Source organism: Agrobacterium leguminum, assembly GCF_015704895.1.
Classification (GTDB): domain Bacteria; phylum Pseudomonadota; class Alphaproteobacteria; order Rhizobiales; family Rhizobiaceae; genus Agrobacterium; species Agrobacterium leguminum.
Genome location: NZ_JADQWB010000003.1, coordinates 1 through 57,671 on the forward strand (window position 1 = coordinate 1; position 57,671 = coordinate 57,671).

Annotated in this window: 50 protein-coding genes and 1 riboswitch (1 of these 51 running past the window's edge); of the genes, 31 read left to right on the forward strand and 19 right to left on the reverse strand. The window is 59.6% G+C overall.

What is annotated here, in order from left to right; genetic code table 11:
• The 6 genes from I3J13_RS25655 to I3J13_RS05780 all read left to right on the forward strand — a co-directional run.
• Positions 1–227 (forward strand): hypothetical protein (locus I3J13_RS25655; protein WP_206696106.1); only part of this gene is annotated, 227 nt, incomplete at its 5' end.
• Between the two features lie 70 nt (positions 228–297).
• Positions 298–1,248 (forward strand): phosphoribosylaminoimidazolesuccinocarboxamide synthase, encoded by a 951-nt coding sequence (locus I3J13_RS05760; RefSeq protein WP_196378241.1) that lies wholly within the window; start codon positions 298–300, stop codon positions 1,246–1,248.
• A gap of 2 nt (positions 1,249–1,250) precedes the next feature.
• Positions 1,251–1,910 (forward strand): TetR family transcriptional regulator, encoded by a 660-nt coding sequence (locus I3J13_RS05765; RefSeq protein WP_196378242.1) that lies wholly within the window; start codon positions 1,251–1,253, stop codon positions 1,908–1,910.
• A gap of 198 nt (positions 1,911–2,108) precedes the next feature.
• Complete coding sequence (locus I3J13_RS05770) at positions 2,109–3,311, forward strand: efflux RND transporter periplasmic adaptor subunit (protein WP_059760011.1); 1,203 nt, start codon at positions 2,109–2,111, stop codon at positions 3,309–3,311.
• A gap of 53 nt (positions 3,312–3,364) precedes the next feature.
• Positions 3,365–6,454, forward strand: a complete 3,090-nt coding sequence (locus I3J13_RS05775; RefSeq protein ID WP_035261240.1) for an efflux RND transporter permease subunit — start codon at positions 3,365–3,367, stop codon at positions 6,452–6,454.
• Positions 6,455–6,603: 149 nt separating this feature from the next.
• Positions 6,604–8,049 (forward strand): efflux transporter outer membrane subunit, encoded by a 1,446-nt coding sequence (locus I3J13_RS05780; RefSeq protein WP_059760009.1) that lies wholly within the window; start codon positions 6,604–6,606, stop codon positions 8,047–8,049.
• 111 nt (positions 8,050–8,160) lie between these two features.
• On the opposite strand, the gene efp is transcribed toward I3J13_RS05780, so the two are convergent.
• Positions 8,161–8,730: an elongation factor P gene (gene efp / locus I3J13_RS05785; RefSeq protein WP_003504809.1), complete on the reverse strand. Its 570-nt coding sequence runs from the start codon at positions 8,728–8,730 to the stop codon at positions 8,161–8,163.
• A 251-nt stretch (positions 8,731–8,981) separates the two neighbouring features.
• Here efp and epmA point away from each other — a divergent pair, with 251 nt between their 5' ends.
• From epmA to I3J13_RS05800, 3 genes are all read left to right on the forward strand, one after another.
• Positions 8,982–10,046 carry an EF-P lysine aminoacylase EpmA gene (epmA, locus tag I3J13_RS05790; protein WP_196378243.1) on the forward strand — a complete coding sequence of 355 codons (1,065 nt, stop codon included), beginning with the start codon at positions 8,982–8,984 and terminating at the stop codon, positions 10,044–10,046.
• Positions 10,043–11,107 carry a lysine-2,3-aminomutase-like protein gene (locus I3J13_RS05795; protein WP_196378244.1) on the forward strand — a complete coding sequence of 355 codons (1,065 nt, stop codon included), beginning with the start codon at positions 10,043–10,045 and terminating at the stop codon, positions 11,105–11,107. Before epmA ends, I3J13_RS05795 begins: the two co-directional genes overlap by 4 nt.
• Positions 11,108–11,485: 378 nt before the next feature.
• Positions 11,486–11,677 carry a hypothetical protein gene (locus I3J13_RS05800; protein ID WP_003492264.1) on the forward strand — a complete coding sequence of 64 codons (192 nt, stop codon included), beginning with the start codon at positions 11,486–11,488 and terminating at the stop codon, positions 11,675–11,677.
• 388 nt (positions 11,678–12,065) lie between these two features.
• Here the strand turns inward: I3J13_RS05800 and I3J13_RS05805 are convergent, their stop codons facing one another.
• On the reverse strand, positions 12,066–12,302 hold the full coding sequence (locus I3J13_RS05805; RefSeq protein WP_003521320.1) for an Lrp/AsnC ligand binding domain-containing protein: 237 nt from the start codon (positions 12,300–12,302) through the stop codon (positions 12,066–12,068).
• A 103-nt stretch (positions 12,303–12,405) separates the two neighbouring features.
• Positions 12,406–13,332, reverse strand: a complete 927-nt coding sequence (locus I3J13_RS05810; protein WP_196378245.1) for a LysR family transcriptional regulator — start codon at positions 13,330–13,332, stop codon at positions 12,406–12,408.
• A gap of 130 nt (positions 13,333–13,462) precedes the next feature.
• Between I3J13_RS05810 and I3J13_RS05815 the strand changes: the two genes are divergently transcribed.
• The 4 genes from I3J13_RS05815 to modC all read left to right on the forward strand — a co-directional run bounded on the left by I3J13_RS05815 (position 13,463) and on the right by modC (position 17,640).
• On the forward strand, positions 13,463–14,746 hold the full coding sequence (locus I3J13_RS05815) for an NAD(P)/FAD-dependent oxidoreductase (RefSeq protein WP_196378246.1): 1,284 nt from the start codon (positions 13,463–13,465) through the stop codon (positions 14,744–14,746).
• A gap of 268 nt (positions 14,747–15,014) precedes the next feature.
• On the forward strand, positions 15,015–15,806 hold the full coding sequence (modA, locus tag I3J13_RS05820) for a molybdate ABC transporter substrate-binding protein (protein ID WP_142779779.1): 792 nt from the start codon (positions 15,015–15,017) through the stop codon (positions 15,804–15,806).
• A gap of 53 nt (positions 15,807–15,859) precedes the next feature.
• On the forward strand, positions 15,860–16,567 hold the full coding sequence (modB, locus tag I3J13_RS05825) for a molybdate ABC transporter permease subunit (protein WP_020813461.1): 708 nt from the start codon (positions 15,860–15,862) through the stop codon (positions 16,565–16,567).
• Positions 16,564–17,640, forward strand: a complete 1,077-nt coding sequence (modC, locus tag I3J13_RS05830; RefSeq protein ID WP_196378247.1) for a molybdenum ABC transporter ATP-binding protein — start codon at positions 16,564–16,566, stop codon at positions 17,638–17,640. The genes modB and modC overlap by 4 nt, the downstream gene beginning before the upstream one ends.
• Here modC and I3J13_RS05835 read toward each other — a convergent pair.
• The 6 genes from I3J13_RS05835 to thiC form a co-directional block, all read right to left on the reverse strand.
• Complete coding sequence (locus I3J13_RS05835) at positions 17,609–18,004, reverse strand: winged helix-turn-helix domain-containing protein (protein ID WP_196378248.1); 396 nt, start codon at positions 18,002–18,004, stop codon at positions 17,609–17,611. The two genes, modC and I3J13_RS05835, sit on opposite strands and share 32 nt — an antisense overlap.
• A gap of 3 nt (positions 18,005–18,007) precedes the next feature.
• Complete coding sequence (locus I3J13_RS05840; protein ID WP_196378249.1) at positions 18,008–19,012, reverse strand: P1 family peptidase; 1,005 nt, start codon at positions 19,010–19,012, stop codon at positions 18,008–18,010.
• A gap of 88 nt (positions 19,013–19,100) precedes the next feature.
• Positions 19,101–19,874: a thiazole synthase gene (locus I3J13_RS05845; RefSeq protein ID WP_196378250.1), complete on the reverse strand. Its 774-nt coding sequence runs from the start codon at positions 19,872–19,874 to the stop codon at positions 19,101–19,103.
• A 4-nt stretch (positions 19,875–19,878) separates the two neighbouring features.
• Positions 19,879–20,076 (reverse strand): sulfur carrier protein ThiS, encoded by a 198-nt coding sequence (gene thiS, locus I3J13_RS05850; RefSeq protein ID WP_003521310.1) that lies wholly within the window; start codon positions 20,074–20,076, stop codon positions 19,879–19,881.
• Complete coding sequence (gene thiO / locus I3J13_RS05855; RefSeq protein WP_196378251.1) at positions 20,045–21,049, reverse strand: glycine oxidase ThiO; 1,005 nt, start codon at positions 21,047–21,049, stop codon at positions 20,045–20,047. The genes thiS and thiO overlap by 32 nt, the downstream gene beginning before the upstream one ends.
• Before the next feature lies 1 nt (position 21,050).
• Positions 21,051–22,874 carry a phosphomethylpyrimidine synthase ThiC gene (thiC, locus tag I3J13_RS05860; RefSeq protein WP_020813455.1) on the reverse strand — a complete coding sequence of 608 codons (1,824 nt, stop codon included), beginning with the start codon at positions 22,872–22,874 and terminating at the stop codon, positions 21,051–21,053.
• 95 nt (positions 22,875–22,969) lie between these two features.
• Positions 22,970–23,081, reverse strand: a riboswitch (TPP riboswitch).
• A 182-nt stretch (positions 23,082–23,263) separates the two neighbouring features.
• Between thiC and I3J13_RS05865 the strand changes: the two genes are divergently transcribed.
• From I3J13_RS05865 to I3J13_RS05885, 5 genes are read left to right on the forward strand one after another with little or no spacing between them, the layout of a single operon-like run.
• Positions 23,264–23,515, forward strand: coding sequence for an acyl carrier protein (locus tag I3J13_RS05865; protein WP_003521307.1), 252 nt, complete (start codon positions 23,264–23,266; stop codon positions 23,513–23,515).
• Positions 23,515–24,696 carry an acyl-CoA dehydrogenase family protein gene (locus I3J13_RS05870; RefSeq protein WP_196378252.1) on the forward strand — a complete coding sequence of 394 codons (1,182 nt, stop codon included), beginning with the start codon at positions 23,515–23,517 and terminating at the stop codon, positions 24,694–24,696. The genes I3J13_RS05865 and I3J13_RS05870 overlap by 1 nt, the downstream gene beginning before the upstream one ends.
• Positions 24,697–24,700: 4 nt before the next feature.
• Positions 24,701–25,609, forward strand: a complete 909-nt coding sequence (locus tag I3J13_RS05875; protein ID WP_196378253.1) for an amino acid--[acyl-carrier-protein] ligase — start codon at positions 24,701–24,703, stop codon at positions 25,607–25,609.
• 6 nt (positions 25,610–25,615) lie between these two features.
• Positions 25,616–26,599 (forward strand): DUF1839 family protein, encoded by a 984-nt coding sequence (locus I3J13_RS05880; RefSeq protein ID WP_196378254.1) that lies wholly within the window; start codon positions 25,616–25,618, stop codon positions 26,597–26,599.
• Positions 26,596–29,052, forward strand: coding sequence for a glycoside hydrolase family 2 protein (locus I3J13_RS05885; RefSeq protein ID WP_196378255.1), 2,457 nt, complete (start codon positions 26,596–26,598; stop codon positions 29,050–29,052). Before I3J13_RS05880 ends, I3J13_RS05885 begins: the two co-directional genes overlap by 4 nt.
• A gap of 20 nt (positions 29,053–29,072) precedes the next feature.
• Here the strand turns inward: I3J13_RS05885 and I3J13_RS05890 are convergent, their stop codons facing one another.
• On the reverse strand, positions 29,073–30,878 hold the full coding sequence (locus I3J13_RS05890) for an alpha/beta fold hydrolase (RefSeq protein ID WP_196378256.1): 1,806 nt from the start codon (positions 30,876–30,878) through the stop codon (positions 29,073–29,075).
• A 38-nt stretch (positions 30,879–30,916) separates the two neighbouring features.
• A complete protein-coding gene (locus tag I3J13_RS05895; RefSeq protein ID WP_196378257.1) occupies positions 30,917–31,120 on the reverse strand; it encodes a hypothetical protein in 204 nt (67 codons plus the stop codon).
• Positions 31,121–31,222: 102 nt separating this feature from the next.
• Between I3J13_RS05895 and I3J13_RS05900 the strand changes: the two genes are divergently transcribed.
• The 4 genes from I3J13_RS05900 (at position 31,223) to I3J13_RS05915 (ending at position 37,394) form a co-directional block, all read left to right on the forward strand.
• The gene (locus I3J13_RS05900; RefSeq protein ID WP_196378258.1) at positions 31,223–33,940 is read left to right on the forward strand and encodes an ABC transporter ATP-binding protein; all 2,718 of its coding nucleotides are present in this window, start codon (positions 31,223–31,225) and stop codon (positions 33,938–33,940) included.
• 43 nt (positions 33,941–33,983) lie between these two features.
• Entirely contained in the window at positions 33,984–34,439 is a 456-nt protein-coding gene (locus I3J13_RS05905; protein ID WP_003521299.1) for a cyclic nucleotide-binding domain-containing protein, read from the forward strand.
• A gap of 190 nt (positions 34,440–34,629) precedes the next feature.
• Positions 34,630–35,490: an MBL fold metallo-hydrolase gene (locus tag I3J13_RS05910; RefSeq protein WP_051671927.1), complete on the forward strand. Its 861-nt coding sequence runs from the start codon at positions 34,630–34,632 to the stop codon at positions 35,488–35,490.
• A gap of 209 nt (positions 35,491–35,699) precedes the next feature.
• Entirely contained in the window at positions 35,700–37,394 is a 1,695-nt protein-coding gene (locus I3J13_RS05915) for an adenylate/guanylate cyclase domain-containing protein (protein ID WP_020808510.1), read from the forward strand.
• A gap of 34 nt (positions 37,395–37,428) precedes the next feature.
• On the opposite strand, the gene I3J13_RS05920 is transcribed toward I3J13_RS05915, so the two are convergent.
• A complete protein-coding gene (locus I3J13_RS05920; RefSeq protein WP_196378259.1) occupies positions 37,429–37,911 on the reverse strand; it encodes a class I SAM-dependent methyltransferase in 483 nt (160 codons plus the stop codon).
• A 4-nt stretch (positions 37,912–37,915) separates the two neighbouring features.
• Positions 37,916–39,256, reverse strand: coding sequence for a nucleotide sugar dehydrogenase (locus I3J13_RS05925; RefSeq protein ID WP_196378260.1), 1,341 nt, complete (start codon positions 39,254–39,256; stop codon positions 37,916–37,918).
• Between the two features lie 127 nt (positions 39,257–39,383).
• Here I3J13_RS05925 and I3J13_RS05930 point away from each other — a divergent pair, with 127 nt between their 5' ends.
• Together I3J13_RS05930 and I3J13_RS05935 are read left to right on the forward strand one after the other, a co-directional pair.
• The gene (locus I3J13_RS05930) at positions 39,384–40,481 is read left to right on the forward strand and encodes a glycosyltransferase family 4 protein (protein WP_196378261.1); all 1,098 of its coding nucleotides are present in this window, start codon (positions 39,384–39,386) and stop codon (positions 40,479–40,481) included.
• On the forward strand, positions 40,478–41,221 hold the full coding sequence (locus I3J13_RS05935) for a polysaccharide deacetylase family protein (protein WP_196378262.1): 744 nt from the start codon (positions 40,478–40,480) through the stop codon (positions 41,219–41,221). Before I3J13_RS05930 ends, I3J13_RS05935 begins: the two co-directional genes overlap by 4 nt.
• Here the strand turns inward: I3J13_RS05935 and I3J13_RS05940 are convergent.
• Positions 41,213–42,175 (reverse strand): glycosyltransferase family 32 protein, encoded by a 963-nt coding sequence (locus tag I3J13_RS05940; protein ID WP_196378263.1) that lies wholly within the window; start codon positions 42,173–42,175, stop codon positions 41,213–41,215. The two genes, I3J13_RS05935 and I3J13_RS05940, sit on opposite strands and share 9 nt — an antisense overlap.
• A 211-nt stretch (positions 42,176–42,386) precedes the next feature.
• On the opposite strand from I3J13_RS05940, the gene I3J13_RS05945 reads away from it, so the two are divergent.
• The 7 genes from I3J13_RS05945 (at position 42,387) to I3J13_RS05975 (ending at position 52,069) form a co-directional block, all read left to right on the forward strand.
• Positions 42,387–44,279, forward strand: coding sequence for an ABC transporter ATP-binding protein (locus tag I3J13_RS05945; RefSeq protein ID WP_196378264.1), 1,893 nt, complete (start codon positions 42,387–42,389; stop codon positions 44,277–44,279).
• Positions 44,276–46,177, forward strand: a complete 1,902-nt coding sequence (locus I3J13_RS05950) for an ABC transporter substrate-binding protein (RefSeq protein WP_196378265.1) — start codon at positions 44,276–44,278, stop codon at positions 46,175–46,177. Before I3J13_RS05945 ends, I3J13_RS05950 begins: the two co-directional genes overlap by 4 nt.
• Before the next feature lies 1 nt (position 46,178).
• Complete coding sequence (locus I3J13_RS05955) at positions 46,179–47,177, forward strand: ABC transporter permease (protein WP_003521288.1); 999 nt, start codon at positions 46,179–46,181, stop codon at positions 47,175–47,177.
• Entirely contained in the window at positions 47,174–48,349 is a 1,176-nt protein-coding gene (locus I3J13_RS05960; RefSeq protein WP_059759953.1) for an ABC transporter permease, read from the forward strand. The genes I3J13_RS05955 and I3J13_RS05960 overlap by 4 nt, the downstream gene beginning before the upstream one ends.
• Positions 48,350–48,421: 72 nt before the next feature.
• The gene (locus I3J13_RS05965) at positions 48,422–49,630 is read left to right on the forward strand and encodes a glycosyltransferase family protein (RefSeq protein ID WP_196378266.1); all 1,209 of its coding nucleotides are present in this window, start codon (positions 48,422–48,424) and stop codon (positions 49,628–49,630) included.
• A 43-nt stretch (positions 49,631–49,673) separates the two neighbouring features.
• A complete protein-coding gene (locus tag I3J13_RS05970; protein ID WP_196378267.1) occupies positions 49,674–50,921 on the forward strand; it encodes a glycosyltransferase in 1,248 nt (415 codons plus the stop codon).
• A complete protein-coding gene (locus tag I3J13_RS05975; RefSeq protein WP_196378268.1) occupies positions 50,918–52,069 on the forward strand; it encodes a glycosyltransferase family protein in 1,152 nt (383 codons plus the stop codon). The genes I3J13_RS05970 and I3J13_RS05975 overlap by 4 nt, the downstream gene beginning before the upstream one ends.
• Here the strand turns inward: I3J13_RS05975 and I3J13_RS05980 are convergent.
• The 5 genes from I3J13_RS05980 to I3J13_RS06000 form a co-directional block, all read right to left on the reverse strand.
• The gene (locus tag I3J13_RS05980) at positions 52,035–52,775 is read right to left on the reverse strand and encodes a copper homeostasis protein CutC (RefSeq protein WP_196378269.1); all 741 of its coding nucleotides are present in this window, start codon (positions 52,773–52,775) and stop codon (positions 52,035–52,037) included. The genes I3J13_RS05975 and I3J13_RS05980 overlap by 35 nt on opposite strands.
• Before the next feature lie 26 nt (positions 52,776–52,801).
• A complete protein-coding gene (locus tag I3J13_RS05985; protein WP_020808536.1) occupies positions 52,802–54,007 on the reverse strand; it encodes an MFS transporter in 1,206 nt (401 codons plus the stop codon).
• A 62-nt stretch (positions 54,008–54,069) separates the two neighbouring features.
• Positions 54,070–55,503, reverse strand: a complete 1,434-nt coding sequence (locus I3J13_RS05990; protein WP_196378270.1) for a M81 family metallopeptidase — start codon at positions 55,501–55,503, stop codon at positions 54,070–54,072.
• Positions 55,504–55,515: 12 nt separating this feature from the next.
• Positions 55,516–57,435 (reverse strand): beta-N-acetylhexosaminidase, encoded by a 1,920-nt coding sequence (locus I3J13_RS05995; protein WP_196378271.1) that lies wholly within the window; start codon positions 57,433–57,435, stop codon positions 55,516–55,518.
• 44 nt (positions 57,436–57,479) lie between these two features.
• A protein-coding gene (locus I3J13_RS06000) for an SDR family oxidoreductase (protein WP_196378272.1) crosses the window boundary here: on the reverse strand, positions 57,480–57,671 show its end. 591 nt of this gene lie beyond the right edge of the window; 192 of the gene's 783 nt are visible here — the last part of the coding sequence; its start codon lies off the right edge, out of view; its stop codon occupies positions 57,480–57,482.

Sequence of the window (57,671 nt, forward strand, 5' to 3'; positions counted from 1 at the left end):
GATTTCTTAAGAACGAAAGTCGCCGTCGCCAGCAGCGCCGCCGCCCTCGTTCAGTGAGCGGACTTATAAATCCACCCAACCAAACAAGTCAACACACCCTTCGTCAAAAAACTGACATTTTTATCAAGCTATTGATTTTATTAGGTAATTTCGTGTTTTTAACGGGAACCGGAGAAAAAGGCGGCCTTCATGTCGCGACTGGCCCTGTTCCAGGAAACATGCAATAGGAACGGACGAGAGTTTCAGAAGACTTGAGGCGTCTAACGCCTCTTTATAAAGCCAAGAATTGGAGAGCCCGTGCGCATTCTCGATGAAGCCGTCATTTCCGAGCTGCCGAATTATTACCGTGGCAAGGTGCGGGAAAACTACGATCTGCCCGACGGCAACCGCATCATCATATCGACCGATCGCCTTAGCGCCTTTGATCGTATCCTCACCTGCATACCTTATAAGGGGCAGGTATTGACCCAGACGGCACGCTACTGGTTCGAACAAACGAAGGATATTTGTCCGAACCACGTTGTGAGCTATCCCGACCCCAATGTCGTCATCGGCAAGCGGCTGGACATATTGCCGGTCGAGGTGGTGGTTCGCGGTTATCTTGCCGGCACCACCGGCACGTCGATCCTGACCCTTTATAAGAAGGGTGAGCGGCAAATGTACGGCATGAGCCTGCCCGAAGGGATGAAGGATAACCAGATTCTGCCCGAACCGGTGATCACGCCGACAAGCAAGGCCTTCGATGGCGGCCATGACGAGCCGCTGACACCGGCCGAGATCGTGGAGAAGAAATTGCTGACGCAGGAGCAATGGGACACGCTTTCCCGCTACGCGCTGGCGCTGTTCAAGCGCGGACAGGAAATCGCCGCAAAGCAGGGCCTCATTCTCGTCGACACGAAATATGAATTCGGCACGGATGAAAATGGCACCATCATCCTGGCCGATGAGATCCATACGCCCGATAGCAGCCGCTACTGGATGGCCGACAGTTATGACGAAAGCTTCCGCAACGGAACACGGCCGGCAAGCTTCGACAAGGATTTCGTGAGAGCCTGGGTCGCCGAACGCTGCGACCCTTATAAGGACGACGTTCCCGAAATTCCGCAGGACCTCGTCTTGCAGACCTCGAAGGTCTATATTGATGCTTACGAGCGCATCACCGGACAAAGCTTCGTTCCCGACGATAGTGGCGAGACGCCGCTTGCAAGAATACGCCGGAACCTGGAGCCGTTCTTCCCCGGAGTCTGACCGTGAGCAAAACGATCGAACAGGCGAGAAAGGACGACAGGAAGAGTGACCGTCCTGTCAGGCGCCGGCCTCGCCGTTCCGCCGAGGAAACGCGGCGGGACATTCTCGCCAAAGCAGAAGAGCTTTTCCGGGAACGTGGTTTCAATGCGGTGGCGATTGCCGATATCGCCGCGGCGCTCGGCATGTCTCCCGCCAACGTCTTCAAGAATTTCAGCTCGAAGAACGCGCTCGTCGATGCGATCGCCTTCGAGCAGATCGGCGCATTCGAACGGGGCATCCAGCCGCTGGATAAAAGCCACGCGCCGCTTTCGAGACTGCGCCATCTCGCCCGCACCCTGATGGAACAGCACCACCGGGATCTAAACGACAATCCCTACATATTCGAAATGATCCTGATGACGGCAAAGCAGGACATGAAGTGCGGCGACTATTATAAAGCCGTCATCGCCAACCTGCTCGCTGACATTATCCGCGACGGTATCGACGCGCGAATCTACGCGCCGGCCGAGATTTCTCCCCTGGCGGAAACCGTGCTCCACGCGCTGACAAGTGTGATTCATCCCGTCCTCATTGCCCGGGAAGATATCGGCAATTTAGCAACACGTTGTGATCAACTCGTCGATTTAATCGATGCGGGATTACGCAATCCGCTTGCTAAGTGACGATTCCCAATTTACGTCACCTTCTCGCAATTGCTTGCGAAGCGCAAAAGCCTGCGCTTCTATGCGCTTGGCGGTCCGGACAGAATGAGCGAATCGGGTCCTTCCAAGGCCTTCGCCTGTCGTGTCTGTTTCCGGACGCGCATCCGCCGAGCGACATTGCGCTTATAGTTGAATGCGATCGATACGCAGGGAAGAACAATGAGCCGACGTATTTTACCCCTATTTGCTTCTCTGTGTGTGACCGCGCTTCTGGCGGGTTGCAGCGATGGCGGCGAGAGCAGCCAGAACGCCGCCCAGAGCGCCGAGCGTCCGCCGTCCCCGGTCAGCATCATCCTGATGAAGACCAGCGAATATCCCTTGACCACCGTTCTGCCCGGCCGCGCCAGCGCGTTCCAGACAGCGGAAATCCGCCCGCGCGTCACCGGCATCATCCGCGAAATTCCCTTCAAGGAAGGCAGCGAGGTCAAACAGGGTGATATTCTCTACCAGATCGAGGACAATACCTATCTGGCGGAAGTAGCGCAGGCGAAGGCAAACGTGGCGAAGGCGGAAGCAAGCATTCCGAGCGCCCAGGCGAACCTTGCCCGTTACGAACGCCTGGTCAACAGCGGCGCGACGCAGATCGAATATGAAAACGCCAAGGTGACGCTGCTGCAGGCGCAAGCCGATGTGGCCCAGACCAAGGCGGCGCTGGAAACGGCGGAAATCAACCTCGATCTCACCAAGGTCCGCGCTCCCTTCGACGGCATTACCAGCGCGACCGCCTTCAGCATCGGCAACGTCGTGACGGCAAACCAGACGACAGCTTTGACAACGCTGCGCCGCATCGATCCGATCTATATCGACCTGATGGAATCCAGCATCAATCTTCTGCGTTTGAAAAAGGCGATCTCGTCGGGCCAGCTCGGCGGCGACACGAAGGAAACCGGCATTCACCTGACGCTGGAAGACGGCACGGAATACAAGCATGACGGCAAGATCGACATGTCGGACATGGCCGTGAGCGAAACCACGGGCACCTTCTCCATCCGCGCCCTCTTCGAAAACCCGGACGATCTTCTGCTTCCCGGCACCTATGTCCGCGCCACGCTGACCATAGGCAAGGAAAAAGGCTTCCGCATTCCGCAGCGCGCCGCGAGCCGGAACGCCAATGGCGAACTGACAGCGAAATTCGTGACGGCGGAAAACAAGGTGGAAACCCGCACCTTCCCGTCCAGCCAGCAGTCTGGCAATGCCTGGCTGGTGACGGAGAACGTCAAGGATGGCGACAAGCTCATCGTCGACGGCTTCCAGTGGATTGCCGACGGTGCGACGGTCGCACCGGTTGAAGTGACCATCGACGATCGCGGTATCGTCGTTCTGCCGCAGCAAGCTCAGCCTGCCGCCGCCCCCTCGAAATAAGCATGAGCACGAAACCCTCGGTCGAAGCTCGTAAAAGGTAAGGCAGGACTGCCATGGCCCATTTCTTCATCCGGCGCCCCGTGTTTGCATGGGTTATCGCCATCGTCATCATGCTGGGCGGCGCCCTTGCAATCTGGACGCTTTCCATTTCGCAATATCCCGATATCGCACCGACGACGGTACGCGTCAGCGCGACCTATAATGGCGCGAGCGCCGAGACAGTCGAAAAATCGGTGACGACCATCATCGAGGACGGCATGACCGGCCTCGACGACCTCACCTATATGACATCGTCGTCCTCGACGGGCAGCGCCGAAGTGACGCTGACCTTCGGCAATACCATCCTGCCGGACATTGCGCAGGTTCAGGTGCAGAACAAGCTGCAGCTCGTTCAGTCGCAACTGCCCGACACCGTGCAGCAACAGGGTCTTCAGGTCAGCCGATCCACATCCAGTATTCTGATGGTGGGTGCGCTGATCTCGACCGACGGCAAGCGCAATTCGGCAGATCTCGGCGACGTCTTCTCCTCGCGTGTCGAAGACCAGATCAAGCGCCTCGAAGGCGTGGGCAGCATCAACGTCTTCGGTTCCGAATATGCGATGCGCATCTGGCTGGATCCGTTCAAGCTCAATAAATACCAGCTGACCACGGCCGACGTGACCAGCGCCATCGAAAGCCAGAACACCCAGGTTTCGGTCGGTTCGCTTGGCGCGGTGCCCGCAGTCAAGGGTCAGCAGCTCAACGTGACCGTGACGGCGCAGAGCCAGCTCACCACCGTCGCCGATTTCGAATCGGTCATCCTGAAAGTCGAGAAGGACGGCGCAACCGTTCGCCTCAGCGACGTGGCCCGCATTGAAATCGGCCAGGAAACCTATGGTGGCGATTCCCGTTCAAACGGCCGTCCTTCGGCCGGTTTTGCGGTCAACCTCGCCACGGGTGCCAACGCACTCGATACGGCAGCGCGCGTAAAGTCGGCGCTTTCCGCTGTCGAAGGCTCGCTGCCCGAGGGTGTTTCGATCGAATATCCCTATGACACGACACCCTTCGTGAAGCTGTCGATCGAGAAAGTGGTACACACGCTGATCGAGGCGATCATCCTCGTTTTCGTCGTGCTGCTGGTGTTCCTGCAAAACCTGCGGGCCACCTTCATTCCGATGATCGCGGTTCCCGTCGTACTTCTCGGCACGTTCGGCGTCCTTGCGCTGACAGGATATTCCATCAACACGCTCACCATGTTCGCCATGGTTCTGGCCATCGGCCTTCTCGTTGACGACGCCATCGTCGTCGTCGAAAACGTCGAACGAATCATGTCGGAAGAAGGCCTGTCGCCGGTAGAGGCGACCGAAAAATCGATGGGCGAGATCACCGGTGCGATCATCGGTATCGCGCTCGTGCTCACCGCCGTGTTCATTCCGATGGCCTTCTTCGGTGGATCGACGGGCATCATCTACCGTCAGTTCTCGGTCACCATCGTTTCGGCCATGCTGCTTTCGGCGGTGGTCGCCATCGTTCTGACGCCGGCGCTCTGCGCCACGATGCTGAAGCCGATCGACCATCACAAGAAGCAGCGCGGACCGGGCGCATGGTTCAACCGCGGCTTCGGCAAGACGACGGATGGTTACGTCTCCTCTATCGGTTATCTGCTGAAGCGGCCTCTCCGCGTGATGATTATCTTCGCGATCGTGATCGGCGGCTGCGCCTGGTTCTTCAGCAAGCTGCCCAGCTCATTCCTGCCGCAGGAAGACCAGGGCGTGCTGCTGACGATCATCCAGACGCCGACCGGTTCGAACATCGAACGTACCAATGAGGTGGTGAAGCAGGTCGAAAGCTACTTCCGTGAAAAGGAAGCCGCCAATGTCGAATCGGTTTTCGGCGTTCTCGGCTTCAGCTTCAGCGGTTCGGGCCAGAACAACGCTATCGTCTTCACCAAGCTCAAGGATTTCGCCGAGAGAACGGCCCCCGACCAACACGCCGGCGCCATCGTGCAGCGTGCGATGGGCACCTTCTTCGGTTTCCGCGATGCTCAGGTGTTCCCGCTTCTGCCGCCGGCAATTCAGGGCATGGGCACATCGAGCGGTTTCTCGATGTATCTCGTTGATAGCGGTCGCAACGGCACCGAGGCACTGACCGCCACGTCCAAGGAGCTGATCGCGCTGGCGACCAGCAATCCCAAGGTCAGCTCGCTCAGAAGCGACAGCCAGGACAATGAAACGCAGATGAAGATCATTCTCGATCAGGAAAAAATGGGCGCCATGGGCGTCGATCTCTCCTCCGTGAACCTCATGCTGTCGACGATCTTTGCCGGCCGGGATGTCAACGACTTCACGCTGAACGGCGAGCTCAAGCCCGTTTATGTTCAGGGTGATGCGCCCTACCGCATGCAGCCGGACGATCTCAAGTTCTGGTATGCCCGCAATACCAGCGGCGAGATGGTGCCTTTCTCCTCCTTCAGCGAGGTGAAGTGGATCAATGCTCCGCCGTCTCTCGCCCGCTTCAACGGCACGGGCGCGATCTCGCTCGAAGGCACCGCCGGCGCGGGCGTCGCGTCCGGTGACGCCATGGACGAGATGGAACGGCTGACGGCGAGCCTGCCGGGCGGTTACACGGTGGCATGGCAGGGCATTTCCTATCAGGAACGCCTTTCCGGTTCGCAGGCGCCGATGCTCTATGCGCTCTCGGTGCTGATCGTCTTCCTTTGCCTTGCCGCCCTCTATGAAAGCTGGTCGATCCCCTTCTCGGTCATCATGGCCGTGCCGGTGGGCGTCCTCGGCGCATTGACTGCGGCGCATTTCTTCGGCCAGTCGAACGACGTCTACTTCAAGGTGGGCCTGCTGACGACCATCGGCCTTGCGGCGAAAAACGCGATTCTGATCGTCGAATTCGCCAAGGAAAGACAGGAGCATGGACTAAGCCTGATGGAAGCGACACTGGAAGCGGCGAAGCTGCGCCTGCGTCCGATCATCATGACGTCGCTGGCCTTCATCCTGGGTGTCGTGCCTCTCGCAATCGCAACCGGAGCGGGTTCTGCCGCACAAAATGCAATCGGTATCGGGGTGCTGGGTGGTATGCTTTCTGCAACACTGCTCGGAATTTTCTTCGTTCCGTCCTTTTTCGTCATCATTCGTCGCCTTTCAAGGCGTTAACAAAACAAAAATGGGCTGTGCCAACCGTTAATACGCTGCTAGAAATGTTGCCGATTTGGCAAATGCACGTTTCTACGGCATATCGACCGCGCAGCCCATTTGTCAGCAAGCCGCGCTCGGTAAGCCAACCAGAGAATTGGGAAAATTACATGCTGTCTATTCGCGCTACTCTTCCCCTGACAATGCTGCTGCTCTCAGGCTGTGTTGTCGGGCCCGACCACAAGACGCCGGAAATTCAATTGCCGGGAAAGTTTGCGGAAGCCGGAAAAACCAGTAATGGCGACATCAGCAGCGTTGCGTGGTGGACAGCCTTTAACGATAGCCGCCTCAATGGTTACGTTTCCACGGGCCTCAGCCAGAACCTGACCGTGATGCAGGCGATCGAGCGCATCAATCAGGCGGAAGCCCAGGTCATCTCGGCCGGCGCAGGCGGTCTGCCGAGCCTGACGGCTAACGGCAGCCACACGACCAGCGAGACCAAGGGCAGCTACCGTGATGTTCCCGTCACCAACGTGTCCTCAGGCAGTCTCAGCGTCTCCTGGCTGCTTGACCTCTTCGGCCGCTATCGCCGCGCCACGGAAAGCGCCAATGCATCGCTCGATGCCGCTTACTCCACCGTCGATGTTCAGCGCCTGACGCTGATTTCCTCGGTCGCCGCAGCCTATATCGATGTGCGTTATTATCAGGAGCGCCTGGCGATTGCCCGTCAGAACTTGGCTTCCCGCCGCGAAACGCTGGACCTGACCAAGCTGCAGCTTGAAGCGGGCGCGGCCTCCCGCCTCGATGTCGTCCAGTCCGAAGGTCTGGTCAACTCCACGCTGTCCGACATTCCGGGCCTCGAAACCAACTTCCGCAAGGCGGCACATCGCATCGCGACACTTCTCGGCCTGCCGGCCTCATCTCTGATTTCCGAGTTGCAGAAGGGCGCACGCCAGCCGGTTGCCCGCAGCATTCCGCGCACCGGCATTCCGGCCGATCTCATCCGCAACCGTCCGGACATTCGTGTCGCCGAACGCAATCTCGCCGCCGCAGTTGCCTCAATCGGTGTCGCGGAAGCGCAGCTTTATCCCAGCATCGAGCTCGGCGGCTCGATCACGCCAAGCTACAATTTCCTGAGCGGTGGCGGCAGGGGAACGGCCAATAGCTGGTCCTTCGGTCCGAGCCTCGTTCTGCCGATTCTCGATGGCGGCAGCATTCGCGCCAATATCGATCTGGCCAATTCCCAGGCGCGTGAAGAATATCTCGTCTGGAAGCAGACGGTGCTGACCGCTGTGGAAGAAGTCGAAAACGCTCTGGCCGCTGTCACCCGCGATCAGCGCACGGCCGATGCATTGCGCAAGACCGTGGCGTCCTATCAGGAAGCGTTGCAGCTTTCGACGGCCAGCTACCGCGACGGCGCCTCCTCGCTGCTCGACGTTCTCGATGCGCAGCGCCAGGTTTCCACCGCACAGGCAAGCCTTGCACAGGCTGTTCAGCAAACCGCGCAGGACTACGTCTCGCTGAACGTGGCGCTCGGCGGCGGTTACGCCGTTGGCCAGACCACGGCTCCGAAGAAGGCGCCCGGCCCGACCCGGACTGCGGCAAAGGCCATGTAAAATACGCCGCAAGGCAAAGAAAAAGCCCGCGTCTCGACGCGGGCTTTTTTTTGTTCATGACACAAAAAAAGCACCGGTCTCCCGGTGCTTTTGTCTAACCGGCCGTCAGGCTCAGTTCTTGGCGCGCTCGACGTAGGAATTGTCTTCCGTCGCGATGACCACGCGGATACCGGCATCGATATGCGGCGGCACCATGGTGCGGATGCCGTTGGAAAGAATAGCCGGCTTGTAGGAAGAAGAAGCCGTCTGGCCCTTAACGACCGGTTCGGTTTCCGTGATTTCCAGCGTGACGTGGCGCGGCAGTTCGACGGCCAGCGGATTGCCTTCATGAATGGAAAGAATGCAGGTCATGCCTTCCTGCAGATAGGCCTTCTGATCGCCCATCGTTTCAGCGTCGACCACGACCTGATCATAGTTCTCCGGGTTCATGAAGTGGAAGCCTTCGCCATCTTCATAAAGGAACTGGAAGTTCAGGTCTTCAACGAAAGCGCGCTCGACCTGCTCGGTGGTGCGCCAGCGCTCGGAGACCTTCACGCCGTCAACGATGCGGCGCATGTCCACCTGCGTGACCGGCGTGCCCTTGCCGGGGTGAAAGTTCTGCGCGGTAAGAACGACGTAAAGCTTGCCGTCCACGTCGAGAACATTGCCCTTGCGGACGGATGAGGCGATAACCTTGACCATATGACTTCCTTGTAACTCGATGAAATGCGTCGTAAAGGACTGCGCGGCAGCACCGGCCCCGACAGACGTTTTGTCTTTTTTCTGGGGCGCAACTACCTTAAATCCGCACGAATTGCCAGCCTTCTACAGCAATTCGCGGAAGAGTGCCTAGCGGTTTTCCGCCCGGAATAGCTTTAAATGACGCGATAAGGCGTTTTGCGGGCCGTTTATCCGCAATTGGGCGCCGCAGAGAAGACGGAAAAGAACAGAGAATGCGCGCAAGCAACGAGACAATGTCGCCATGGTGGACGCCGGACGTCCACGCCGACCGCCGCGCGTTTCTCATTGGGCGCAATGCGATCCAGTCTGCTTTTCGCGGCTATTTCGCCAGCGCCGATTTTCTTGAGATCGACACTGCTGCATTGCAGATTTCCCCCGGCAACGAAGCGCATCTGCATGCTTTCGCCACACAGGGCCTGACGCCGGCCGGCGACGCCGTGCCGCTTTATCTCCACACCTCGCCTGAATTCGCCTGCAAGAAGCTGCTCGCTGCCGGCGAAAAACGCATCAGCTGTTTTGCCCATGTCTACAGAAACCGGGAACGAGGCCCCTTGCATCATCCGGAATTCACCATGCTGGAATGGTACCGGGTCGGCGAAACCTATGAGAGCCTGATGAAGGACAGCGCCAATCTTCTGGCGCTGGCAGCCGAAACCACAAAGACGAAGAATTTCACCTATCGTGGCCGCAGCGTTGATCCCTTCCTCGAGCCGGAGCGGGTGAGCGTCGCCGAAGCCTTCGAGCGATATGCGGGCGTCGACCTGCTGGCCACCATCAGCCGAAACGGCGAAACCGATACTCGCCATCTTGCGGCGAACCTAACCAATGCCGGCATCCGCGTGGCCGATGACGACACCTGGGCAGATATGTTCAGCCGCGTCATCGTGGAGCGGGTGGAGCCGGAACTGGGTTTCGGCAGGGCGACCATTCTCGATGAATATCCGACCTGTGAAGCGGCCCTTGCCCGCAAGTCACCCAAGGATGCACGGGTGGCGGAGCGTTTCGAGCTTTATGCCTGCGGCGTTGAACTCGCCAATGCCTTCGGCGAATTGACCGACGCCGCCGAGCAGAGGCGGCGTTTCGAAATGGAAATGACCGAGAAGCAGCGGGTTTACGGCGAAACCTATCCGCTGGACGAGGATTTTCTGGCTGCGCTGGCAATCATGCCGCCGGCAAGCGGCATAGCGCTCGGTTTCGACCGGCTGGTAATGCTGGCAACCGGCGCGCCCCGTATCGATCTCGTCATGTGGGCCCCAGTCGCGGAATATGGACGATGACAGGGCTTGAGACCATCAAGACAGCCGAAGCACTTCTCGAAGCGGGGCTTGTCGAAGCCGAAGCGCTCGAGACGTTGCGCACGGTGACGCAACGTTACGCGCTCGCCATCACGCCATCGATTGCCGGGCTGATCGACAGCCGCGACCCGCAGGATCCCATCGCCCGACAATTCGTTCCTGATCGGGCCGAACTCGTTCATCTTCCTGAAGAACGGGACGATCCGATTGGCGACGACGCGCACAGCCCCGTCCATGGCATCGTCCACCGTTATCCCGACCGGGTGCTTTTAAAGGCAGTGCATGTCTGCCCCGTCTATTGCCGCTTCTGTTTCCGCCGGGAGATGGTCGGACCGCAGGGCAACGGCATGATGAGCCCGGCGGAACTTGACGCCGCATTCGGCTATATAAAGGCCAATCCCGCCATCTGGGAGGTCATCCTGACCGGTGGCGATCCGCTGGTGCTTTCCCCACGGCGCTTGTCCGACCTGATGACACGCCTGAAAGACATACCGCATGTCAAGATCGTCCGCTTCCATACCCGCGTGCCGGTGGTCGATCCCGACCGTATCGACGCGGCGCTGATCGATGCGCTGAAGGCCAGCGGCAAAACCACCTATGTGGCCCTGCACGCGAATCATTCCCGAGAACTCAGCGAAGCCGCAAGACAGGCTTCGGCACGCCTGATCGACGCCGGCATCGCCATGGTCAGCCAGACGGTCCTTTTGAAAGGCGTCAATGACGACCCGGCTGTTCTTGCCGAGTTGATGCGCGCCTTTGTCGAGACCCGTATCAAGCCTTATTACCTGCATCATCCCGATCTTGCGCCCGGCACCAGCCATTTCAGGCTGACGATAGAAGAGGGGCAGCGAATCGTTTCCGCTTTGCGGGGGCATGTCTCCGGCCTTTGCCAGCCGACCTATGTTCTCGACATTCCCGGCGGCCACGGCAAGGCGGCAATTGGCAGAAATGCGGCCGAAAAAACCCGCGGTGGCTGTTATTCCGTTTCCGACTTCAACGGAAACGATCATATTTACCCGCCGCCAGCCACCGGCGACAATTAAAAAATACATAAAAAGCCTGCTACAGCGGGCTTTTCGCGACGGCGGCCAACGAAAACAAAAATTTCACATTTCCGCCCCTCTCCTGTCATCATAAAGAAAAATATTCTACCTATAACAATCAGCATTGATTTTAGTGCTGGTCTGGATTATCAGTGTGGAACTGGAGAACGAGTCTCCTGATTCCGGGCCAACACCAATACAGGGAGTGTGTCATGTCAAAACATATCAACATCAACGCAATCCTTGGTTTTGAGTCCTGGAACGCTGGATTTAAATCCACGTGTTCCCGCTGCTGTCGAATGTGACTTAACGGTCTCAATTTCCTGAAAATCAGTTCGACAACATGCTGTGTGAAGTAGCCACAGCGGGAGTATATCTATGCAGAAGCAAGTTATTGAATTCGCTGGCGAGCCCGTCGGCATCGTCATCCCGGATAATGACCGGTTGAAGTTCATCGCGGTGAAGTTCCACGTTCACGACCTGGACGAACAGAAGTTCGACAGCGCCGACGACGTGCGGATTGCGATCCGCGATCTCGTGCGCAACCGGAATCTGGCCGCGGTCGCCTGATGCGGGAAAACTTTCGCCCGCTCACAGAACCGTCAAAACCAGAGCGCGCCAAATATCGGACCCCGAACAGCGGCCCGATGGCGCGCTTTCTTCTCGGTTGACAAGCCATCTACCCGCCTGACACCAGCCATTCAGGGTGTATCAAAAGCTCTGATGCACTAAGCTAAAAAAAAACGCCTGAAAATCAGGATTAGAGCCGAACGCCACGTACGCGGTCTTCCTGACGCATCCAACTCTTCCCTCATTCCTGTGCTCGTCACAGGAATCTAGCCAGACCAAGTCCTTGGGCTGAAAGGCCTCTCCCTCCGCGCAGACGCGCGTCGACTGGATTCCTGTGACAAGCACAGGAATGAGGGCCGAGCGCGTAATCGAAGGTTCGAATTGCGGGTCAGAATGCAGTAAACGTCAGCGTCGTCAGCGAACGCACGATTCCCGGAATATTGACGATGTTCTGGTTGATGAACTTGCCGATATCCTCTTCCTGCGGCAGATAGATTTTCAGCAGCAGATCATATTCACCGCTGGTGGAATAAAGCTCGGAAACCAGTTCCGTTTTATAGATGGCGTCGGCGACATCATAGGTCTTGCCGGGCTCACATTGAAGCTGAACGAAAATGGGCTTCACGGACATCTCCCGTATTTGAACTTTCGGTGCATGGCTGCTCGCGCCACGCGTCATGGCGCACTATTGGCTGAGCGGCGTCCGTCTTGCAAGACCGCTTACCGGTTTACGCCGAAAACTCCGCGGTCCTGCCGTTCGCGCCGATTGCGGCCTCCGAAACGATCCACCGCCGGAAACTCTCGAGCGGCGCATAGCCGGCGCGATCCGGCATGCAGGCGAGATAATAGGCTTCCTCGCTCTCCACTTCCCCCGCAACAGCCGCGACCAGACGACCGCTTCGCAACTCCTCCTCGATCATGAAAGAAGGAATGAGCGACGCCCCAACCCCTGCGCTCGCCGCCTCGGCAATCGTCGTGAACTGATCGAAAAGCATGCCATGCACATTGTCGAAACCAACGTCGTGGCTGCGAAACCATTGTTCCCAGGCATCCGGCCGTGTCGTCATGTGCAGCAACGGGACATGCAGCAGATCGTCCGGCTTTGAAAGTCCGCGTCGCGCCTTGAAGGCGGGGCTGCATACCGGAATGACCTTTTCATGCATCAGGAAAACCAGCTCGGTGCCCGGCCAATGCGGCAATCCGAAATGGATCGCCGCATCGACTGTATCGGTGCGGAAATCGAACAACGATGACCGCGTCAGAAGATTGACCGAAACGCCGGGGTGTCTGGCGATGAAATCGGGTAGGCGCGGCACGAGCCAGCGTGTGCCGAAGCTCGGCAGAACCCCGAGGTTGAGCGTGCCGCCATCCGGATTGGCACGCAGATTGAGCGAGGCCGTCGATATGCGCCGCAAGGCCTCGCGGATTTCCCGCGCATAGCCCTCCCCCGCCCTCGTCAGCCGGATCGTCTGCCGCTCGCGCAGGAACAGCGCCACGCCGAGCTGCTCTTCGAGCACCAGGATTTGACGGCTGACCGCGCCCTGCGTCAGCCCCAGTTCCCTCGCCGCAGCGGTGACGCTGCCCGTCCGGGAAGCGGCTTCGAAAGCCGCCAGCAGCGAAAGCGACGGCAGAAAACGGCGTGGCGGCAGGACCATATTCCCTCACGGAATGAACTCTTGACGATATGTCGATATTCAACAGGCAAGACCGCTTGTAAAGTCTTATAAACAAGGGCTTGTCACTCATACGAAGAACAAATGAACTGGCCCGGAATATGGTGGAACGATGTATAATGACCCCCGCTCGCACGGCCTCTGGGAAAAGACCGCGCCGCAGCCGCCCGTAACGCCCGCCTTGCAGGGCGCAGCGGTTGCTGATGTCGTTGTCGTCGGAGGTGGCTTCACCGGCCAGTCCGCCGCCCTTCATCTTGCCGAACGCGGTGCGGATGTCGTTCTTCTCGAAGCAAGGGAAATCGGGTTCGGCGGCGCAGGCCGCAATGTTGGCCTCATCAATGGCGGCATGTGGGTCATGCCGAAAGAGCTGCCCGGCGTGCTCGGCGAGGTTTACGGCGAACGCCTACTCGATCTTCTGGGCAATGCCCCGCTTCTCGTGCGCGAACTGGTAGAAAAACACGGAATTCCCTGCGAGATCGAAAAAAACGGCACGCTCCATTGCGCCGTAGGAGAAAAAGGGCTCGCTGAAATCCGAGAGCGCTGCGAACAATGGGCAGCGAGGGGCGCCCCCGTCCGCGTCCTCGATGCCGAAGAGACAGCGAGACGCACCGGCAGTACGGGCTATTCCGGTGCGCTTCTGGATACACGCGCCGGTACTATACAGCCGCTCGCCTATGTTCGAGGCCTTGCCGCAGCCGCCCAGAAAGCGGGCGTGCGCCTGCACACGGAAAGCCCCGTGGTAGCGACCGAACGCAGCAACGGAAAATGGGTGGTCAAGACGCCGCAAGGGTCTGTAATCGCCAACTGGATCGTTGTGGCCACCGAAGCCTATAGCACCGGCCCATGGCGGATCGTTCGCGACGAACAGGTCTACCTGCCCTATTTCAATTTCGCGACGAGACCGCTCGGCGATAACCTGCAAAAGAGCATCCTGCCCGGCCGTGAGGGCTGCTGGGATACGAAGGAGATTCTCTCATCCTTCCGCATGGACAAAGCCGGCCGGCTGGTCTTCGGCAGCGTCGGCGCCCTGCGCGGCACCGGCGCCGCCATTCATCGCGCCTGGGCGAAGCGCTCGCTGAAGCGGCTTTTCCCGCAACTCGGCGATACGGAGTTCGAATGTGAATGGTACGGCCAGATCGGCATGACGGATAATGCCGTTCCACGGTTTCACAAATTCGCTGAAAATGTCGTCGGCTTTTCAGGCTATAACGGCCGCGGCATCGCGCCGGGCACGGCCTTCGGCAAGGTCATTGCGCAGCATATTCTCGGTGAGATTGCTGAAGCCGAATTGCCGCTGCCTTTGACGGAACCGAAAGCGCAGGCTTTCCGGACGGTGAAGGAAGCCTATTACGAGGCAGGCGCACAGATCGCTCATTTCGCCGGCGAGCGTTTTTGATCGGACACGGAGCCGTTTCAAGGGAACGACATCATCCTTGGGCTTGTCCCAAGGATCTAATCACATTCGATAAAATGAAGACGTTGCAGATGCGCGGGACAAGCCAGAGCATGACGAGGAGAGCTTTTCGAGCTTAACCACCCCTCTACACAGACACCCCGGCAGCCTCTTTTCCCCATCTCATCGATATATCCTTGAAAATATAATGATTGCCCTATAGGCCTATCGATATATTCATCAGAATATCTCGAACCGGGGGTAACAGACCATGAGACTTTTGCGTCGCAGCTTCTTCAAAACCATTGCCGCAGCCACATCCTTCTGGGTGGCGGCCTCACTCGCGGCCGTTCCGGCCCATGCAGCCGAAAAAGTCACGGTGTTTGCCGCAGCAAGCATGAAAAACGCGCTCGATGCTCTCAACGCCGAATGGGCAAAGGAAAGCGGTAACGAAGCAACCGTTTCTTATGCAGCAAGCTCGGCGCTGGCCAAGCAGATCGAGCAGGGCGCACCGGCGGATATCTTCGTTTCCGCCGATCTCGCATGGATGGACTATGTCGCCGAAAAGAAGCTGATCAACGCTGACAGCCGCTCCAATCTTCTTGGCAACCGCATCGTTCTCGTCGCTCCCGCAGACAAGGCAAAGCCGGTCGAGATCAAGCAGGGCTTCGATCTTGCCGCTCTGGTGGGCGATGGCCGTCTGGCCATGGGCGCGGTCGATTCCGTGCCGGCGGGCAAATACGGCAAGGCCGCTCTGGAAAAGCTCGGGGTCTGGTCCTCGGTCGAACAGAAGGTCGCCGGCGCGGAAAGCGTGCGTGCCGCCCTGCTGCTCGTCTCGCGCGGCGAAGCACCCTATGGCATCGTCTACCAGACCGACGCCGCCGCCGACCCGGGCGTGAAGATCGTCGGCACCTTCCCGGAAGACAGCCATCCGCCGATCATCTACCCGGTCGCCATTCTGTCGGAAGCCAAGTCCCCGGCAGCAAAAGCCTATCTGGATTTCCTGAAATCGGCCAAGGCAACGCCCTTCTTCGAAAAGCAAGGCTTTACCGTTTTGAAATAAACTGCCTTTCGTCGCCCCAACGTATGGGCCGCGAGAGATGACGATTGCAGGATATGGCATTGCATTGGTGGACACTCAGCCCTGAAGAATGGACGGCGATCAGGCTCAGCCTGTGGGTGTCGTCCATCGCCATGCTTGCCAGCCTACCTTTCGGAATTCTGGTCGCCGTGGCGCTGGCGCGCGGTCGCTTCTGGGGCAAGTCTCTCCTCAATGGCATCGTCCACCTGCCGCTCATCCTGCCGCCCGTCGTCACCGGCTTTCTGCTGCTCGTCCTGTTCGGCCGCAGGGGCGCGATCGGGCAATTTCTCGATAGCTGGTTCGGCATCGTCTTTTCCTTCCGCTGGACCGGAGCGGCGCTCGCCTGCGCCGTCATGGCCTTTCCGCTGATGGTGCGCTCCATCCGCCTCTCCATAGAAGCGGTGGACCGCAAGCTTGAAGAGGCGGCTGGAACATTGGGGGCAAGCCCGTTCTGGGTGTTCCTCACCGTCACCCTGCCCTTGACCCTGCCCGGCATCATTGCCGGCATGATCCTGGCTTTCGCCAAGGCCATGGGCGAGTTCGGCGCGACCATCACCTTCGTGTCCAATATTCCCGGCGAGACCCAGACTTTGTCCGCCGCCATCTATACCTTCACTCAGGTTCCGGGCGGCGATGCCGGTGCGTTGCGGCTAACCATTGTCTCTGTCGTGATTTCCATGCTCGCTTTGCTCGTCTCGGAGTTTCTGGCCCGCATCGTCGGCAAACGGGTGAGCATGGAATGACGCTTTCGGTCGCCACCCGCCATCGCCTCGGTTCTTTCGAACTCGATGCGTCATTCACCTCCGAAGGCGGCGTCACCGCCCTGTTCGGACGCTCCGGCTCCGGCAAAACCTCGATGATCCGCATCATAGCAGGCCTGTTGCGGCCGGATGAGGGACAGGTTTTTCTCGATGGCGAAGTGCTGGCCGATAGCGGAACACGGCTGTTCCTGCCGGCTCATAAACGCCGCTTCGGTTATGTTTTTCAGGAAGCGCGGCTCTTCCCGCATCTCAGCGTGGCGCAGAACCTGCATTACGGCAGATGGTTCGCCGTGAACAAAACCGGGAGCGCGAATGAAGACCGCATCGTCGACATGCTCGGCATCGGCCATCTCCTGCAGCGCCGGCCGGACAAGCTTTCCGGCGGCGAAAAACAGCGTGTCGCGATTGGCCGCGCGCTCCTCTCATCACCCAGGCTGCTGCTGATGGACGAGCCGCTCGCCTCGCTCGACGAGGAGCGAAAAGCCGAAATCATTCCCTATCTCGAACGGCTGCGCGACGAGACGAAAATCCCGATCGTCTATGTCAGCCATTCTATTCAGGAGGTCGCCCGCCTCGCCGACCGCATCGTGGTGATGAAGGACGGCAAGGTGGAGGCGCAGGGAAAAGCGGCCGACGTGCTTTCCAGACCGGATTTCAGCACGCATCTGGAACGACGCGAGGCGGGCAGCATTCTTTCCGGGCACATTGAAAGCTTTGATGAGCGGCATGGCCTTGCCGCCGTGAGGCTGAAGACCATGATGCTCCATGTTCCGGCAAAGAGGGGAACGGCCGGCAGCCCGGCACGGGTGCTCATACCGGCGCGCGATGTGATGCTGGCAACCGTAAAGCCCGAAGGCTTAAGCGCGCTCAACATTCTCGCGGGCCATATCGCGACTGTTTCTGCCAGCGAAGACGGCATGGTCACGGTTCATGTGGATTGCGGCGGCGACATCATCCAGTCGCGCATCACCGATCTGTCACGCGAGAGGCTGCAGCTGGAGCCCGGAAAACCGGTGCACGCGATCATAAAGTCGGCGGCTCTCGATCCCTATTGAGAGCCGCGTCGGGATTGCGGTTGGCCTCCAGCCAGTCGATATCCGCGCGCAAGGCCTCGTTCATCCGCTTTTCCATGCTGCGGTAACGCTCCAACACCTCAGTGCCGAAAGCGGTCAGCGCCGCACCGCCGCCCTGTTTGCCGCCACGCTGCGATTCAATGACCGGTTGCCTGAACATATGATTCAGCGCATCCACCAGCAACCATGCGCGACGATAGGACATGTCCATCGCCCGCCCTGCGGCAGAGATGGAGCCGGTCTCGACAATCAACTCCATCAATTCAATCTTGCCATGGCCGAGACGTTCTTCGGGTGGAAAGTCGATACGAAGAACAGGCTTCAGTGGAGAAAGGGCCTCACTCATCGTTCAAAGGCTCCGTCCATGAACATCGCGATAGGCCTTTTGCGCTCCATCCACCGGCAAGGCCGTCGCCTCATAGACGCCACGCGCGACCGCGCGCGCCATCACCATGGTCGCCAGATGGCAAAGCTCGGCGAAATGAACGCCGCCCTCAAGCGGCTTTTCACCGGTCGCGGCCGCGAACATGGTGTCGCCGTCGCTTGGCAGATGGGCGGGCAGAACGGCGCGCGCCAGCCCGTCATGCGCCATGATGGAAAGGCGATGCGCCTGCGCCTTTGTCAGCGCGGCATCCGTCACCACCACACCGATGGTCGTTGCCGTGAGATTGACCCCCTTGAGGCGCAGCGCGGTATGATCCGGCTCGAAACGATCGGGAAAACCGCAATCGCCGTATTCACCCTGCACTTCAAACGGCGCGGACCAGAAATGGCGGCTCGTTCCAACGGTTGCCGAGCCGAGCGCATTGACGGCAACGATGGCCGCCACCTTATAACCGCCGGAACTGACAGCGCTTGCCGAACCGAGCCCGCCCTTGAAGGTGGCTGTCGTCGCACCCGTTCCGGCCCCGGCCGTTCCGAGCTCAAAGGGCGTCGCACGCGCCGCCTTGAAGGCCGCATATCCCATCTCGCGATAGGGTGAATGCAGCCCCCAATCCTTGTCGCCGCCATTCAGCAGATCCATCAGGATCGCCTGCGGCACGATGGGAACGCGGGTGGAACCCACCTGCAGGCCGCGTCCGATTTCGCGCAGCCCGGCCTGAACGCCGCCCGCCGCATCCAGTCCGAAGGCAGAACCGCCCGACAGCACGAAGGCGTCCACCGTTTCCACCGTCATCGTCGGGTCGAGCAGGCCGGTATCGCGCCCGCCCGGCGCACCACCCAAAACAGAACCGGAGGCAATGGCGGGCTTTTCGAAAACAATCGCCGTAACACCGGAGCCGAGGGCGAGATCGGTAACATTGCCGACCGAAACGCCGCCGATATCCGTCAGAAGATTGGTGAGTGCCGCCATACCGTTTCCCTTTTCTCCCGGTATCCCGCCACCATCAGGCACTGTCAACGCAAAACGTGAGGCGCCTGATGTCGACGACAGGCCGCGATCAGGAAAAAACCGCCGTTCCGATCACCGGCGTCGAGGGAACGGCCATGTCCCTCGGATCCAGCGGCCCGGAGAGATACGCCTGATGGCCGGCTTCTATCGCCCGGGCGAAAGCCTCCGCCATGCCGACCGGGTCTCCCGCGCCCGCCACCGCCGTGTTGAGCAGAACGGCATCGTAACCGAGCTCCATCACCGTGACGGCATGCGACGGGCGGCCGATACCGGCATCGACAATCAGCGGCACATCCGGGAAACGCGCCCGCATGGATTTCAGCGCCGTCAGATTGAGCGGCCCCATGGCGCTGCCGATTGGCGCGCACCAGGGCATCAGCACCTTGCAGCCTGCCTCCAGCAGCTTCTCGGCGACGACCAGATCGTCCGTCGTATAGGGAAAGACCTCGAAACCATCGCCACAGAGGATTTTCGCCGCTTCGACAAGTGCGAAGACATCGGGCTGCAGCGTGTCGTGATGACCGATGACCTCCAGCTTGATCCAGTTAGTGCGGAACACATCGCGGGCCATCTTTGCCGTCAGCACCGCTTCCTTGACCGTGTGGCAACCGGCGGTGTTGGGCAGGATCTGGCGATCCAGCTCACGGATAAGTTCGAAAAACTGACCGCCCTTCTTGCCAGCCGCCGTTTCCCGGCGCAGTGAAATCGTCAGAATATCCGTGTTGCTCGCCCGCACGGCATCGGCAAGCACAGCAGGAGACGGATAGCGCGCCGTGCCGAGCAGGAGACGGGACGAGACCTCGCGGCCATAAAGCGTCAGCATGGTTTCAGCCTCCCTGCATCGGCGAGAGAATTTCGATACGGTCGAAAGCCTTCAGCTTATAATCGGCGCGCTCTTCCGAATGCACCAAGTCACCGTTTACCGCCGTCGCCAGCCACTCCCCCTCGTATTCGAGGCTGGCGAGCAGGCCGGCCAGCGTCTCGGCGGCGAGATCAAGCTCGTCGCCATTCACCAGAAGTTTCATGATCCCGTTCCTTTTGAGAGAGAGTTTGGCAGACGATTTCAGCCGCCTGCCGCGCCATCGCTGGCGACAGCAGAAAGCCGTGCCGGTGCGCGCCGTTGATGAAAATTGTCCGGCCATCCTGCGTGACCTTCGGCAGATTGTCGGGATAGGCGGGGCGCACGCCGGTGCCTGTCTCGATGATTTCCGCTTCCGCGAAAGCCGGATGCACGGCGTAGGCGGCATTCAAGAACTCCATCATCGAGCGGGCGGAAATGGCGCCCGCATCTTCCGTCTCGATCATCGTCGCGCCCACCATGAAACGGCCGGGCTCGCGCGGCACGATGTAAAGCGGAATGCGCGGATGCAGCAGCCGGACGGGACGAGACAGGGAAACCTCCCGCGTGGCGAGATAGAGCATCTCTCCCCGCACACCGCGAAGATCGGAAATCCCGCCGATTGCCGCAGAACCAGTGCAATCCACCACCCGGTCGAACGGCTCTTCATCCAACGGGATACCCATATGGAACTGCACCCCCATGGCGCGAAGCCGCTCATGCAGCGATTTCAGTGCTAGACGCGGATCGAGATGCCCCTCGCCCGGAAAATAAAGCCCTGAGCGAAACCGCCCGGCAAGATCTGGCTCCAGCGCGGCGATTTCGCCCTCATCCACCCAGCGATAGCCAGCGGTCCGCGATGCGAAACGCGAAAGCTCCGCCTTGTCGCGGGCCGGCGCAACGACCAGCGTACCGTGCCGCACGACAAGGCCGGGTGTCGCTTCATCCCACCAGTCGAGCGCCGCCTGACCGAGCGTCAGAACCGCCGCTTCAGCGCTTTCACGCTCGCACCAGGGCGCCAGCATGCCGCCCGCATACCAGGATGCGCCGCGAGAGGGTTCGGCATTGCGCTCGCAAACCTCGACGGTAACGCCGGTCCGCACCAGTTCGAAGGCCGCCGTCAAACCGGCGACCCCCGTTCCCTTGACCAGAACGCGCATGCTATTCGGCATCCGCAGGGGTCGCGAGCGGCATGTAAAGCTCACCGCCTTCCTTGAAGCGTGCGGCCATCGCCTCCAGCCCCTCCTTCTGCGCCTCGGCGCGGATATCGTGGGAAATCCGCATCGAGCAGAATTTCGGTCCGCACATGGAGCAGAAATGCGCGACCTTGTGCGCTTCCTTCGGCAAGGTCTCGTCATGGAAGGAGCGCGCCGTATCCGGGTCCAGCGACAGGTTGAACTGATCCTCCCAGCGGAACTCGAACCGCGCGCGCGACAGCGCATCGTCTCGCACCTGTGCCGCCGGATGGCCCTTGGCGAGATCGGCAGCGTGGGCAGCGATCTTGTAGGTGATGACGCCGACCTTCACGTCGTTGCGATCCGGCAGGCCGAGATGTTCCTTCGGCGTGACGTAGCAGAGCATCGCTGTGCCGAACCAGCCGATCATCGCCGCACCGATGCCGGAGGTGATGTGGTCGTAACCCGGCGCAATATCGGTGGTGAGCGGCCCGAGCGTATAGAAAGGCGCCTCGCCGCAGGTCTTCAACTGCTTGTCCATATTTTCCTTGATCTTGTGCATCGGCACATGGCCGGGGCCTTCGATCATCACCTGGCAATCCTTCGCCCAGGCGATCTGCGTCAACTCGCCGAGCGTCTCCAGCTCCGCGAACTGTGCGGCGTCATTGGCGTCGGCAATCGAGCCGGGACGCAAGCCATCGCCCAGCGAGAAGGAGACGTCGTAAGCGCGGCAAATGTCGCAAATCTCGTCGAAATGCTCATAGAGGAAGCTTTCCTTGTGGTGATGCAGACACCACTTGGCCATGATCGAGCCGCCGCGCGAAACGATGCCGGTGACGCGGTTGACGGTGAGCGGGATGTAATGCAGCCGCACGCCGGCATGGATGGTGAAATAATCCACACCCTGCTCCGCCTGTTCGATCAGCGTATCGCGGAACACTTCCCAGTTCAGGTCTTCGGCAATGCCGTTGACCTTCTCAAGCGCCTGATAGAGCGGCACCGTGCCGATCGGCACCGGCGAATTGCGGATGATCCATTCGCGGATATTGTGGATGTTGCGGCCGGTAGACAGGTCCATGACGGTATCCGCACCCCAGCGGATCGCCCAGACCATCTTCTCCACCTCTTCCGCCATGGAGGAGGTGACGGCGGAATTGCCGATATTGGCATTGATCTTGACGAGAAAATTGCGGCCGATGATCATCGGCTCAAGTTCCGAATGATTGATATTGGCAGGGATGATGGCGCGGCCGGCCGCCACTTCCTGACGCACGAATTCCGCCGTGACGTAGTCAGGGATATGCGCCCCGAAACTCTCGCCGTCACGCGCCAACTTTTCCCTGGCCGCCTCGCGCCCGAGATTTTCACGGATGGCGATGAATTCCATTTCCGGTGTGATGATACCTGCCCGCGCATAGGCAAGCTGGGTCACGGCTTTACCGGCCGTGGCTCTGAGCGGCTGGTGGCGCACCGAAAATTCAGGCGTCAGGCGTTCGCCGGTGGCAAAGCCGTTATCCTCCGGCTTGACGTGCCGGCCGTCATAAGCCTCGACATCGCCGCGGGCCACGATCCAGTCATGACGCAGACGCGGCAGACCCTTTTCAATCAGAACGGTATGCGAAGGATCGGTATAGGGACCGGAGGAATCGTAAACCGTCACCGGCGGTTCGCCCGCCGTCGGATGAACGGCGATCTCGCGCATCGGCACGCGGATATGGGGATGTAAAATGCCGGCTTTGTGGATTTTGGTAGAGGCGGCATGCGGCCCGGTGGTGACGACAAGCGGGATATTCTTGGCAGCGATATTCATCTTGAGGCTCCAAAGTTTGACAGTGGAGACCCAGTTCGAGCCGGAATGATGGAAAATACCGAATTGCCGAAACGCGACGTCATACGCCCGCCCGACCTTCGGTCTTTGCACCGTCCCTACGCCAGTATGAACTGGATCAGGTTCAACGGGTCACTGCGCATGAAAGCAGAATCTCAGCCCCTTGACGGGACACCCCTGGTGAATGGCCACAGCAAAAAACACCGACCGGCATTTGTCAAGGCCGACGATCCATGCTTGGCAAAGGTGCGGGAATGGCGCATGCTGCCGTTAGTTGTAATTAACCTAACGGTTTAGGCGAATATTATCGTTTGCAACGTAACGATAAGCACAAACCATCCTGATGTGAAATTCATGGGAGATACGTCGGAATGAACGCGACTATTCGTGAAATACTGGCCAAATTCGGCCAGCTTCCAACCCCAGTCGATACGATTGCAGATGAAGCCGATCTTTATGCGGCGGGCCTTTCTTCCTTTGCATCCGTGCAATTGATGCTCGGCATCGAAGAAGCATTCGATATCGAATTCCCCGACAATCTGCTGAACCGCAAGTCATTTGCGAGCATCAGGGCCATTGAAGACACCGTTAAGCTCATTCTGGATGGTAAAGAGGCAGCCTGATGAACGTCACCGTAGCGCCGCAGGATGAAACGCTGTCCGCGCGCGCAGGCCGTGTCGCGGCAATCGCCGCCAAACACGCGGATGAGGTGGATGTCACCGGCCGATTCCCACAGGAAGCCGTCGACGCCTTGCGACAGGAACGTCTGCTCGGCATCCAGGTCCCCTCTTCGCTGGGCGGCGAAAGCGCTTCCTTACAGGAAATCGCCGATATCTGCGCCCGGCTCGGTCAGGCCTGTTCGGCAACCGCGATGATTTTCGCCATGCACCATATCAAGGCATCCAGCCTAGTGGAACACGGCGAGACGAGCGCGTGGCATGCCGACTTCATGAGCCGCATCGCGAGCGAACAGCTTCTGCTTGGCTCCGCCACCACCGAAGGCGGCATTGGCGGCAATCTGCGCAACTCCATCTGTGCAATCGAGGTCGAAGGCGATTTCTGCCGGCTGGAAAAAGACGCCACCGTCATTTCCTATGGCAGCAATGCCGATGCGATCCTCATCACCTCGCGCGCCCACAAGGATGCCGCGCCCGCCGATCAGGTGATGACGGTCTTTCTGAAAAACCAGTACACGCTCGAAAAGACCCATGTGTGGGATACGCTCGGCATGCGCGGCACCTGTTCGGATGGCTTCCTGTTCCGCGGCGAAGCGCCGGCGGCGCAGATATTCCCGAAACCCTTTGCGGAAATCGCCGCACAATCCATGCTTGCAAGTTCGCATCTCCTGTGGAGCGCCGTCTGGTACGGCATCGCCTCGGATGCCGTGCTGCGCGCCCAGTCTTTCGTGAGAGCCGCGGCGCGCAAATCGCCCGGCACCGCTCCTCCCGGCGCGATCCGGCTTGCCGAGGTTTCCACCAAGCTGCAGGTGGTGAAATCCAACATAATCGCCGGCATCAAGGCTTACGAGGACACCAAGAGCGACCCTGAAAAGCTGATGTCGATGGCCTTTGCCGTCGCCATGAACAATGTGAAAATCTGCTCTTCGGAAACCATTCTCGAGATCATCGATCATGCCATGCTGGTCTGCGGCATCATGGGTTACAAGAACGGCACGCCCTACAGCCTCGGCCGGCACCTGCGCGACGCGCACTCCGCCCGTCTGATGATTTCCAACGACCGCATTCTCGGCAATTCCGCCAATCTCCTGCTGGTTCACAAGCAGGACACCAGCCTCTTGGGATAAGACCATGGACATGCAAACCTCGTTTCTCGATCGACTGTTCGAAGAAGGCCTGCTGATTGAAACCGGTGTTGACGGTCTTTATGGACGCAGCGGCCAGTTCGAGGATGTCATTGCCGCCTTCGAGCGGCTGATCGACCGCACGGGCGCCGCTGACGGCGCCGAAGCAATCCGCTTTCCGCCCGGCATCAACCGCGCCTATTTCGAAAAGAGCGGTTATATGAAGAGCTTCCCGCAGCTCGCCGGCACAGTCCATTCCTTCTGCGGCTGTGAGCTCGACCATGTCAGCCTGCTGAAAACCATGGACGAGGGCGGCGACTGGACCAAGGACCAGAAAGCGACAGACATCGTGCTGACGCCGGCGGCCTGCTACCCGCTTTATCCGACGATTGCCAAGCGCGGCGCGCTACCTGCCGGCGGCGGTCTCTATGACATCCAGTCCTATTGCTTCCGTCATGAACCTTCCAAGGACCCGGCCCGCCAGCAGCTTTTCCGCATGCGCGAATATGTTTGCATGGGCACCGAGTCCGACGTCACCGAATTCCGCCAGACCTGGATGGATCGCGGCGTGGAGATGATGAAAGCGGTCGGGCTCGACGTCACCATCGATGTCGCCAACGATCCCTTCTTCGGCCGCGCCGGCAAGATGCTCGCCAACAACCAGCGCGACCAGAACCTGAAATTCGAACTCTTGATTCCGGTCACATCCGCGACCAGCCCGACGGCCTGCATGAGCTTCAATTATCATCAGGATGCCTTCGGCCAGAAATGGGGCCTCAATCTCGACAATGGCGATGTCGCCCACACCGCCTGCGTCGGTTTCGGCCTTGAGCGCATCGCGCTGGCGCTGTTTGCGCATCATGGTCTCGATGTGAAGAAATGGCCTGCGAAGGTCGTGGAAACGCTCTGGGGCTGATCATTCATGCGGCAGATTTTTCCCGGTCTCGATCCCAAAAACTATGTGCAGCATCCGCTCCATTCCTCCGAGAGAATGTGGCCGGAGACCAATTGCTACATCGATTTGTGGATCGAGGTGCTGGCCTCGAAAGGTCTGCCGCCGGAAGCCATGTTCGGTTTCACGCTCACGCAGGACTTCGAAGGCGACCAGTTCACCTTCTTCAAGGTGCCGCTGGAAGACCTCGAGGCGCTTTATGGCGTTCGCGCCACCGAACTTGCGATCTTCGACAGCGTGGAAAGCCACATCGAGGCGCAGCTCGCACGCGGCCGCATCTGCCTGATCGAGATGGACAGCTTCTATATGCCGGATACCCATGGGGTGGGCTACCGGAAGGAACATGGCAAGACCACCATCGCCATCAACCGGCTCGATCTCGCGAAGCGTGAACTCGACTATTTCCACAATGCCGGCTTCTTCCACCTTTCAGGCGAAGATTTTGACGGCCTGTTCCAGCATCATCTGGCCGAGACCGACCCGCCGTTCCTGCCCTATACCGAATTTGCGAAATTCGCGGATAGCACCCCCTCGCCCGCACATATTCGCAAGACGGCCGAACGGCTCCTGAAGTTTCATTTTTCCAGACGGCCCTCCGCCAACCCGGTCCGCGCTTTTGCCGGCGTTTTTCCGGCGCAGGTGGAAAAGGTCGCCGACCGACCCTTCGGTTTTTTCCACAAATATGCCTTCAACACGCTGCGCCAGCTCGGCGCCAATTTCGAACTGGCGGCAAGCCACTTCGAATGGCTGGACGCGGACGGTTTTTCTGAAGCAAGAGACCACGCGCTCAAGATTTCCGAGGTTGCCAAGACCGTGCAGTTCCAGCTCGCCCGCGCCGTCACCCGCCGCAAATTTGATGCACTGGCCACCGTGCTCGATCCAGCAGCGGATGCGTGGGATGGCATGATGGAAGCGCTTTCGACTAAACTCACTGATGCCAGCGAGGCCGCGTGAGGACTTATCTTCCCGGCGAAAGCGAGGAATTGCTGAGCGAAGGCTGGACGCTGACGCTGACGCCCGCCGATGCCTGTGAGACGCCGTCCGATATTCCCGCATCGCTTGAAAGCCTTCACGTCTCCGTTCCCGGCACCGTGGCGCAGGCTCTGGAAGCGGCCGGAAAATTCGACCGCCTTGCTCCGGCGCCTCTCAATGACAGGGATGCCTGGTATCGGCTGACGATGATTTCCGATGCCCGGGAGCGTGCCACCCTGCGCTTCGACGGTCTCTCCACCATTGCCGAAATCTTCTTCAACGGCGAGCTGATCGCCGCGAGCCAAAGCATGTTCGAAAGGCTGGAAGTACCGGTCGAACTCACGGGCGCGGACGAGCTTTGCATCTGCTTCCGGGCGCTTGCGCCGAGGCTTGAAAAAACCGGTCCCCGCGCCCGCTGGCGGCCGCAGATGATGAATACGCAAGGGTTGCGGCTGATCCGCACCACCGCACTCGGTTACATGCCCGGCTGGTGCCCGGAAATCCACGCCGCCGGTCCATGGCGGCCCATCAGTCTGATCAGACAGGAAGCGGTGCTTTGCACGCTCCGGTCTTCGCTGGACGAGGCCGGAACGGGAACGGTCGCCATCGCGCTGGAAACCAACCGGCCCATAAAATCGGCACGGCTTGGCTGCGCGGGTTACAGCGCCGATCTTTCCAGGGATGAGAACGGCAAGTTTTCCGGCGAGCTCCACATACCCGATGTCGAACCATGGTGGCCGCACACCCATGGCAGGCCTGCGCTGCACGACACACTTTTGGAACTGGACGGCGAACAACATAGGCTGGGGCGTACCGGCTTCCGGCGGGTCGAGATCGATCATGGCGAAGACGGTAATGGTTTCGGCCTCAAGGTGAACGGTCAGCCGGTCTTCTGCCGCGGCGCGGTCTGGACGACGGCCGATATTGTGCGCCTGCCGGGAACGGGGCCGGACTACGAGCCCTGGCTGAGAAAAGCCGCGGAAGCCGGCATGAACATGATCCGCATCGGCGGCACCATGGCTTATGAGACGCCGGAATTTTTCACACTTTGCGACGAACTCGGCATCATGGTCTGGCAGGACGCCATGCTCGCCAATTTCGATTACCCGGCAAAGGACGAGAGCCTGCGCCAGCATATCGTCACGGAAATCTCGCAGTTCCTCGAAGCCACCGCGCTTTCTCCATCGCTCACCGTCTTCTGCGGCGGCAGTGAAATGTACCAGCAGGGCGCGATGCTCGGTCTGCCGGAACAGATATGGAAGGGAACGCTCACCGAGGAGGTTCTGCCGGAACTCCTTGCCGAGAAACGCCCGGACGCAGCCTATGTCGCCAATTCTCCCTCCGGCGGCGCATTGCCCTTTTTTCCCAACGTCGGTGTCGGCCATTATTACGGCGTGGGCGCCTATTGCCGTCCGCTGGAAGATGCGCGCCGCGCCGATCTGCGCTTCGCCGCCGAGTGCCTCGCCTTCGCCAATATTCCCGAACAGGAGACGCTGGACAGATATCTACCTGGCGTGGCCGTGCACGATCCGCGATGGAAGGCACGCGCACCGCGCGATCGCGGGGCATCCTGGGATTTCGAGGATGTTCGCGATCATTATCTGAACCTGCTCTACGACGTCGAACCGGATGTTCTGCGTCGCGAAGACGGCAGCCTTTATCTCGACATGTCCCGGGCCGCCACGGCCGAGGTCATGGAGGCGACTTTCGCCGAATGGCGGCGCAGCGGTTCCTCCTGTCAGGGCGCTCTGGTCTGGACCCTGCAGGATCTCGTTACCGGCGCAGGCTGGGGTGTCATCGATGCCACTGGCCGGCCCAAATCCGTCTGGCACGCGTTGAAAAGGGCGTTCCGCCCCATCCAGGTTACTTTTTCCGATGAGGGCACGAACGGGCTGGATATACACCTCGTCAACGAGACCGGCGGCAGCCTCGAAGCCATGCTGGAACTGACCTGCCTGCGCGAAGGTGTGCAACCCGTCGTCCACGCCAAACGACCGCTCACGCTTTCGCCGCGACAGAGCCAGACCATTGCCGCAACAGATTTGTTCGGCGCCTTTTTCGATACGACCTATGCCTATCGTTTCGGCCCTCCGTCCCATGACGTAACCGTCGCCCGGCTTCGCGACGTTGCGACAGGACACGTCATCGCCGACGCATTCCATTTCCCTCTCGGCCGGAAAAAGGCGCTGCACGCCGCAAACCTTCAGGTCGCGATCGGTGAAACGAGCGGCAACTGGTCTCTTGAAATCGGCACGGACCGGCTGGCACAGTCCGTCCATGTCGAGGTGCAGGGTTATTACGCCTCGGAAAACTGGTTCCATCTCGGCCCCGGCGAAACCAGAAAAATCAGCCTCCTGCCGGAGACCCCGGCGGCGGAAGTCCCTCCTTCCGGAGAGGTCGTGTCACTGGGTTCCAGCCGGCGATTTTCCTTCTAAAGCATGACGGCCAGGCATTTTTACCGCAAATGCGCAAGAGCCAGCCGCTTCACCGCGTCGATATAGATTTGTCTGGCTTCCGGCGTTGAAAGATTGTGATCGGCATCGGGAATAATGGTCAGCGACACGTTCTTATAGGCGGCCAGTCCTTTGCCATTGGCGTCGAAGTAATATTGGAAGTGCTCCAGACCATCGTCGTTGTCGCTGTAGAGCAGATGAACGGCGGTATCATTCGCTTTCAATTTGTCGAACGCACCATAGACGGCACGCCCTTCCTCGCTGCCCCTGCGGAAGAGCCTCGCCGTTTTTGTCGAAAGCCTCTTGATTGTCGCCTTGACGATATTCAGCCCCGCGCTTGCCACATCGACATCGCCGCTGATGAGACGTTTGAATGTCGCGCCCTGTCGAAAGCGCTGGCTGTATTCGCCGAAGGAACGCGGGCGTTTATGCAGGGCCTCATCCACCGAGCGGCCTTTGCGCCAATGGAAGACGACCGGATTGACCGCGACCACAGCGCCGATCCGCTCATCGGCGATTGCGCCATTGAAGGCGAGATAAGCGCCGCTGCACCGGCCCGCCGCAATGAAAGGCCCCTTACCGCGCTTACCGAGGAAATCGAGTGCGGCAGCCACGTCGTCATTCTGCGCGACATCGTAAAGAACCTGCTCGGGCACGTTTTTGACCGGAGGACTGTCGGCAATATTAGCCGCGTCGAAGCGAAGCGATGCCACCCCCTCGCGCGCCAATGTACGGGCCATCTGTACGGAAAGCCTGCCCCAGCCCGCATGCCGGTCATAGGCGGCGCCAAGCAGAAGAACCGAAGAAACCACCTCCCGGTCGTCCGGCCCGCAAAAAATGCCGAAAAGCCGCCCGCCTTCTCCAAATTGCACCGGCTGCTCGACAAAACCGCGCCCACGCTGTGGGGCATTGACTGTGAAATCCTCCTGGGGGATAGCCGGACTCTCGGCATGGGTCTGGGAGAGGACCCAATCGACCAGCAGGTTGACCACATCGTCGGATATTCTCGAAAGCGTAGGACTGGAAATGAGATCGTCGTAACCTGAAAACTCCGCCTCCTCCACCGCACCGCCAATCGCAACGAGATGCCTGGCGAAGTCGGCATCGGTTACGCGACCCGGCCGAGAGAGCGCCAGAATGCTGCGCGCCGGAGCAGCGGTCAGATTTGAAAGATTGGCCTTCCTGATCGCATCGGCAACACCGGCAGGCATGGCCATGCCGGCAATCGATCCCGCCTCCGTCATCCGTTGCGCGGGCCGAAGACCGAGGCCATCGTCGATCATGGAGGACCACATCGCCAGCTCACGCAGATAGGCGCGGCCGGAAACGACAGACCCCAGAAGCGCCATGGAACCCACTTCAGTCACATCGGCAAACGCCTGTGCAGCAATCAGGCAGCCGAGGCCCTGAGCGACAACGACCACTTCGGCGCAGCCGGAAAGACGCGTCAGACAGTTGAGCGCCGCGCGCGCGTCGGAAATCCAGTCCGCTGCACGGCCCGCATCGTCAGGGTCGAAGGCGTCACCCGCGCCCAGATAATCGAATCGCAGGCTGGCGACACCGCAAGCGGCCAGCCGCTCGGCCAGTACCCGTTGAAACTTGCGGCTGCACAGCTCCTCCATGCCCCATGGGCTGGCGAAAAGAACGGCATGGCGCTGTCTGACGTCCTTGCGCGCCGGATGGAAAATCCCAGTGAGCCCGTCAAAAGAGACCGGATGCGCAACCGCCCCATTCGAGGCAATGCCGGAAAGCGACAATGCATCAAGAGACGGATCGCTGCCTGTACGCTCTGAAATATCTATCGCCATCGACCTTGCCATCATTGCGCCAGTGTCTGGCTCAACCATTACGGGATCATTGTATCGAAGCGTCTTACCGCCTGATCTACAATAAAAACAACAACATTAGAGAAGTCTAAAAATATAGTCGCATTTATATCCATTGCCGCCCGCACGTTGCAAAAACGAACACTGCGATGATGGGCAAGTCCCGGCAGGGCCGCTATTTTGCTCGAAACCGCTTGAATATACTGATAAATAGCGAGTCCCATACCTATTTGCAGGAGGAGGTTGCGCCACCCGGCCACCGGATCGTCTAGACACCGCGCAAACCAACACGCCGGGCCACGCCCGACAGGTCATAGAAGTTTTATATGGAACAAAGCCTTACGCGTTATATCTGGTCGCACACGAGGCGGCAGCAGCTTTTCATTCTGCTGATCGTGGCCCTGTCGATGATCCCCTATTTCCTCGCCTTCGATCTGCCCAAGCAGATCGTCAACGGCCCAATTCAGGGGGATGGTTTCGAAGGGGCGAATGCGACTCAGCTTTTCATGCATCTCACGGTCGATATTCCCTACTGGGGCACCGTGACATTATTCCCCGGGCTCGAGCTGAACCGCATGTCGATGCTGATGGCGCTCAGCCTGACGTTCCTTGCGCTTGTCATCATCAACGGGCTCTTCAAATATTACATCAATACCTACAAGGGCCGCCTTGGCGAGCGGCTTCTGCGGCGCATCCGCTTCGAGCTCATCGACAAGATCCTGCGGTTCCCACCCTCCCATTTCAAGCGGGTCAAAGGTGCGGAAATCTCCAGCATGGTGAAGGACGAGGTGGAGCCGCTCGGCGGCTTTACCGGCGACGCCTTCGTGCAGCCGGCCCTTCTCGGCGGCCAGGCGCTCTCCGCGCTCTTCTTCATTCTCGTTCAGAATTTCTGGCTCGGCCTGATCGCGGCTTTCATGGCCGCCATTCAGGTGGGCATCATTCCCAAAATGCGCCGCCGCCTTATCGAACTCGGCCGCCAGCGGCAGCTGAGCGCCCGCCAGCTTGCCGGACGCATCGGCGAAATGGTTGACGGTATCGGCACCATCCATGCCTATGACACGTCGAATTACGAGCGGGCGGATGCCTCACACCGGCTCGGTGACATCTTCAAGATTCGCTACGATCTCTACCAGTGGAAGTTTCTGGTCAAGTTCATCAATAACTTCCTCGCACAGCTCACTCCCTTCTTCTTTTATGCGCTCGGCGGTTATCTCACGCTGAAGGGCAGCCTCGATGTCGGGCAGCTGGTCGCCGTCATCAATGCCTATAAGGAACTGCCCGGACCGCTGAAGGAACTGATCGACTGGGATCAGGCACGTCAGGACGTGCAGGTGAAATACGAGCAGGTCTTCGAGCAGTTCGATGCCCCGAACATGATCGACGAAAAGGTTCAGAAACTGTCTCCCGGCGCAGTCGCGGCGATCAGCGCCCCGATCGTCGTCGCCAATCTGACGCTGGAGGACGATAGCGGCAGCCGGCTTCTGGAACAGGCATCGCTGAAGGTCGAGCCGGGCGAGGTGATCGCCATCGTCGGCGGCTCGGGCGCCGAGGCGCTGGCGGATGCGATCGGCCGCACGCTCTGGCCAACCTCGGGCAAGATCAGCATCAACGACGTCGACATATTGGAACTGCCGGAATCGCTGACCGGGCGGCGCATTTCCTATGTGTCCTCCGACAGCTATTTCTTCCACGCCAGCCTGAAGGACAACCTGCTTTACGGCCTCAAACACGCCCCGCTTGCGGACAGGAACTATGAGGGGGCAGCGCTGGAACATCGCAAGTGGGAAATCCGCGAAGCAAAGATGGCGGGCAATCCGCTGATCGATATCAACAGCGAATGGATCGACTACGCTTCGAGCCCGGCCGGCGATGGCAGGCCGGAAAATCTCATCCGGGCCATTCTGGCCGTCCTCGACAGCGTAGAACTGTCGCAGGATATTCTGGAGTTTGCGCTGCGTTCGTCGATCGACCCTTTGACCGACCTGCATCTCGCCGCCCGTATCGTTGAACTGCGGCATGTGCTGCGTGCGGAGCTGGAAAAGGAAAATCTGAGCGGCCTCATCGCGCCCTTTGAACTGGAGAGCTATAACAGCGAGGCGACGGTCGGCGAAAACCTGCTGTTCGGCACCATGCGGGATTCTTCCCAGACGATCCGAACCATCATCGAAAGCGACTATTTCCGCTCCCTGATGCGCGAAACCGGCCTCGTGAAAACCCTCTTCGAGATGGGTTACACGATTGCCGAAAACATCGTGGAAATCTTCGCCGACCTGCCGGGAGACCACCCCTTCTTCCAGCAGCTCACCTTCATGACGCCCGACGACATTCCGGTGTATCAGCAGATGCTGCAACGTCTTCAGAGCCGGAGTTTCGACGAGGCTAATGAAAGCGAAAAGCGCGCAATGCTGCGGCTCAGCTTCTTCTACATCGAGCCTCGCCAGCGTTTCGGTCTGCTATCGCCGGAGATCATGAACCGGATCGTCGAAGTCCGGCACATGTTCCATGAGAACCTGCCCGACAGCCTGAAAAACGTGATCGAAATCTACGATCCGACCAAATATATGAGCGCCACCAGCCTGCTGGACAATATCCTGTTCGGCAAGGTCAGCCATCGCTACACCGACGCCTCGCGGCGCATCACCCGCATCGTCGCCGATGTCATGCGCAAGCAGGGTGTCTATGAACGCGTGCTGGCGGTGGGCCTGGACTTCAACCTCGGCGCGGGCGGCAAGCGGCTTGGCCCGCTCCAGCGCCAGAAGCTCAATCTCGCGCGAGCGTTGATCCGCAAATCCGATTATTACGTCTTCAACCGCCCTCTTCCCGGCCTCGATCCCCGACAGCAGGAGGAAATTGTCGAGCGGGTCATCACACTCCTGAAACAGAACAACAATAACCCGTCGATCATATGGGTCCTGTCGAATGCGACGCTCTCCCGCATGTTCGAGCGGGTGATCGTTGTTCATCAGGGCCTGATCACCGCCGACGGAAGTTACGAGACTCTCGCCGAGGAAAACGGTACATTCAAGGACATGGTCGCAACATAAATCCAAGAAGGTGACCGAGGTGGAACAAGAACAGGGTAAGTCAATGCTGTTTAAAGACGAAATTCAGATGCTGAAAAGGGTGCCGTTTTTTTCGGAAATGGAACCGTCAAAGCTCAAACTACTGGCATTCGCATCCGACCGGGTGTCCTATCATGCTGGCGACGTGCTGTTTCATCAGGGAGATGTCGGCGATGCGGCCTATGTCGTCTTGACCGGAAAAGTCGATGTTCTGGTCGATTCCCCTTCGGGCACGCTGAAAGTGGCCGAAATGACCGGCAATGCCATTGTCGGCGAAATCGCTATCCTCTGCGATAGCGTCAGAACCGCGACCGTTCGCGCCTCCACCAATGTGGAAGCCCTGCGCATCGGCAAGGAACAGTTCTTCAAGCTCATGTCCGATTTCCCCGACATCACCATCAAGGTCATGCGCGTTCTGGCCGAACGCCTTACCCAGACGACGGCGGAACTGAGCAAAGCGCGGGCAGGCGCCCGGACATAAACGACAATTCCTTGCTACCTTGAATGGCGATATTGGAAAAATAAATGTCGTACTATTGCAATATAAATGAAATGCTGACTGAATAAGGGGTAAAGGCGTCCGCCAGAAACGAGCGGATATAAGAATCTATAGAGACAACGGGCTTCATGGGAGGAAAGCGTGCAAGATTCCGTTGTTATTGGGGTGTGTCATGGCGTTCGATTCCGACACAGCAAGTCGGGAAAGTAATAGAAATTTTCGGGTAAAGATCTGGGGTGCGCGGGGAACGCTTCCTGTTTCAGGTGAAAACTTCCGAAAATACGGCGGAAATACCATCTGCATCGAGGTAAGATGCGGCGATCACGTTCTTTTGTTCGATGCGGGTTCGGGCTTGCATCCCGCTGGCCTCGCCCTGCGGGCGGAAGGCATTACCGACGTCAACCTGTTCTTCTCGCATTGTCATTACGACCACATTGTCGGCTTCCCCTATTTCAAGCCCTTTTATAACAGCTCCAACGATGTCGCCATCTGGTCGGGCCACCTCGCCGGTACCATGACCACCCGGGAAATGCTCAAGGACTTCATGAGCCCGCCGTGGTTCCCCGTGCCGCTGGAAATCTGCTGCGCAAAAATCGACACGCGGGACTTCATGCCGGGCGATGCGCTCGATGTGCATCCCGGCCTTTCGATCAGAACCGGAATGCTCAACCATCCCGGCAACGCCATCGGATATCGGCTGGACTGGGAAGGAAAGTCCCTCGCCATCATCACCGACACCGAACATGAGCCGGGCGATATGGACGAAACCGTGCTCGACCTGATCAGGGATGTCGACCTTTTCCTCTATGACGCCATGTTCACCGATGAGGAAATGAGCCTTTATCGCGGCTATGGCCACTCGTCCTGGCAACAGGCGATCCGCCTTGCCAAACGCGCCGGCGCAAAAAATGTCGGCTTCATCCACCACGCCCCGAGCCGCAGCGACGAAGAACTGGACAATATCGAAAAACAGGCGAAAGCCCAGTTCAGTGGGGCCTTCGCGGCCATGGACGGCCAGATCATCGAGCTCTGACGCAATCTGACTCCGGCGAAGTCGACCTGTCCGACCGCGTTTTCGAAACCCTGATTTCGACATCCCTTGCCATGCGGGCGTTCGAACACGCACAATTGACCGTTTCCGATTGATTGCTCCACGATATTGCCACGAGACGGCCTGCAATAAGGGTGCCACCACATACTACATGATGATTCTGCGCTGAATGACCACATGATGGGATTTGCATGATCCGTTTCTTTTCGGAGACCAATTTGAGACGCGCCCGGATTTTATCCGGCCTCATCATATTTGCTTTCGTATTTTCCCATCTTTTCAATCACTCCCTCGCACTCATCTCCATCGATACCGCCGAACGGGCGCGAAAATGGTTCAGCCTGATCTGGCTCAACCCCGTCAGCAGCCTGCTTTTTTACGGTTCTGTTCTGGTGCATGTCTGTCTTGTTCTGCGCTCGCTTTATCTGCGCAGAACGCTGCGCATGCCGCTCCGCGAGGCGCTTCAGGTCATCTTCGGTCTGTCGATCCCGTTCCTGATCATCGGCCACGCCGTCAATATCCGCGTGTCGCATATGCTTTATGGCATCGATGTTGGCTATTATTCGGTCATCCGCAGGCTGTGGATCAACAACCCGATACAGGGCGCCTGGCAAAGCCTCGCCTTGATCGTGATCTGGGTCCACGGATGCATTGGCCTCTATTTCTGGCTGCGTTACCGGGACTGGTATCCGCGGATAGCCGGGCTGTTCATGACGGTGGCCGTGATGCTGCCGCTGCTGGCGCTGCTGGGCTTCAGCGATGCCGGCCGCTGGCTGGCGGAAATCGATGAAAAATACGCGCTCCCACCCGGACTTGCCGACAATACGATTCAAAAGGACGAGCTGCCACTGCAGCGGGAAATGGAAACACAGATCCGTTTCATCACCGGCACAGCGGAAACGTTGTTCGTCGGCGCGGTAATGCTGGTTTTCGCCATGCGTGGCGTACGCAGCTTTCGGCAACGATTGACGGCGATCGAAATCCGCTATGAACATGGCGCGCAGGTACATGTACCTGCCGGGCTCAGCATTCTGGAAGCGAGCCGCCTTGCAGGAATTCCGCATTACTCCGTCTGCGGCGGCAAGGGGCGCTGCTCAACCTGTCGGGTCAAGGTTCTGAACAGCAAAGGCCCGCTACCGCCACCGGGAGACATCGAGCAAACCACATTGCGGCGCATCCATGCCGATTCCGATGTCCGGCTCGGCTGCCAGCTACGCCCCACCAGCGATATTGATATCGCGCTTCTCGTTTCACCGCCCCAGCAAAGCGACCTGCCGGCCGACGCACAACCGGCCCGGCCCGGCCGGGAAGAGGAAATCGCCATCCTCTTTTGCGATCTACGCAACTTCACCACGCTTTCCGAAGCGAAGCTGCCCTATGATGTCGTCTTCCTTCTGAACCGCTATTTCACCATCGTCGGCCAGGCCGTCGAACAGGCGGGAGGCCATCTCGACAAATTCATCGGCGATGGCGCCATGGCGCTTTTCGGACTTGGCGAGGACGCGGAACATGCCTGCCGCAACGCCATGAAGGCGGCCGCGACCATATTGCGGGATATCGCAATCCTGAACGAGGGGCTGGAGAAACAATTCGCCGTCCGCCTGGAAGTCGTCGTCGGCATTCATTCCGGTCCGAGCATCGTCGGCGTCATGGGATATGGCGCGGCCAAAACCCTGACGGCCATCGGCGATACCGTCAACGTGGCAAGCAGGCTCGAATCCAAGGCCAAGGAATTCGGCGCAGCCATCGTTGTTTCCGAACCAGCCATTATTCAGGCGGGACAGGAGATTGCCGATCTCAGAAGCGAAGAAATCGCCATCCGTGGCCGCAACTCGCAAATGAAGGTCTTCCTGCTCTCGAAAAAAGAGAGCGAGCGCTATTTATGAGATAGCCACGACACACCTGTCGGGGCGTCCGATCTCAAATCTTGCGATAGAGAAAATAGCGGTCCGTCGGCACGCTTGCCGGCACCGGCAGCGGCTTGAGCATGGGATGATCCAGAGGCAGGCCGCTGACCGCGAGACCGCCTTTCGCCAGCATGCCCGCCGTAAGATCGGGCAACCATGTGAGGGTGATCGCATCCTTTTCCGGATAACCCGTGCCGATATCGGCATGCACGAACGCCGCTTCCGAGCCGATGAAAGCCGGAGCGGTTTGCGATATTTCACCGATCACCAGATCCTCCTGCGCCGGAACGGAGGAGGCATGCGCACCCATAGCCCTGTCGAAAGCGATGATGCGGCGGTTGGGGAACAGCTCCCGCAGGTGATTGAAGGTGCGCCCATTGCCAAGGCCGATTTCCATAAGCGCGCCTTCACCCGGCAGATCGAGATCGGCTGCGACATGGTTGAGGATATCCCGCTGCGCGGTCAGCCGGCGAATGAAACTATCGAGTCTGCTCATGTTATCAGGCCTTGATGATGTGTTTTGCGGCTATATCCCGACGCGCGAAAACATTGCGCGTGTCGATGATAAGCGGCGCCCATTCGCTTAGAGCGGCATAATCCACATTGTCATGATCGGTCGCAACGAGAACGGCGTCGAAGGCGCCGATCGCCTGCCTGTCCCACGGCACGGATTTCATGCCCATCAGGTGGCTATATTCCCGGGTTTTCGGGATTTCGGCCACGTGGGGATCGAAATAGGCCGCTTCGCCGCCACGCTCCTGAATAAGCTCGATGAGCTTCAAAGAGGGGCTTTCGCGAATATCCGGCACATTCTTTTTATAGGCGAGGCCGACGACCAGCACCTTCGAGCGGCTGAGCGCCTTGCCGGAATGAATATCGAGCGCCTCCGCGACCCGCCCGATGACGTGACGCGGCATACCGGTATTGATCTCGCCGGCCAGTTCGATGAACCGCGTCGGCAATTCATATTCGCGCGACTTCCAGGTGAGGTAGAAAGGGTCGATCGGTATGCAATGGCCGCCAAGGCCCGGGCCGGGATAAAACGGCATGAAACCGAACGGCTTGGTCTTCGCCGCATCGATCACTTCCCAGATGTCGATACCCATCGCCTCGTAGACGACCTTGAGTTCGTTGACGAGCGCAATATTGACGGCACGGAAGACGTTTTCGGTGATTTTCACCGCCTCGGCCGTGGCATTTGTCGAGACGGGCACGATCTTTTTGACCACCGAACCGTAAAATGCCGCCATCAGCTTTCCGGCCGCCTCGCCATCGCCAGCGACAACCTTCGGAATGGTCGAGGTCTCGAAATCGCGATTGCCGGGATCTTCCCGTTCGGGTGAAAAACCGATGAAGAAATCGACGCCGGAGACGAGCCCGGTACTTTCCAGAATGGTCTTCACCACCCCGTCAGTCGTGCCGGGATAGGTGGTCGATTCCAGAACCACGAGCTGCCCCTTGCGCAGATGGGCGACAATATCGCGACAGGTCTTTTCGACATAGGAAAGGTCCGGCTCGCGATATTTCGTCAGGGGTGTGGGCACGCAGATTGCAATGACATCGCATTCGGCCAGCCTGGAGAAATCCGAGGTGGCGACAAAGCCGTCATCCTGTCTCACACTCGCCAGCACCTCGTCCGAAACGGCCTCGATATAGCTGCGCCCGGCCTCGATAGCGGTAATTTTACCGGGGTCGATATCGAAACCGACAACCTTGAAACCGCCCCTGGCGATCGTCATGGCAAGCGGCAGACCGACATAGCCGAGGCCGATCACCCCCGCTTTGGCGCTTTTGTTTTCAATGCTGGAAAGCAGGTTCCGGGAAGTGTCTGGGGAAGTCAAAGCGTGTCACGCTCCGCGCATGTGCAAAAGATGCCTTTCAGTTGGGCAAGAATGACGGACCTGTCAAGGCTCGGCCCTTTCAAATTCCGGTTGACGCCCAAGCCACCGCCAACGCACAACCATCGCCATGAAGATCGCCTTTTATGCGCCGCTCAAGTCTCCCAACCATCCCGTTCCCTCCGGCGACCGGCTGATGGCCCGTTTGCTAATGACGGCGATCACAATGGGCGGTCACGATGTTTCCGTCGCTTCGGAACTGCGCAGCTTCCTGAAACAGCCGGATGACCCGGCAAGGGCCTTGCTCGCCGATGAGGCCGAGCGCGAAATCGAGATCGTCGCACGGCACTGGCGACGGGAGGGCGTGCCGGATCTCTGGTTTTGCTACCATCCCTATTACAAGGCCCCGGACTTGCTCGGACCGGAACTGAGCAAACGTTTCGACATCCCCTATGTCAGCGCCGAAGCGTCCTATTCGCCGAAACGGAATGGGATGGGATGGCAGGCGGTTCAGGATGGGTTGCTGACCGCATTGAACGCCGCCGCCATCAATATCTGCTTCACCGCGCGGGATCGCGAAGGGCTTGTGCGGGCCTCGCCCACCCTTCGCTGGGCCATGCTGCCGCCTTTCATCGATGCCGGGGCCTTTCTCAAGAACACGCCCCAGCCGACACCCGCAAGGCTCATCACCGTCGCCATGATGCGGGCGGGTGACAAGCTCGACAGCTACCGTGCCCTTTCCGAAGCGCTCGCCCTGTTGCCGCAGGATCTCGACTGGACGCTGGATATCGTCGGCGACGGACCGGAGTGCACGGCCGTACAGGGCATGTTCAGCGCGTTTCCCAATCACCGTCTCGTCTGGCATGGGGAAAAAACCGCGGCCGAGATCGCAATGCTCCTTTCAAAAGCCTCTCTCTATGTCTGGCCGGGCCATGGTGAGGCTTATGGTCTCGCCTATCTCGAGGCGCAGGCTGCCGGCCTGCCCGTTGTGGCCGAAGAAGTGGCTGGCGTCCCCGAGGTGGTAAAATCCGACGCCACAGGATTACTGACACCAGAAAATGATAGAGCCGCCTATGCCGACGCGATTAAAACCCTGCTCGGCGACGACAGACAGCGCAAAGAACTGGCACGGGCGGCCCGGCAATTCGTGAGGAATGAACGGTCTCTGGAAAATGCCGCAAATGAACTGAACCATATCCTGCTGCAAGCAAAGGCGCGAAGATCATGAGTCGGGAAAAACTCGTTGCGGCACTGGACGAATGCGGGCGGCGCGGCATATCCGCCGATCTCTGGCTCCGGGACGACGACGCGGTGGAGCCGACGCCCGCGCTCGACACGTTGCTCGATCTTTGCGGCGGCTTTTCCGCTCCGGTCACGCTCGCGGTCATCCCCGAGATGACGACCGATAAGCTCGCACGGCATCTGGATGTGTCGGACATTGCCCAGGTCGCCGTGCATGGCTGGTCCCATACGAATTATGCCGGCGAGAAGGAAAAGAAACAGGAACTCGGATCGCATCGCGATCCCGCTCTCGTTCTCGATGAATTGCAATCCGGACTGGATAAACTCCACGACCTGCATGGCGGGCGTTTGGTGCCGATGCTCGTGCCGCCATGGAACCGCATAGATGCCGGTATCGTGAAGACACTGGCGGGCCTTGGATATCGTGCCCTATCCGTTTTCGGCCCGGAGAAAAACACTCTGCCGCCCTGCCTGAACACCCATGTCGATGTGATCGACTGGCACGGCAGCCGCGGTGGCCGCAACGACGACGTGCTCTTCGCGGAGACCGCCGCCCGCATCCTGACGACCGCCGAAAACGGCGGCACCACCGGCATCCTCACCCACCATCTCGTGCATGACGACAATGTCTGGCGCTTTCTGAGACGGCTTTTCGAGGTGACCGTCGATCATCCCGCCGCCCGCTGGCGTTCTTCGAAAGACCTCGTCGACGACATCTCACCATGATTTCCAGGCGATCAGCAACCCGCTCGCCTCAGTGGAAAGTTTCCGCCTGACCGCTTCCACCGTCTCAAAGGGTGCGCGGTCGGGAAGAGACGCGGCAACGAACCCCGCTGGCGCAAGGCTGATGCTCCCCGCCCGGGCGATGATGGTGAAGATCAAGGGGCCGGTCGACCACCAGGCAGGGGCGCGAGGCATGTCTTCGATAATTCCGGGAAAGGCATCCAGCATCCTGCTGAAAACCGGATGTCCGGCAGGCGCGGCGATGAAGGAATTGGCAAGCAGCATGCTGCCCTGCCCCGTGTCCCGTGGCGTTTTTTCGTCAAACACCGTCAGCCCCGCCAGAGGCAGGAATGTATCGAAACTCACATCGTCCCGCGCCGGATACCAGTCGCAATCGAGATAGATGCCGCCAAACCGCTCCAGCAGGATATAACGGGCCACATCCACTGCGCCCGGATAATCGCCCTTGTCCAGCATGGTTTTGAAGACGCCATTCGAAAACACGCCTTCCCGCTCAAGATCGGCCTCCCGCCAGAGCCGATAGTCGTAACCATGGTTCGAGGCGTGGGCGGCCCATGCCTCAACCGAGACCGGCGGGGCTCTTTCCCCGATCCATATCTGGTGAATGAGCCTTGGCACATCTTCACGGCTTTTGACGCTGATCGTGCGACGTTCTTCCGTGGAAAACCGCGCATATTTCTCCAGCACCTGCGGGGGTGGAACAAGCGTATATTGATAACCGATCTTGGCGACCATATCGCCTTCGGCCTTGGCGAGGCGCAGCCGTGCCGCATGCAGCCGGCGCGGCAGGCCGAGCACTGTTTGCTCCCCCATCAGGTGGCCGTCCTTTGCTGCAACCAGCGATAAGAGAAGCGCATTGGCTTCCGCATACTGGCCGCCATTTTGCAACTGCCGGGCCTTATCCAGCTGGGCATCGTAATATTTCTTGTCGGACATGGATCCTCATCCAGAAACGCTCGTTAACATATCGCCAAACAAAAGGCGTCAGGCAAGCCGTCGTGTTTCGGAAGCCGGCTTTGAATTCGCTAAACAATTCGATGTTTCAGAGGCATAGACAGACAACAAACCCTGCGATAACGTGGATTTAAGCCCTCCTGAGCAAATTGTCACAAGGCAACGATAAAGAGACGGCAAGGAACCCTTTGGCATGAGCGCAGGCGCAGATTTGCTCCGTATTGAAAATCTGCGGGTCTCGTTTTCTCTCATGGGCGGCACCATCGATGCCGTCAGGGGCGCGAGCCTTCGCATTCTTCCGGGAAAAGTCACCGCTCTCGTCGGCGAGTCCGGCTCCGGAAAATCTGTCATCGGCCAGACCATCATGGGCATCCATCCCAAGACGGCGCGCGTGAATGGTCGCGTGCTGTTCACCGATCCGGAAAATGCCGCGGCCGGCCCTGTCGATCTGCTGCAATTGCCGAAGGACGGCCGGGAAATCCGTTCGATACGCGGAAATCGCATCGGCCTGATCTTTCAGGAGCCGATGACGTCTTTCTCGCCGCTGCACACCATCGGCAACCAGATCGACGAGGCGCTCAGGATTCACAGCATCCTGTCACCGGCCGAACGTGCGGAAAAAATGCATGAAACGCTCGACCTTGTGGGGTTTTCCAAACCCAAGAAGGTCGTGAACATGTATCCCTTCGAGCTGTCGGGCGGCATGCGCCAGCGCGCCATGATCGCCATGGCGCTGATCTGTCGTCCCGCACTTCTGATCGCCGACGAGCCGACGACGGCGCTCGACGTGACCATACAGGCACAGATCCTCAAGCTGCTGCGTGATCTGCAGAGCCGTCTGAACATGAGCATGCTGCTCATCACCCACGATCTCGGCGTGGTGGCCAATATCGCCGACGAGGTCGCGGTGATCTATCAGGGCGAGATCATGGAGGCCGGTACGGTCGACGAGATTTTCAAGTCGCCGAGCCACCCCTACCTCAAGGGCCTGATGGCCGCCGTGCCGCATTTCGACATGAAGCCCGGCGAAAGGCTGAAGGCGCTTCGCGAAATCAACATTGACCACGAAAGCCTCGTCGGCAAAAAAAACGCCGCGGTGAACAAGACCCCCGGCCCGCTTCTGACCGTGGACAATATCAGCAAGACGTTCACGACCCGGAAGTCCAGCTGGTTCCGCAAGGGCGACGCCAATGCCACCAAGGCGGTTAACAGCGTCAGTTTTGAAATTCGCCGCGGAGAATGCCTTGGGCTGGTAGGCGAAAGCGGCAGCGGCAAAACCACCGTCAGCAAAATCCTCATGCGCGCCGTTCGCCCGGATGAAGGCTCGGTGACCTTTCACCGGCCTGAGGGCGACATCGACGTCCTCAATGCCAGGGATGGAGACCTGAAAGAGCTGCGGTCGAAGATACAGATGGTCTTCCAGGACCCGATATCGTCGCTGTCTCCACGCATGACCGTGGGCAACATCCTGAGCGAGCCGCTGGAAATCCACGGACGGGGCGATGCGAAATACCGCGCGGAGAAAGTACGCAATCTCGTCAGGGCCATTGGGCTCGGAGAAAGCGCGCTCAACCGTTACCCGCACAGTTTCTCGGGCGGACAGAGGCAGCGTATCGGCATCGCCAGGGCATTGGCGCTCGGTCCCGAACTTCTCATCTGCGACGAACCCGTTTCCGCCCTCGATGTCTCCGTGCAGGCGCAAATCCTCAATCTGCTGAAGGATTTGCAGCAGGATCTCGGGCTGACCTATCTCTTCATTTCGCACAATCTGGCGGTGGTGGACTATATGGCCGACCGCGTGGCCGTGATGTGCGAAGGCCGCATCGTGGAGCTGGCGCCACGGGAAATCCTGATGCGCTCTCCGGTTCATCCCTATACGAAATCCCTGCTGGCGGCCGTGCCTTTCCCGGATCTCGACCGTCCGCTCGATTTCCGCACCATCGGCAAAATCAGCGCGACGGGCAAATTCGACTGGGGCAAACAGTTCCGCGACGAGGGTGATGGCGACATGATTTCCGCCGATCTCGGCGAAGGCCATTTCGTGCTCGCAAACGGCAATGCCGATATCCGGGAGCTTCGCCCTTGATCACGCGTCGCACCACCCTTGCCCTCTTGGCCTCCGTCTTCCTGCCAGCCTATGCGCGGGCCGGCTATACCGACCCCGCCTATTTCAAGGAAAAACGGGAAAAGGGCGAATTGCCCGACGTGGCCGAACGCCTGCCGAAAAACCCGCGCGTCATCGACATGAAAGCGCTTGGCCGCGAGCCGGGAAAACATGGCGGCTCGGTGCGTATGCTCATTGGCGGCCAGCGCGACATTCGCCTGATGCCGATCAGCAGCTATGCCCGCCTTGTCGGTTATGACGAAAAGTTCGAGCTTCATCCGGATATTCTCGAAAGCTACGACGTTCAGGAAGAACGCATCTTCACCTTCAAGCTGCGCGAAGGCCACAAATGGTCCGACGGCAGCGACTTCACCTCCGAGGATTTCCGCTATTTCTGGGAGGACGTCGCCCTCAACAGGGAAATCCACAAGGGCGGCCCGCCGATCGAACTTCTGGTCAACAGCAAGCCGCCGCTTATCGAAGTCATCGACCGGCTGACGGTGCGCTACACCTGGGATGGTCCGAACCCGGATTTTCTGGCGAAGCTCGCAGCGGCCTCACCGGCCCGGCTATTCCTGCCCGCCGCCTACATGAAACAGTTCCACGTCAAATATCAGACGGCGGAAAAGCTCGCCAAGCTGATCAAGAAAAACAAGACGGATGACTGGAGCGGGCTGCATATCAAGATGTCGCGGCAGGTGCGGCCCGAAAATCCCGATCTGCCGACGCTGGATGCCTGGCGCAACACCACCGCGCCGCCGGCCGAACAATTCGTCTTCGAGCGTAACCCCTATTATCACCGGGTCGACGAAAACGGCCTGCAACTGCCCTATCTCGATCGTTTCCTGCTCAACGTCACTTCGTCCGACATCATCTCGGCCAAGACGGCGTCCGGCGATAGCGATCTGCAATATTTCGGCCTCGATTTCGCCGACTACACCTTTCTGAAGGATGCCGAAAAGCGCTTTCCCCTGAAGGTGAACCTCTACAAGCGCTCTCAGGGCTCGCGCATCGCGCTGCTGCCCAACCTCAATTGTGCCGACCCGGTCTGGCGCAGCGCTTTTCAGGACGTGCGCGTGCGCCGGGCGCTGTCGCTCGCGATAAACCGGCACGAAATCAACATGGTCTGCTTTTACGGGCTGGCAAAGGAAAGCGCCGATACCGTTCTACCGGAAAGCCCGCTTTACCGGCAGGAATTTGCGGACGCATGGAGCGCTTTCGACCGGGCGGCGGCCAACAGGCTGCTCGATGAAGCCGGTCTCGACAAGCGCGACAATGCCGGCCTTCGGCTCCTGCCGGATGGCCGCCCGGCCTATATCATCGTCGAAACGACAGGCGAAAGCACGCTCGAAACCGACGTGATGGAGCTGGTGACGGATCACTGGCGGCATATCGGCATTGCCGTTTCCGTCCGCCCCACCCAGCGCGATGTCTTCCGCAAGCGCGCGATGGGCGGCGAGGTGCTGATGTCGGTATGGATGGGCATGGATAACGGTGTACCGACGCCGGATATGCTGCCATCCGGCCTCGCCCCCACCGGCGATGACCAGCTGCAATGGCCGGTCTGGGGTGTGCATTATCTTTCCGGCGGCCGCGAGGGCAAGGAGCCCGATCTGCCGGAGGCGGCGCATCTGCTCGATCTCCTGAAAAAATGGCGCAGAAGCGTCACCGAACAGGAACGCGAAGCCATCTGGCTGGAAATGCTGGGTATTTATACGCAGCAGGTGTTTTCCATCGGCATCGTCAACGGCGCGCTGCAACCCGTCGTTCACGTCAAACGCATGCGAAACGTGCCGGACAAGGCGCTTTTCGGTTACGAGCCCACATCCTATCTCGGCGTCTATATGCCGGATAGCTTCTGGTATGACGGAGACGCCTGATATGCTGCGGTATATTCTAAAGCGCATCCTCGTCATGATCCCGACACTGATCCTGATCTCGATGCTGGTCTTCACCATCATCGAATTGCCGCCGGGCGATTATTTCGAAAGCTATGTCGCCGAGCTGCGCGCCATGGGCGAGACGGCGAACCTTGCCGAAATCGAGGAGCTGCGTGTCCGCTACGGTTTCGACCAGCCAGCCCCGATCCGCTATTTCCGCTGGGCGACCGGCATGCTGGTCGGCGATTTCGGTTATTCCTTCGAATATCAGCTGCCGGTCAGCGATGTGGTGGGAGACCGCCTGTGGCTGACGGTTCTGGTCTCCTTCGTCACCATCATCGTCACCTGGCTTATCGCCTTCCCGATCGGCATCTACTCCGCCACGCATAAATACAGCTGGGGCGATTACGGGCTCACCTTTCTCGGCCTGCTCGGCATCGCCATTCCCAACTTCATGCTGGCGCTGATCCTGATGTATTTCGCCAATATCTGGTTCGGCATCTCCATCGGCCATCTGATGGATCGGGAATATCTGAACCAGGCGATGAGCTGGGCGAAGTTCAAGTCGATCCTCGAACACATCTGGATCCCCGTCCTCATCATCGGAACGGCGGGCACCGCCGGCATGATCCGCCGCCTGCGCGCCAACCTGCTCGATGAATTGCAGAAACAATATGTGGTCACCGCCCGCGCCAAGGGGCTACATCCCTTCAAGGTGCTCACCAAATATCCGCTGCGCATGGCGCTGAATTTCTTCATCTCGGACATCGGCTCGATCCTGCCGGCCATCATATCAGGCGCGGAAATCACCGCCGTCGTGCTGTCGCTCGAAACCACCGGTCCCATGCTCATCAGGGCGTTGCAGAGCCAGGACATGTATCTCGCCGGCTCATTCCTGATGTTCCTCGCTTTCCTGACGGTGATCGGCGTTCTGGTGTCGGATATCGCCCTTGCCATACTCGATCCGCGAATCCGCTTCGGAGGTGGTAACGTCAAATGACTTCATCCATTCCGAAACCCGGCGAAGCGCTGCCCCATTACGTCTCGACCGCGCCCTTCGACCCGTCGCTGATCGAACCCAACACGTCAGGAATGGCGGCCTTCAGCAAGGCCTCGCAGCTGCGCCTCATGTGGTGGCAGTTCCGTCAGCACAAGATCGCGGTGTGGTCCGGCGCCTTTCTGGTGGTGCTTTATCTTTCGATCCTGATCTGCGAATTCCTCGCACCCTATAATCTCCACACCCGCAATATCGAGCATATCTACGCCCCGCCGCAGGCCATTCACCTGTTCAATGACGGAAAATTTGTCGGCCCCTTCGTTTATGGCCGAGAAATGACGCTCGACATGGACAATCTGAGACGGGTCTACCGGGATGTGCCGACGGATATCCAGCCGCTGCGTTTCTTCTGCAAGGGCGATACCTATCGCTTCTGGGGCATGTTCGAGGGCAGAACCCATCTCGTCTGCCCGGCGGAGGGTGGTGAATTGTTCCTGCTCGGCACGGATCGTCTCGGCCGTGACGTGCTGTCCCGCATCATCTATGGCGCGCGCATTTCGCTGACCATCGGCCTTCTCGGCGTCGCCATGAGCTTCGTTCTCGGCATTGTGATCGGCGGTCTGGCGGGTTATCGCGGCGGCACATTCGATCTGATTGTCCAGCGCATCATCGAGGTCCTGCAATCCATCCCGAGCATTCCGCTCTGGCTGGCGCTTGCGGCGATCATGCCGGTGACCTGGAGCCCCATCCTCGTCTATCTCGGCATCACCATCATTCTCGGTATGCTGGACTGGACGGGCCTTGCACGCGCCGTGCGCTCGAAACTTCTGGCGCTTCGCGAAGAAGACTATGTTTTGTCTGCACAATTAATGGGTGCCAGCACGCCGCGCATCATCGGCAGGCACCTTATTCCCGGCTTCATGTCACACTTGATCGCCTCGGCCACCCTGACGATACCGGGCATGATTCTCGGCGAAACCGCACTGAGCTTCCTCGGCCTCGGTCTCAGACCACCGATCACAAGTTGGGGAATTCTGCTCACGGAGGCGCGCAGCGTCAGCGTCATTGCGCTATATCCATGGCTTCTCATCCCGACGATCCCGGTCGTTCTCGTCATTCTGGCCTTTAATTTCTTCGGCGACGGACTACGTGATGCTGCGGATCCCTTCAGATAAAATGGAACACCCTTTGATAAACTGCCCTTCCGCCATCGCCTTTTTTGTGAAAGGCAAAAAGAGGTGTGGCCCATGACCTCCCGTTTGAACGACGCGCGTATCCTCATGTACAGCCACGATTCCTTCGGGCTCGGGCATCTGCGGCGGTGTCGCACCATCGCGCATGCTCTGGTGGAGGATTATCGCGGCCTCAACGTCCTCATCATTTCAGGCGCGACGATTGCCGGCGCCTTCGATTACCGCGCCCGCGTCGATTTCGTGAAAATCCCGAGCGTCATCAAGCTGCGCAACGGCGAATATACGTCCATGGACAGGCATATCGATCTTCAGGAAACCTTGAAGATGCGCCGCTCCATCATCTACCACACGGCCGAAAGCTTCCAGCCGGATATCTTCATTGTCGACAAGGAGCCCATGGGCCTGCGCGGCGAGGTGGAGGAAACGCTCGCCTATCTCAAGGGACAGGGCACCAAGCTCGTCATCGGCCTGCGCGACGTCATGGATGCACCGCAGCTGCTCGAAGCGGAGTGGAAGCGCAACAATGTCATGACCAAGATTGGCCAGTTCTATGACCACGTCTGGATTTATGGCCCACCCGATTTCCACGATCCGCTGACGGGGCTCGACGTTCCGCACACCGTGCGCGACAAGATGGATTTCGTCGGTTTCCTGCAAAGATCGAAGACGCAGGCCGAAACCGTATCGCATCGGCCGGAAGGCGATTACCTTCTCGTCACCACCGGCGGCGGCGGCGATGGCAGCGAATTGATCGACGACGTCATCAACGCCTATCGCCATGACACCGAACTGACGCACAAGTCGCTGGTGGTGCTCGGCCCCTATATGCCGGCGGATCAACGCCAGCGCTTCATGAGCAGTGTTGCCGATATTCCGCATATCGAAATCATCGAATTCGACAACCGCATGGAAGATCTCGTTGCCGGCGCGCAGGCCGTCGTCTCGATGGGCGGATACAATACCGTCTGCGAGATATTGTCCTTCGACAAACCCGCCCTCGTCGTGCCGCGCACGGTGCCGCGCGAAGAGCAGCTTATCCGCGCCAGCCGTGCCTCGGAGCTTGGCCTTTTCGACATGCTTCTGCCGGAAGATGCCGAAAACCCGGCAAAAATGGCGGCAGCTCTGAAGTCACTGCCGAACCGCGCGCCGCCCTCCGTCAATGCGCGCGGGCTGAAGCTGGACGGTCTGGAAAACATATCGCGCCGGATAGCCGAATGGCTGCCGCCCGAGGGTGACAAGGCGCCGATCACGCTGACCGCGTGACCGGTTCCCCAACAAACACCGCTTCAAAAGAGACACGCGCAACGTGACCGATACAAAAAAAATCGTGGTGCTCCTCAAGGGCTATCCGCGCCTGTCCGAGACTTTCATCGCCCAGGAGCTTTTGGGGCTGGAAAAGGCCGGGCTGAAACTCGAACTCATGTCGATGCGCCGGCCCACGGACAAGAAGCGCCATCCCGTTCACGATGAAATCCGCGCGCCCGTCACATATCTGCCGGAATATCTGCACGAGGAGCCGCTGCGCGTTCTAAAGGCATTGTGGGCGTGCCGAAAAAAGCCGGGCTTCACCAAGGCGCTTCGCCGCTTTTTCAACGACCTGTCGCATGATCTCAGCCGCAATCGCTTCCGCCGTTTCGGGCAGGCTGCGGTTCTCGCGCATGAATGGCCGGCGGATGCCGAATGGCTGCATGTCCATTTCATCCATACGCCCGCCTCGGTCGCCGCCTATACCCACCTCATTACCGGCACGCCCTGGACGATCTCGGCACACGCCAAGGACATCTGGACCTCGAACGACCGCGACCTTGCCGCCAAGCTGCAAAGCGCCCGCTGGGCCGTGACCTGCACTGCCGGCGGCTTCCAGCATCTGCAGACCCTTTCCGGGTCAAAGCAGAATGTGCATCTGAGTTATCATGGCCTCGATCTCACCCGTTTCCCGCATTTCGACACGCCACGACCGGCAAGAGACGGTTCAGATGCCGATGATCCGGTCAGGATTTTGAGCGTCGGCCGGGCGGTCAAGAAAAAGGGCATCGATATTCTCCTGCGCGCGCTCGCCTCGCTGCCGCAGGATATCCATTGGCGCTTCACCCATATCGGCGGCGGCGATGAACTGGCCGCCCTGAAGAAACTTGCAGACGAACTTGGCGTCGCCGACAGGATCGTCTGGACCGGCGCCATGGACCAGAAGCAGGTGCTGGAGAACTACCGGGAAGCGGACCTCTTCGCCCTTGCCTGCCGCATCACCAGCGATGGCGACCGCGACGGCCTGCCAAATGTGCTGGTCGAGGCCGCGAGCCAGGCGCTGACCTGCATCTCCACCAATATTTCCGGCATTCCGGAGTTCTTCGTCAGCGGTGAAAACGGCCTGCTGACGGAACCGGAAAATCCGACCGCCTTCGCAGAGGCCCTGCGCACGGCCATCACCGATCCGCAATTGCGCCAGCGTCTTGGCAGTGCCGCCGAAAACCGTGTGCGCACCGCCTTCGACCATCGCACCAGCATTGTCGAGCTGAAGGCCCTGTTCGAGACCGAGTGGGAAAAAACGCCATGACCGATACGGAAAAACGCCCCTGCGTCTTCTTCTACGTCCAGCATCTTCTCGGCATCGGCCATATCGCCCGCGCCAGCCGCATTGCCAACGCCCTTCAGGCGAACGGTTTCGATGTCGTGCTGGTCACGGGTGGCACGCCGGTTCCGGGCTTTCCGGGCGAGGGCATCCGCCATGTCGAATTGCCGCCCATCGCCGTCAGCGACGGCAGTTTTGCCGGCCTGGTCGACAGTTCCGGCAAACCGGTGGATGACGACTTCAAGAGGCTTAGAACCGACATGCTGATCGGCGCCTATCACGGCGCAAAACCCGATATCGTTATCATCGAGGCGTTCCCCTTCGGCCGCAGGCAGGTGCGTTTCGAATTGTTGCCGCTTCTCGATGAGATAGAAGACAGCGAACCGCGCCCGCTCGTCATGGCGTCGCTGCGCGATATCTTGCAGGAAAAGACCAAACCGGGCCGGGACGAAGAGACCGTTTCACTGGTGAAGAAACATTTCGATGCGGTGCTCGTCCATGGCGATCCGGATTTCGCCCGGCTGGAAGAGACCTTTCCGCTTGCCGGCGAGATCAGCCAGCGCATCGTCTATACCGGCCTCGTCGCCCCCCTTCCGCCGCCGGAACCGGCGGAAAAATTCGATATCGTGGTTTCCGCAGGCGGCGGCGCCGTTGGGGCCGCACTCATACGGGCTGCTCTCGAGGCTGCCCCCCTCTTGGGTAGCATCAAGAGCTGGTGCCTCGTGACCGGTCCCAACATGCCGCAGGCGGATTTCGATGCGATCTCGGCGCGGGCGGCGGGAAATGTGTCCGTCTTCCATTTCCGCAAGGATTTCGCAAGTTTGCTCGCCGGCGCACGGCTTTCGATTTCACAGGCCGGTTACAACACCGTCTGCGATATTCTTCAGGCAAAATGCCGCTCGCTTCTGATCCCTTTCGCAGCCGGAGGCGAAACCGAACAGAGCGCCCGCGCCGAACGGCTGGCGCGGCTGGGGCTGGCGCATGTGCTGGAGGAGAAGGATATTTCGGCGCAAGCGATGGCCGATGCCATCAAGGCGGCATTGTCCCTGCCGGCACCCGGCACGATCACGCTCGATCTCGATGGCGCGGCCGGAACGGCTAGAGCGCTGCGCCATCTTTACGATGAGCGGTGAGGATTGTCTTCAACTCGCGAACCGCCGCCTCATCGGTAACCTTGCGCCCTGCGCCGGTGAAACCGAGCTTCGCCACCCTGCTGTCGGGATCAAAGGATGGAACGGCGGAACAGGATGCGTGGATTTCCGTGATCGGAAAGCGATCCAGCAATGTCTGAACGCTCTGCGGACGCACACCGGCACCGGGCATGATGACGATCCGGCCTGCCGCCATCTCGGACAAGTGGGCCAGAGCCTCAATCCCTTCAAGCGCCGAACGCGCGCCGCCTGAAGTGAGAATTCTTGGGAACCCCAATGCGATGGCGGCTTCCAGCGCCTCGTCCATGTCAGGCACGACATCGAAAGCCCGGTGCAGGGTCACATCCAGCCCGTCGGCATGACTGCGCAGTTCTTCAAGCAAGCCGATATCAAGCGAACCATCGCCACGCGATGCGCCGAGCACCACGCCGGAAAGACCGGCCGCCCTTGCCGCATCAATATCGCGTTTCATCACATCCGCTTCGTCGCGTGTGAACACGAAATCACCGGCGCGCGGCCTGATCATGACGCTCACCGGCACCCCGCAGGACGCAGCGCGCTGCATGAAACCCGCCGATGGCGTTACACCGCCGCCCGAAAGCGCCGCGCAGAGCTCGATCCGATCGGCCCCGCCGCTGACCGCCGCTTCCAGACCGGCGACATCGTCCACGCAAATTTCGAGAATCATCGTAACCTCTTTCATTTGGGTGGCCGTTACCTGCGGCGGCCCTTTCCATCAAGCGCGTAAAGCATATAAACGCCGCCGAGCCCCACAATCGCCCCCAATATGGAAGTCCCCGAATAGCTGGAGACCAGGGTTCCAACGGCAAAAATCAACGCACCCAGACCAGCGCCGAGGAAGATATTGACCGCAATCAGCGAGCTTCCGAGTCCCGGCCGGTCCGCGATCAGTTCCTGCAGATAGGTAATTGGAATGCTGATGATCGCGGCGGCGCCCAGCGCACTGATGACCGTTTGGGCGTAGATATGCCACGGCGCTGAAGCAAGCCCCTGCAGAATGAGATAGATGGCGTAAAGCCCCGCTCCCGCCGCAAGTGTCAGCGTCTGCGGAACCTTCTTCTCGATCCAGCCCCACAGGAGAATGAAGACGATTTCCAGCGCAGCGACGATACCCGCAACAATGCCGATATCCGCCACCGTGCCCTTGGCCTGTCCGGTTATGATGAGCGAGCGCACGGAATCGTTGAGATGCAGCATTGAGCAGATGAGCGCGATGGCGATGATCCGCAGCAGCACCCGCCGCGATCCGATTTCCGCAAGCGAGGCGCGCAGACCAAACCGCGCTTCGGTATTTGCCGATGCCGGCGTGGCGGCCCGCGGCAGGCAGAAGGCAACGAGCAGAAAGCAGACAAGCGCGCAGATGCCCGAAAACAGGAACGCCATCAGCATATTGCCGGAATTCACCAGAAAAACACCGACAATGCCCGGCACCAGCACCCAGGAAAGCGAGATGGTTGCCCGCATGATCGAATTCACCGCGATCATCTCACCCGTCGAAAGGTTGCGCGCGTCGGCGCGCACATGGGCGAAGATCAATGAATTCATCGCTCCGAAAATCGGCAGAAGCACAAGCTTCGCGGCAACGAAGGCGGTAGCGTTGCCGGCCAGATAGACCAGCAGATAACCGCTGACGCCAAAGAGCGCGATATAGAGCATTGGCTTGCGATATTCGCCCAGCCTGTCTGCGACGATGCCCATCAACACGCTGGCGCTGACATTAATGACAGCGGCAAACAGCATCAGCAGCGAATAGACGCTGTTGCTCAGCCCGATTTCGCGAATACCGATGACCGCCTGATAGGGGGCGGTCGCCGCATTCGAAAACCCGAAGAACAGGATGGCGAGCGCCCCGATGCGGATCGACGGATTGTTGATGACGATGGAAAGAGCCGACGGCATGGATATTCGCCTGAGATGATCCGGCACCGCCGGATCGCTGGATAAAAGCTACCGAACCGCTGTCATCGCCAGCGGGCCGAAAGGATGGGCTGAGGGGTATAATCGAAATGCGGCTTCCATGGGTAAAAATCGCCGTCCCGGCGGCGATTGGGAAGATTTTCGATATCCTGATTGATGACTCCTTCCGTCAGCGCCATGAGGTTGGGATTGGCGATAGGCGCAAGTTCCGGTGAAAGATAACCGGACTTGACGACCAGCAGCCGCACCTCCTTTGGATTAAAGCCGAGACGGGTGAAATCGGAAATCATGTGATAGGGCCTGCGCCGCGCCGCCAGAATGACCGTGATGCCGCCGATAGCGACCGCTGCCTGCCGCTGGTCAGCAGCACCTGGATCGTCCAGTTTCACAACGCGGGCTTCGACGGTCACGGACGGGCTCTGCGGATCGAGACTGCCGCCGATCTTCAGGGAAAGCGCAGCACCTTCGCCGGCCGCAAAACAGGCTTCGACCGCCGGCCTGTCAGTGATGCCGCCCAGCAGCGCGCCCTGCCAGTTGCGCACAATCAGCGCAGCCAGAACATCGGCGCGATCGCCAACCCCACCGCCGGTCGGGTTATCGCCGGAGTCGGCCAAGATGATCGGTCGCGTTGCCGTGTTTTCGGCGATATCCAGAATGGCCTCGAGCGGCTCGGTCACGGGGCCGAAACGAAAATCCTGCCTGGCATTCCAGTAAGATTGCGCGATCTCGGTCGCGACCGCCTGTGTGGCCGCTTTGTCCGTTCCCGTTACCACGGCGCAGGCCGTCGCCCGGGGTTCGTCCGCCCAGACGTAGCCGATCATGAAATTCGCATCCCAAATGCCGGGCCGCGCATCGTGATCCGGCAGAACGGCATAAAGGCTTTTGGTGGGTTCGTCTTCCGTGGAGGTCTTCTCACCCGGCAGCAGAACCGGAATTTTCGCCCAGGCCACGCCGGGCTTTTCACCGGTCTTCAGGGCCTTCAGCAGCATCGCCCACGCCCGCACCATCGTCTCGCGCACATCGATATGCGGCGCAGTTCGATAGCCGGCAAATATGTCAAGCTGATCGATGATCGTCTGGCTGACATTGCCGTGCAAATCATAGCTCGCAGAGACCACGACATTCGGCCCGACGACGGCGCGGGCGCTTGAAATCCAGTCACCTTCCGCATCGTCCATACCTTCGACATTCATCGCGCCATGCATGGCGAGATAAAGCCCGTCCAGCGGCAGGCAGGCCTTAAGGCGTTCGAGAAACTCCGCCTTGAACGCCTCATAGGCCGCGCGCGACACCGGGCCGCCCGGCACCGCCCGCGCATGCAGAAGCGGCAACACGTCCACCCCGCCTTCACCGAGGAAATTGAAATACTCGGCCTCCAGCAGTTCCGCGCCGCGAAAGACGCGAAAATCCTGCTCGCCCATCAGCACCGGCGAATAGGTGCTGCATTCGGTATGAATTCCACCCACGGCAATACGCATGTCGGTTTCCCCTCAATAAACCGGGTTCAAGGGGACGATGGCCGCAAAACGCAGCCAGTCCTTTTGCGCCTTTGGTGTCCACGCCGCCTCGGCAATCGCCGGCAGACGGGGGAAAACCAGATGGTTGAAATAGGCGCGATTGAGGAAATGTTCAGACCAGATGCAGGCCTGAACGCCCTTCATCCGCTCCTTCAACTCCTCGGGAAATTCGCCGACGGCCTCATAGGCATAAGTATGCGAAGGTGGAACGGTGCCGGCCCAGCTTGCGCCCGGCTCCTGCCATGCTTCATCCTGCACCATGTCGAGATAATAGGCCTGACCCGGCGTCATCACCACGTCATAGCCCTGCTTTGCAAGCTCAAGCCCGACTTCCGGCTTCTGCCACGCCATCAGCAACGTTCCGGCGGGATCGACACCGCCGCCGTGGGAAACCTCGTCCCAGCCGGCAAGCTCGCGGCCGCGCTCATGCAGCATCCCCTGAATGCGCTTCATGAAATAGGACTGGATACCAAAGGTGCCGTCGAGCCCCTCCTTTTCCATCAGCGCCTTGGCAAGCGGCGAGGCCAGCCACGACCCATCCGCAACCTCATCGCCGCCAATATGGATCAGCCGCGACGGGAACAGCTCCACCATCTCGTCGAATATCTTGCCGAGGAATTCATAGGTCGGCTCGATGGCCGGGTTGAGCGCGTTGTTCGGGTATCCCTGCACAGAGCGGTAGCTGTCCGGCGCCTCCTGCCCATCCGTCAGCTCCGGATAGGCCACGAGAGCCGCCGTGCTGTGGCCCGGAATATCGACTTCCGGCACGATTTCGACGTTCAATGCCGCCGCATGCGCGACGACCATGCGCACCTCGTCCTGCGTGTAATAGCCCGACACCGGCTCAGCCCCGTTCCCGAGCTGCGGCAGAAGCGGCGCATCCGGGCCGCGCGTGGCGCCAACAGTGGTCAGCAACGGATAGGCCTTGATTTCGAGCCGCCATGCCTCGTCATCCGTCAGGTGCCAATGGAAGCGGTTCATACGCAGCCATGCGAGAATATCGATAAGCCTCAGGACATCGCCTGTCGGATAGAATTGCCGGGAGACATCAAGATGGCAGCCGCGCCAGCTATACCGCGGCGCATCGCTGATGGTGCCGGAGGCCGGGAAGCGGAATTGGGGATCGATGCGTGCGCCATGCAGCAGCTGCGCCAGAACCGTCAGGCCATATTGCAGACCGGCAGCGGCCGAATATTCCACGACCACCGCTTCTTTTGAAAAAGTAAGGCGATAACCTTCTGCTTCCAGCCCGCTATGCCGCTTGAAACGAAGCGGTTTTCCCTCATGAACCGGCGCAAGGCTGAAGGGCACGTGCCCGACGGCAAAGAGCCGGCGGAACAGCGAAAGCACGGTTTCCACCGCAAGCACTTCTTCTGCGCCCGCATCTTCCGCCGGGAAGAGCGCGACGGGAAAACCCTCGCCCGGTTCGGCATCGATTTCAGCGGGCCAGGGCTGAATGGAAAAGGGCAGATCGAGCTTGCCTTCGGGAAGCAGCACCGGTGCCGGCTCGCTGTGACGCCCATCCAGCATCAGGTCACCGACATCGACGGCGCGATGCGTTCCGTCGGCAAGGCTGACATAGGCGGATTTCGCGCCATCCGTGCGATGCCGGGCCGGTCGCAGCAGGCCATCGACGATGAAGCGCCATGATTTCCCCGGCTCGAGCACGAAGCCCGCCGGCGGTGCAAACTCATGGAAATTGGCGTTGCGGCGCAGATAAACGGCATTGTCGCAAGCGGGCTTGTCCACCGTCCGCGTCAATGACGTGTAGACGATGCGAAAATCCTTCAGCGGCTCGCGGGAAAGATTGACCAGAGTAAAGGTAAAACCGCCCGAGGCGGAATCTTTGAGCGGATGCCAGGAATTTTCGAGACGATAATGTGCGAGCGCCATGATGCTCCCCTTTATTGCGCATTGAGCCCTCAGGAGGGCTACGGTCAGTAATGTTCGGATTGCGAGAAGGTCCGGGCCAGCGGCGCCTGCCCCGCCGTCAGTCCGCAATCGACCGGCAGGCATACGCCGCTGATCGCCTCCGCCTGTGGGCCGGCCAGAAAGGCGACGGCGTTGGCCACATCTTCGGGCCGCACGATGCGCTGCAGCGGATACCAGTGCTTGGCTTCCTCAAAGAC

What these genes read in the sequence shown, in the direction of transcription:
- I3J13_RS05930 (WP_196378261.1), top strand. Translation starts at nt 39,384, where the DNA reads ATGAAGATCGCCTTTTATGCGCCGCTCAAGTCTCCCAACCATCCCGTT.
- I3J13_RS05770 (WP_059760011.1), top strand. Translation starts at nt 2,109, where the DNA reads ATGAGCCGACGTATTTTACCCCTATTTGCTTCTCTGTGTGTGACCGCG.
- I3J13_RS05815 (WP_196378246.1), top strand. Translation starts at nt 13,463, where the DNA reads ATGTATAATGACCCCCGCTCGCACGGCCTCTGGGAAAAGACCGCGCCG.
- I3J13_RS05865 (WP_003521307.1), top strand. Translation starts at nt 23,264, where the DNA reads ATGAACGCGACTATTCGTGAAATACTGGCCAAATTCGGCCAGCTTCCA.
- thiC (WP_020813455.1), bottom strand. Translation starts at nt 22,874, where the DNA reads ATGAATATCGCTGCCAAGAATATCCCGCTTGTCGTCACCACCGGGCCG.
- I3J13_RS05900 (WP_196378258.1), top strand. Translation starts at nt 31,223, where the DNA reads ATGGAACAAAGCCTTACGCGTTATATCTGGTCGCACACGAGGCGGCAG.
- I3J13_RS05780 (WP_059760009.1), top strand. Translation starts at nt 6,604, where the DNA reads ATGCTGTCTATTCGCGCTACTCTTCCCCTGACAATGCTGCTGCTCTCA.
- I3J13_RS05895 (WP_196378257.1), bottom strand. Translation starts at nt 31,120, where the DNA reads ATGGGACTCGCTATTTATCAGTATATTCAAGCGGTTTCGAGCAAAATA.
- I3J13_RS05940 (WP_196378263.1), bottom strand. Translation starts at nt 42,175, where the DNA reads ATGTCCGACAAGAAATATTACGATGCCCAGCTGGATAAGGCCCGGCAG.
- I3J13_RS05995 (WP_196378271.1), bottom strand. Translation starts at nt 57,435, where the DNA reads ATGGCGCTCGCACATTATCGTCTCGAAAATTCCTGGCATCCGCTCAAA.
- efp (WP_003504809.1), bottom strand. Translation starts at nt 8,730, where the DNA reads ATGGTCAAGGTTATCGCCTCATCCGTCCGCAAGGGCAATGTTCTCGAC.
- I3J13_RS05920 (WP_196378259.1), bottom strand. Translation starts at nt 37,911, where the DNA reads ATGAGCAGACTCGATAGTTTCATTCGCCGGCTGACCGCGCAGCGGGAT.
- I3J13_RS05840 (WP_196378249.1), bottom strand. Translation starts at nt 19,012, where the DNA reads ATGGCGGCACTCACCAATCTTCTGACGGATATCGGCGGCGTTTCGGTC.
- I3J13_RS05955 (WP_003521288.1), top strand. Translation starts at nt 46,179, where the DNA reads ATGCTGCGGTATATTCTAAAGCGCATCCTCGTCATGATCCCGACACTG.
- I3J13_RS05965 (WP_196378266.1), top strand. Translation starts at nt 48,422, where the DNA reads ATGACCTCCCGTTTGAACGACGCGCGTATCCTCATGTACAGCCACGAT.
- I3J13_RS05985 (WP_020808536.1), bottom strand. Translation starts at nt 54,007, where the DNA reads ATGCCGTCGGCTCTTTCCATCGTCATCAACAATCCGTCGATCCGCATC.
- I3J13_RS05990 (WP_196378270.1), bottom strand. Translation starts at nt 55,503, where the DNA reads ATGCGTATTGCCGTGGGTGGAATTCATACCGAATGCAGCACCTATTCG.
- I3J13_RS05915 (WP_020808510.1), top strand. Translation starts at nt 35,700, where the DNA reads ATGATCCGTTTCTTTTCGGAGACCAATTTGAGACGCGCCCGGATTTTA.
- I3J13_RS05980 (WP_196378269.1), bottom strand. Translation starts at nt 52,775, where the DNA reads ATGATTCTCGAAATTTGCGTGGACGATGTCGCCGGTCTGGAAGCGGCG.
- epmA (WP_196378243.1), top strand. Translation starts at nt 8,982, where the DNA reads ATGCGCGCAAGCAACGAGACAATGTCGCCATGGTGGACGCCGGACGTC.
- I3J13_RS05800 (WP_003492264.1), top strand. Translation starts at nt 11,486, where the DNA reads ATGCAGAAGCAAGTTATTGAATTCGCTGGCGAGCCCGTCGGCATCGTC.
- I3J13_RS05905 (WP_003521299.1), top strand. Translation starts at nt 33,984, where the DNA reads ATGCTGTTTAAAGACGAAATTCAGATGCTGAAAAGGGTGCCGTTTTTT.
- thiO (WP_196378251.1), bottom strand. Translation starts at nt 21,049, where the DNA reads ATGCGCGTTCTGGTCAAGGGAACGGGGGTCGCCGGTTTGACGGCGGCC.
- I3J13_RS05875 (WP_196378253.1), top strand. Translation starts at nt 24,701, where the DNA reads ATGGACATGCAAACCTCGTTTCTCGATCGACTGTTCGAAGAAGGCCTG.
- I3J13_RS05945 (WP_196378264.1), top strand. Translation starts at nt 42,387, where the DNA reads ATGAGCGCAGGCGCAGATTTGCTCCGTATTGAAAATCTGCGGGTCTCG.
- I3J13_RS05810 (WP_196378245.1), bottom strand. Translation starts at nt 13,332, where the DNA reads ATGGTCCTGCCGCCACGCCGTTTTCTGCCGTCGCTTTCGCTGCTGGCG.
- I3J13_RS05935 (WP_196378262.1), top strand. Translation starts at nt 40,478, where the DNA reads ATGAGTCGGGAAAAACTCGTTGCGGCACTGGACGAATGCGGGCGGCGC.
- I3J13_RS05775 (WP_035261240.1), top strand. Translation starts at nt 3,365, where the DNA reads ATGGCCCATTTCTTCATCCGGCGCCCCGTGTTTGCATGGGTTATCGCC.
- modC (WP_196378247.1), top strand. Translation starts at nt 16,564, where the DNA reads ATGACGCTTTCGGTCGCCACCCGCCATCGCCTCGGTTCTTTCGAACTC.
- I3J13_RS05845 (WP_196378250.1), bottom strand. Translation starts at nt 19,874, where the DNA reads ATGCTGACGCTTTATGGCCGCGAGGTCTCGTCCCGTCTCCTGCTCGGC.
- modA (WP_142779779.1), top strand. Translation starts at nt 15,015, where the DNA reads ATGAGACTTTTGCGTCGCAGCTTCTTCAAAACCATTGCCGCAGCCACA.
- I3J13_RS05880 (WP_196378254.1), top strand. Translation starts at nt 25,616, where the DNA reads ATGCGGCAGATTTTTCCCGGTCTCGATCCCAAAAACTATGTGCAGCAT.
- I3J13_RS05975 (WP_196378268.1), top strand. Translation starts at nt 50,918, where the DNA reads ATGACCGATACGGAAAAACGCCCCTGCGTCTTCTTCTACGTCCAGCAT.
- I3J13_RS05910 (WP_051671927.1), top strand. Translation starts at nt 34,630, where the DNA reads ATGGCGTTCGATTCCGACACAGCAAGTCGGGAAAGTAATAGAAATTTT.
- I3J13_RS05835 (WP_196378248.1), bottom strand. Translation starts at nt 18,004, where the DNA reads ATGAGTGAGGCCCTTTCTCCACTGAAGCCTGTTCTTCGTATCGACTTT.
- I3J13_RS05960 (WP_059759953.1), top strand. Translation starts at nt 47,174, where the DNA reads ATGACTTCATCCATTCCGAAACCCGGCGAAGCGCTGCCCCATTACGTC.
- thiS (WP_003521310.1), bottom strand. Translation starts at nt 20,076, where the DNA reads ATGAAACTTCTGGTGAATGGCGACGAGCTTGATCTCGCCGCCGAGACG.
- modB (WP_020813461.1), top strand. Translation starts at nt 15,860, where the DNA reads ATGGCATTGCATTGGTGGACACTCAGCCCTGAAGAATGGACGGCGATC.
- I3J13_RS05890 (WP_196378256.1), bottom strand. Translation starts at nt 30,878, where the DNA reads ATGGCGATAGATATTTCAGAGCGTACAGGCAGCGATCCGTCTCTTGAT.
- I3J13_RS05795 (WP_196378244.1), top strand. Translation starts at nt 10,043, where the DNA reads ATGACAGGGCTTGAGACCATCAAGACAGCCGAAGCACTTCTCGAAGCG.
- I3J13_RS05870 (WP_196378252.1), top strand. Translation starts at nt 23,515, where the DNA reads ATGAACGTCACCGTAGCGCCGCAGGATGAAACGCTGTCCGCGCGCGCA.